This window comes from Pseudonocardia sp. P-1, from assembly GCF_058111925.1.
The window spans coordinates 5,253,069-5,308,484 of the sequence record NZ_CM176614.1; the positions used below are offsets into that span (position 1 = coordinate 5,253,069).

Here is a 55,416-nt window from a genome sequence, read left to right on the forward strand (position 1 = left end):
GACACGACCTCGCTGGTGGACCCGGCCGCCTTCGCGGAGCTGGCGGCCGGGTACCGGCAGCGCTGAGCTCAGGCGATGCGGCGCAGCTTCTGGATCACGAGCTCGCCGTCGAGCAGGTCACCCATGATCCCGACGAAGTGCACCAGGTGCGGGGTCTGCAGGTGCGCGTCGAGCTTCGCCTCGGACTCCCAGTTCTCGTAGAAGAAGAACACCGCGGGGTCGTCCCAGCCCTGGTGGAGGTCGTAGTTGACGTAGCCGTCCTCCTGCGACGTCGGCTCGATCAGCTTCTCGAGCTCCGCCTTCAGCTCCTCCTCTTTGCCCGGCTTCGCCCGCATCCGGGCGATCACGGTGAGCAGGTCGCGGTTGTCGTCGGTGGGAGTGGGCATCGTTGCCTCCGGCTCGATTGATTGTGCACAACGAGTATGGCGCATCCCGCCCCGCTGAGTCTGCCCGCAGTCGCTACCGTCGGCAGGATGATCGGTGCGGCGGACACCCGGGAGACGGCGGACGCGATGGCCGGGGCCGCGTCGGCCTGGCTGGACACCCTCGATCCGGCGCAGCGGGAGGTCGCCGTCGGGCACTCCCCGACCGGTGACGGTGACGCCGACGCCGAGCGCCGCCGGTGGTTCTACACCCCCACCGACCACGGCGGGCTCACCTTCCACGACCAGCTCCCGCCGCAGCAGCGCGCCGCGATGAAGCTGGTCGCGTCCGGGCTGTCCCGGGCCGCCTACGTCACCGTCGCGACCGTGATGGGGCTGGAGAACGTCCTCGACCACACCGAGGGCTTCGTGACCCTGTTCGACCGGACCCGCGGCCGGGACCCGCAGATGTACCACCTGCGCGTCTTCGGCGAGCCGGGGGACACCGGCACCTGGGGCTGGCGCTTCGGCGGGCACCACGTGTCGGTCAACTTCCTCGTCGTGGACGGTGTCGTGGTCGCCTCGACCCCGTGCTTCCTGGGCGCCGATCCCGCGACCTCCGAGCTGCTCGGCGACGCCGTGCTCCGCCCGCTCGGACGGGTCGAGGACCTCGCCCGTGACCTCGTCCGCTCGCTGCCCGCCGAGCTGCGCGGGCGTGCGGTGCTGCTGGACAAGGCCCCGCCGGACCTCGTCGCCGCGAACCGCACCGAGCCGCAGGAGGGCGACAACTGGATCCCGCTGGCGGGGATCTGGCGCACCGGGTCCTTCGCCGACCCCGAGCAGCAGCGCAAGCTCGACGACATGAGCGAGGCCATCGAGGAGCGGGCCGCGTTCACCGACGCGCAGAAGGAAACCGTCGCGCTGTCGCGCACCCCGGCCGGCGTGCCGGCGTCCGACCTGGACGCCGGGGGCCGCGAGATGCTGCGCGCGTTGCTGGGCACCTACCTGAAGCGGGTCGCCGAGCCGCTGCAGCCGATCTCCCGCTACGACGACGACGCCGAGCTCGACGCCGTGCACCTCGCCTGGGCGGGGCCGCTGGAGGACGGCGCCCCGAACTACTACCGGGTGCAGGGTCCGCGCCTGCTCATCGAGTGGGACAACACCCAGCGCGACGCCAACCACGCGCACTCGGTGTGGCGCGACCCGTCGACGGACTTCGGCCTGGACGTGCTCGGCGCGCACCGGGCGGCGCACCACCTCGGCTGACCCGGCCGTCGCGGGGCGCCGGCACCGTCGAGCCACGGGTCCGGTCAGTCCCGGTAGGCGGGCGCCCGGCTCGGGCCCTCGCGGTGGTCGCGCTCCAGCAGCGGCCGCCAGCGCGGCGCGACCAGGGTGGACAGCACCACCACGCTGGTGGAGCGGGCCACCAGCGGTGAGCGGCCGAGCGCGAGCAGGGTGTCCTGCAGGTCCTCGTGCGACGACGCCGCCAGCCGGCACATCACGTCCGACGAGCCGGTCGTCGCGTACGCCTCGGTGACCGCGGGCAGCGCGGCGAGCTCGGCGGCGACGTCGCCCAGCTCGCCCTGCGCGATCTCCAGCGTCACGAACGCCTGCACGCCGTACCCGGCCGCCGGGAGGTCGACGTCCGGGCCGTACCCGGTGACGACCCCGGCACGCTCCAGCCGGTCCAGTCGCGCCTGCACCGTCCCGCGGGCGACCCGCAGGGTGCGCGAGAGCTCCAGCACCCCGGCCCGCGGCCGGTCGCGCAGCGCGGCGAGCAGGTCGACGTCGAGGGCGTCCAGGGGCAGCACCCGGCGAGCCTAGCCGCGGCTCAGCCGGCCGGGACGGGCTCGCGACGGGCGAAGTCCGGGGCCCGCTCCGGCCGGAAGCCCACGCCCACCAGGTAGGCGGGCACGATCTGGGCAGCCGGGACCGCGCGCATCAGCCGCAGCAGCGGAGCGGGGGGCCCGTCGAGCCGTCCCGCCAGCGCCGGGCCGGCGATGTTGCGGTGCATGATCCGCTGCAGGCCCTGGACCAGCACCGTCGGGAGCAGCCTGCGGTTGCGGACCCGGCCGAGGTCCCGCTCGGTGAGGGTGCCCCGCTGCAGCGGGGCGGCGAGCAGGGTCGCGGCGGCGACCGCGTCCTGGATCGCGAGGTTGATCCCGACGCCGCCGATGGGGGACATCGCGTGCGCGGCGTCGCCGATGCAGAGCAGGCCGTCGACGTGCCAGCGGCGCAGCCGGTTGAGCTTCACGTCGAGGTGCTTCACCTCGTCCATCGACGCGATCTCGTCGACCCGGTCGGCGTACTCCGGCATCAGGTCGGCGATGTCGGCCCGGAACGCCTCGACGCCCGCGGCGCGCAGCCGCGCGTCGGCGCCCTTGGGGGCGAGGTAGCCGATCTGGTAGTAGCCCTCGCGCGGGATCACCACCGCGAAGCGCCCCTTCCCGATCCGCGGGCGCAGGGTGGCCCGCTGCTCCTCGGGGTGCCGCGGCAGCCGGAACCACCAGGTGTCGAACGGGACGTCGTACTCGGTCACGGGCAGGCCGGACCCGGCACGCAGGACCGAGTGCCTGCCGTCGCAGGCGACGGTGAGGTCGGCCCGGATCTCGCCGGTGGTCTCCTCGCCGGGCGCGGTCGTCGTCGCGTACCGGACGCCGACGACCCGACCGTTCTCCCGGACCAGCGACGTGGCCCGGGTGTCGAGCCGCAGGTGGAAGGTGGGCTCGTCGGCGGCGACATCGGCGAGCAGGTTCAGCAGGTCCCACTGCGGCACGAGCGCGACATAGGGGTGACGCACCCTGACCCGGCGCAGCAGGGACATGTTCCCGATCCGCTGCGCACCGCCCCGCTCGTCCGGGATCACGACCTCGTCGACCCGGCTCTGCGGCAGCGCGGCGAACCGCTCGCCCAGCCCCAGGTCGTCGAGCAGGTCCAGGGTGGTGGGGTGCACTGTGTCCCCGCGGAAGTCCCGCAGGAAGTCGCCGTGCTTCTCCAGCACGGTCACCTCGACCCCGGCTCGGGCCAGCAGCAGCCCCAGCATCATCCCGGCCGGGCCGCCACCGACCACGCAGCACGTCGTGCGCTCCGACATCGCACCCACCTCATTTCAACTGTTGTTGAATTAAAGTGAGTATGCGCCTGCAGGGACCGTCCCGCAATGGGTGTGACGAGCTGTACCGAACCGGCCCCGGGATCAACGGCCGCTCGTCCCGGACCCGTCGCGTGCCGAAAAGTCGAGCCGCGTCGTGCCGATGACGGGCCGGATGGCAGCGGGCTCGGTCGCCCGGACGTCCGGGGCGTTCAGCTGGGCCGGGTGGGGTTGAGGACGACCTTGGTCCAGCCGTCCTCGCGGGCGTCGAAGTGCTGGTAGGCCTCCGGCGCCTGGTCGAGGGTCAGGTTGTGGGACACGATCCAGGACGGGGTGATCTTGTCTTCGGCGATGAGGTTGCGCAGGTGGCGGTTGTAGCGCTTGACCGGTGCCTGTCCGCAGCCCATCTGCTGGCCCTTGAACCAGAAGGTGCCGAAGTCGAAGCGGGCCTTGCCCTGCTGGGCGAGCTCGTCGGGGGCACCGGGGTCCTGGGGGATGAACACGCCGACGGTGCCGATGCCGCCGGTGAACTTCACCGAGGCGACCAGGTTGTTGAGGGTCAGCGCGTTGTCCTCGTTGCCCTGCGGGTCGTGGGCCTGGTAGCCGACGCACTCGGCGCCGCGGTCGGCGCCGCGGCCGCCTGTCTGCTCCATGACCTGGTCGACCGGCGAGCTCTTCGAGTCGTCGATCGGGATCGCGCCGATCTGCTCGGCCAGCTTGAGCCGGTCGGGGTGACGGTCGACGACCATCACCTTCGCCGCACCCTTCACCGACGCGGACAGCGCGGCCATCAGACCGACCGGACCGGCCCCGTAGATCACGATCGATTCGCCGGGAACCAGACCGGACATCTCGACCGCGTGCCAGCCGGTGGGCAGGATGTCGGAGAGCATCGTGTAGTCGTTCTGCTTCTCCTTGGCGTCCTCGGGCAGGCGCAGGCACTGGAAATCGCCCCACGGGATGCGCAGGTACTCGGCCTGCCCCCCGGCCCAGCCGCCCATGTCGGCGAACCCGTAGGCGCCGCCGGCCATGCCGGGTTCGTTGGCGGCCAGACAGTAGTTGGTCAGTCCGTGTTCGCAGTTGCGGCAGTGCCCACAGCTGACGTTGAACGGGACGGACACCATGTCCCCGACCCGGACCTTGTCGACGCCACCGCCGACCTCGACGACCTCACCGAGGTTCTCGTGGCCGAAGATGCGGCCCTCGTCGAAGTCGGTCCGGCCCTCGTACATGTGCAGGTCCGACCCGCAGATATTGGTCGAGGTGATCTTCACCAGGACGTCGGTGGGCTTCTCGATCCGGGCGTCGGGGACCTCGTCGACGCTGACCTGGCGCGGACCGTGATAGACGAGTGCCTTCATGAGCAAACTCCTTCGCTTGTTTCGGGTGCCGTTCGCGAACGGCGGTGGTCGGACCGCAGCCGATGCGGTGGTGCGGCGAAGTGCGAGGGTGAGCGGCTGGCGGGGTGCGGGCGGACCAGGCACCGGAATCGGGCCACGGTGTCCGCGCCGAACCGCCGTCCGGGACGGCTCGTCGTCGTGCCGGGAGGTCAGTCGGCGACACCGTTGGTCTGGTCGACCACGGTCTGGCGCTCCGGCGTGATCCACCAGATCACCCGCTCGGACTTGATCGCCTCAGGCGGGTAGTCCTGCCCGGTGTACTTCTGCGCGAGCCGGTCCACGTGGGCGCGGGCCTGCTGCCCGGTCGTCGTGTCGGTGACCCGCCCCCGGACCTCCGCGTAGCGGTAGGGGTCGGCCTCGTCGCGGATCAGCACCGTGACGCGCGGGTCGCGGGTGATGTTGTGGTGCTTCACGCGGTGCGACTCGGTGTTCAGGACGATCTTGCCGTCCTGCGCGTGTACCCAGATCATCTGGTTCTGGATACGGCCGCTCGGCAGCACCGTGGCGACCGAGGCGAAGTTCGCGCCGGTCGCCAGCTTCTCGGTCATCGAGTGCAGATCGGGCCCGTCGGTCGTCTCGGCCGGCATGACGCCTCCTTCGATGGGTGGTGGGAACGGTGCGGCGACGGCCAGGCTGCCCCTCCGTCCTCGACCCGCACGTTTCCGAGATCTACGTCGTCGGGCCGGGTGCACCCGTGCGGAGCGCGTGCCCGGCCGGTCGGGGCCGAAACCTCCGGGCGGGTGGAGCCGGCCGGGGACATGGGGGTGCCGCCGAGCGACGCCATGTTCCCGCTGACGGGGCGACCCCGCGGCAGGCGACGCCGGGACGGCCTCCGAGTGCGCGGAACAGCTCGACGCTCGAACGGTCCGGCGTGTGCGGTCCGGCGAGAAGGGTAGGCCTGCGGTATGGCCATCGCGACGACGAATCCCGCAACCGGAGAGACGGTCCGGGAGTTCGACTCCCTCACCCAGCAGGAGCTCGAGGACAGGATCCAGCGGTCCTGGGACGCGTTCCAGGGCTACCGCGACACGACGGTCGAGCAGCGAGCCGGGTGGATGCGCGCCGCCGCCGACATCCTCGACGCCGAGACCGACCGTCTGGCCGGGCTTGCGACCCTGGAGATGGGCAAGACCTTCGTGGCGGCGAAGGCGGAGGTCGGCAAGTGCGCGCTGGGGTGCCGCTGGTACGCCGACCACTCCGCCGAACACCTCGCCGACCACCCGTGGGAGCCCGCGGACGCACCGTCGAACGCCCGGGTCTTCACCCGGTACCAGCCGTTGGGTCCGGTGCTGGCGATCATGCCGTGGAACTTCCCCTACTGGCAGGTCTTCCGTTTCCTGTGCCCGGCCCTGATGGCCGGCAACGTGGGCCTGCTCAAGCACGCCTCGAACGTGCCGCAGGTCGCGCTGGCCATCTCCGATGTGCTGGTGCGGGCAGGCTTCCCGCGCGATGTGTTCCAGACGCTGCTCATCGGTTCGGAAATGATCGAGGCCGTGGTCGACGACGACCGGGTACGTGCCGTCACCCTCACCGGCAGCGAGCCCGCCGGGCGTGCGGTCGGTGCCCGCGCCGGGCGCAACGTCAAGACCAGCGTGCTCGAGCTCGGGGGCAGCGACGCCTTCGTCGTGATGCCCTCTGCCGACCTGGACGCCACCGCCGACGCGGCCGTGGCGTCGCGTACCCTGAACAACGGCCAGTCCTGCATCAACGCCAAGCGGATCATCGTGCACGAGCAGGTCGCCGACGAGTTCCAGCGGCTCCTCGTGGAGAAGATGGAAGCGCTCACGGTCGGCGACCCGATGGACGAGGACACCGATCTCGGGCCGCTGTCGGGACCGCAGGGCCTCGAGGAGCTCGACCGGCAGGTGCGGGACTCGGTGGCCGCGGGTGCGTCGCTCCTGACCGGAGGCACGCCGCTGGGCGGTAAGGGCAACTTCTACCCGGCGTCGGTGCTCGCGGACATCCCGAAGGACGCGCCGGCCTACTACGAGGAGCTCTTCGGCCCGGTGGCGCTGCTCTTCCGGGCGACGGACCTCGACGAGGCGATCGCGATCGCCAACGACTCGAGCTTCGGCCTCGGCGGAAGCGCCTGGACCCAGGACGCGGGCGAGGCGGAACGCCTGGTCGACGAAATCGAGACCGGCATGATGAACATCAACAAGATCACCGCTTCGACGCCGGAGGTCCCCTTCGGCGGCGCCAAGAACTCGGGCTACGGCCGCGAGCTCGCGAGCTTCGGCACGCTGTCGTTCGTGAACGCCAAGACGGTGTGGATCCAGTGACCGGGAGCGGCACGCGCACCTTCACCCACGTCGCCCATGTCGCGCTCGTCGTGCGCGACATGGGCGACGAGCGTGGCGTTCTCCGAGCGCGTCCTGGGTTCGAGCAGGCGGGCGAGCGACACGAGGGGCCGCCCGGGGTGCGGCACCCCCGCCACCCGCTCGGGCCGGCGCCGAGCGGCTGCACCGAGGACGAGCCCTCCGGCTACTCGGTCGAGCGGCTCGACCGAGGCGCAGGACACCTGGCAGGCCTCCGAACCGAGGACGGGCCGGCCGGCCCCCGAGGCGAGGCACGGTCCTCGGCGACGCAGGAGTGCACCGCGGCGCGGAAGGAGTGCACGAGCGCGGGTCCCTCGGGCCCGTCCCACATCACCTGGGTCAGCAGCAGCGAGATCACGCCGGTCGACGGGTCGGAGCGCCACCCGGTGCCCAGGCCGCCGTCCCAGCCGTAGCGGCCGCCGTCCTCGACGGCCAGGCCCAGGCCCCAGCCGCAGTCGTCGTCGAGGAACGGGGCGGCGCCGGCCCGCTGCGCGGCGCTCAGCCGGTCGGTGGTCAGCTCGGCGACGGCGCCGGGGGACAGGACCGGGCTGCCGCCCCCGCGCAGGGCCCGGGAGAACGCGAGCAGGTCGTCCAGGGTGGAGACCAGTCCGCCGCCCCCGGACGGGAACACCGGCGGGGCCGCCCACGCGCCGTCGACCGGGTCGGTCACCGTGAAGCCGCCGCCGGGTGCGGCGGTCAGCAGCGGGACGAACCGGTCCCGGTCGGCGACGGGTACCGAGAAGCCGGTGTCGCGCATGCCGAGCGGGGTGAACACGCGCTCGGCCAGCACGGTCTGCAGGTCGGTCCCGCAGCGGCGGGCGAGCAGGACGCCGAGCAGGTCGCCGCTGGTCTGGTAGAGCCAGCGCGATCCCGGCTGCGCGACGAGCGGCACGGCGGCGAGCCGTGCGGTCCAGGTGTCGGGGTCGGGCAGCGGGTAGCTGCCGGGCGGCCCGTCGCTGCCGAGCCCGGCGGTGGCGCGCTGCACGGGCAGATCGGCGCCGGGCCGGGGGAGCATCCCGATCCCGCAGCGGTAGGTCAACAGGTCGTAGAGGGTGATCGGCCGGCGCGCGGGGACGGTGTCGTCGAGCTCGGCCGCCTCGTGGCGCAGCACCCGCGGCGCGGCCAGCTCCGGGAGCCACGCCGCGACCGGCCCGTCGAGGTCCAGCATCCCGTCCTCGACGAGTGCGAGCGCGGCGACCGCGACGACGGGCTTGGTGATCGAGGCGATCCGCACGACCGTGTCGCGGCGCAGCGGGTGTCCGGCGCCGTCGTCGCCGAGGACGTGCACCGCGGTGCCGTGCCGGGGGTCGTCGACGGCGGCGACCAGCCCCGGCACGCGCCCGGCGTCGACGGCGTCGTGCAGGAGCGCGGCGGTGCGGTCCAGGGTGACGGGCACGGGGGACTCCCGGGGTCGGTGGGTCTCACCCGTTCCGACCGCGGCGGCCCCGCGAACTCATCGCTTGATGCCGACCCCGCCGACGATGCAGCGCTGCACCGGGTCCTCGGTGCGCAGCTGCGGGCCGTCGGGCCACCACCGGTAGCACGGGACGATGCCCGGATCGACCAGCTCGAGCCCGGGGAACAGACCACTGATCTCGGCGTGCGTGCGGAACCGGCCGCTGCCCATCGGGCTGTGGACGAAGACCTGCTCCATCCGGCGGGCCAGCTCGCTGTCGGCGTTCTCCGGGTCGAAGAAGTGCGCGATCGCGACGACGCTGCCGGGGGCGAGCCGCTCGATGTAGCGCGCCATGATCGCCTGCGGGTCCACGGCGTCGTCGAAGTGGTGGATGGTGCCGACCTGGAACAGCGCGAGCGGCTGGTCCAGGTCGAGGAAGCCCTGGACCGTCGGGTCGGCCAGCACCGTCTCCGGCTCGCGGATGTCCGCGGCGGAGAAGCGGGTGAACTCGTTGTCCTCCAGCAGCGCCTGGCCGTGCGCGATGACGGTCGGGTCGTTGTCGACGTAGGCGACCCGGGCCTCGGGCTGCAGCCGCTGCACCACCTGGTGGGTGTTCTCCGCGGTCGGCAGGCCGGAGCCGCAGTCCAGGTACTGGGTGATGGAGGTCTGGGTGGCGACGAAGCGCGCCGCCCGGATGAGGAACGCCCGGTTGTCGATCGCGAGCATGTTGACCTCGGGGGCCACCTGCCGGACCCGTTCGATGGTCTCCCGGTCGACCTCGTAGTTGTCCTTCCCACCGAGCGCGTAGTCGTAGACCCGGGCGATGCTGGCCTTGGTCGTGTCGATGTACGCGGGAGCGCGACCCTCGGTCGGCTGGGCCATCGGCGGAGTCCTCACTGCGTCGTCGGCGCCGTCGCGCCGGGTCCTCGGTCGGTGCCCGGGCGGCGCCCGTCGTGGCGCCGATCACCGGTGCGGGCCACCGTAGCGGACCGGCCCGACGGGCACGCACCGTCACCGTCCGGACGTGCCCGGTGATCGAGACCGCTGACGACCTGCGGAACCGCTGTGTAGGCTGGGTCACCCGATCGGCAGTCCCCGCAACCCGCAGGAGCCCGTCCCGGTGGTCCCCAGCCCGAACAGCCCCACCCCGCCCGGTGCCGACCGCGGCCCGACCGCGCGGCGCATCGTCCTCGGTTCCCACCTGCGCCGGTTGCGGGAGCGCGCCGGCATCTCCCGGGCCGACGCGGCGTACGCGATCCGCGGCTCGGACTCGAAGATGAGCAGGCTGGAGTCCGGCAAGGTCGGGTTCAAGCAGCGCGACGTGGCCGACCTGCTGACGATGTACGGCGTCGCCGAGGGCCCCGAGCGCGACCAGGTGCTGTCGATGGCCGAGGAGAGCAACTCCAGCGGCTGGTGGGCGCGGTACAACGACGTCGTCCCCGGCTGGTTCGAGGACTTCGTGGGTCTGGAGGCCTCGGCGTCGCGGATCTCGTCCTACGAGCTGCTGTTCGTCCCCGGCCTGTTGCAGACCGAGGACTACGCCCGCGCGGTCGTCAGCGGCGGCCACACCGATCTGCCGCCCGCCGAGCGGGCCGACGTCGAGAAGCGCCTGGAGGTGCGGCTGCGGCGCCAGCGCGTGCTGCACCGCAAGGACGCCCCGACCTTCTGGACCGTGCTCGACGAGGCCGTGCTGCACCGGCCGGTCGGCGGGGAGGCGGTCTTCCGCGCCCAGCTCGACCACCTGGTCGAGCTGTCGTCGCTGCCGAACGTCATCGTCCAGCTGCTGCCCTGGGACCTGTCCGGCTACGGCGCCGAGCACGCCTTCACCATGCTGCGCTTCGCCGAGCCCGAGCTGCCCGACCTGGTCTACCTCGAGGAGATGACCGGATCCTCCTATCTGGACAAGCGGGCCGACGTCGAGCGCTACGGCCGGTCGATGGACCGGCTCACCGTCGACGCGCTCAGCCCGGAGCAGACCAAGCAGGCCCTGAGCAAGCTGCGCGCCGAGCGCTGACCTGCACCGACGTCGCTCCCGGGCGACGAACGGCACCACTGTCCCCGGTAGTGGGGGACACCGTCCGATGCCGACCGCCCACGGCCGGTGCGGCGCACTCGGGCGCGGCCGGACGACCGCCGGGCGCGTCCGTCCTGTTTTGCACGACCGAACTGCTTGCCCCCTGCTAGCTTCTCCGCAACGGAGAATGCACGTGCAGATGAGGTGAGCATTCGCATGGAACAGATGCACCTGAGCGGCCCCGCGGCGATCGATTCGCTGGCGTGGCGCAAGAGCGTGCGCAGCGGCTACCAGGGCAACTGCGTCGAGCTCGCCGTCGTGACCGGGGGGACCGTGGCGGTCCGCAACTCGCGGGACCCGCACGGCACCGTGCTCGCCTTCCCGGCGACCGAGATGGCCGCCTTCCTGGCCTCGATCAGGAACGGCGAGCTGGACGACCTCGCCTGAGCCGTCCCCGCTGACCTCCCGCGGGCGGCCGGCCCGACCCCGGCCGCCCGCGGTGAGCCGAGAATGATCTTCTCGGTGTAGGAAGGAACGGTGAGCCGTTCCGAGCAGGCCCCGTCCTACCGCGGCGCGAGCGCCCACTACCTGTCCCCGTCGCGACGGGACCCCGTCAAGGTCGGCTCCGAGGAGCCGGTCACCCGGCGGGTCATCGCGGGTGCGCTGGCCGCGCTGCACCTGCGGCCCGGGTCCCCGGTCGCCGTGCTCGACGTCGGGTCCGGCACCGCCGACGGGTTCGCCCTCCTCACCCGCCCGGCACCGGACGCCGCGCCGATCGTCGCGGAGGACCGGCTGCGCTACGTCGGTCTCGACGTCGATCCGGAGATGGTCGCCACCGCGCGGGACACCGTCGGTTCGCCGTCGGCGTCGTTCGTGCTCGGCGACGTGCGCGACGCGCTGCCCGACGGCGCGTTCGACCTCTACCTGTCCTGCGGGGTGCCGTACTCCCACCTCACCCGCGACGAGCTCGTCGCCGCACTGGGATCGGTGCTGACGGCCGTCGCGGCCCGGGGGCGGCGCGCCGCGGTCGTCGTCGACGTCCTCGGCCGGTACTCGGTGGAGTGGCAGCCCCGCTGGAGCACCGAGCGCTGGGACTACGCGATGAGCTTCTTCGCCGGCGGCGGCGGGGCGATCTCCGAGCCGATGACCTTCTACGGCCGCGCCGAACTCGACGCCACCGTCGACGCCGCGCTGGCCGGCAGCGGTGCGCGGCTGGTGTCGCGCACCGCCGTCGACCGGTCGGTCCTGGTGGGACGGCACACCGCCACCGGCACCTTCCACCCGGCGGTGCCGCGCTTCCGGACCCTGGTGAACGACCTGGTCCGCGACCCGTCCCGGGTCGACCCCGACGACCTCCGGTTCACCCCCGCGACCGGAGGCGCCCCGGAGGAGGTGCTGTCCTGGCTGCGCGGGTTCGCCGACCGCTGGAACGGCGCCCTGGAGCCGTACCGGGGGGCGGGTCCGCTCGCCGACGCCGACGCCGACCGGCTCGCCGGGACCCTGCTCGGACTCGAACGGGCCGCGGGACCCGGCCTGGGCCTCGGCCACTCGCTGACCATGACGCTGGTGGCCGAGCCCGCCTGAGCGTCGCCCCCGCGGGTCAGTGGTGCTTGTCGGTCAGCGGCGGGAAGCGGTTCGGGCCCTCGTCCTGCTCGAACATCTCCGCGGCGGGCCCGACGATGAGCCGGTCCGGCGGGGACGCCACCCCGGTGTCCTTGCCGGGGTAGTCGAACAGGCCCAGGACGTGGCGCATCGCCTCGAGCCGTGCGCGCTTCTTGTCGTTGCTCTTGATCACCGTCCAGGGAGCGTCCTTGGTGTCGGTGTAGAAGAACATCGCCTCCTTGGCCTCGGTGTAGGCCTCCCACTTGTCCAGTGAGGCGAGGTCCATCGGGGACAGCTTCCACTGGCGCACCGGGTCGACCTGACGGATCAGGAAGCGGGTGCGCTGCTCGTCGCGTGACACCGAGAACCACAGCTTCACCAGGTGGACCCCGGACCGCACGAGCATCCGCTCCAGCTCCGGGGTGGCCCGCAGGAACTCCATGTAGGAGCGGGGGTCGGTGAAGCCCATGACCCGCTCGACGCCGGCCCGGTTGTACCAGGACCGGTCGAACAGCACGATCTCCCCGGCCGAGGGCAGATGCTGCACGTAGCGCTGGAAGTACCACTGGCCGGCCTCGCGCTCGGTCGGCTTCTCCAGCGCCACCACCCGGCAGCCGCGGGGGTTGAGGTGCTCGGTGAACCGCTTGATCGTCCCGCCCTTGCCCGCGGCGTCGCGGCCCTCGAACAGCACGACGATCCGGTTGCCGGTGTCCTTGACCCAGTTCTGCAGCTTCAGCAGCTCGATCTGCAGCAGCCGCTTCTGGCGCTCGTACTCCAGGCGGGACAGACGGTCGTCGTAGGGGTAGCCCTGGCGCCAGGTTTCGACCGGGCTGCCCTCGGGACCGACGAGAGTCGGGTCGTCGTCGTCGGAGTCGTCGACCCGGAAGTGCCCGGGGTCGGCCGCGGCGGGGTGCGGGATCAGGGTGTCGGGGGCGTCGGCCTGAGGCTCGACCGGGGTCTCGTCCACGTGTGGCAACGCTGCGCGCCGGTCATGGCCGCAGGGCCACACCCGGATGACGGCCGGGTGATCAGCGGGCAGCGGGACGGGGCCGGTCGTGCCAGTAGCCCTGCGCGTGGACCCGGTCCGGGGCGACGCCCGCCTCGTGCAGCATCGTCCGCACCCGCGCCACCCGCGTGCTCTCGGTGGCGTTCCAGGCGTAGAAGTGCTCGCCGAGGCGGGCGGCCGCGGCACCGTGGGCGTCGGCCCAGTCGGCGACGGCGTCGAGCAGCGGGCGCCCGGGCCGCCGGCAGACCTCCACCGTCACCCCCGGATGGGCGTCGGTGAGCCCGACGGCGTCGGCCGGGTCGCCGACCTCGACGAGCACCCGGCCCCGGTGGTGCGGCGGGAGCGCGGCGAGGATGCCGCGCACGGCGGGCAGCGCGGTCTCGTCGCCGGTGATCAGTACCTCGGTGGCGGGGCCCGGGTCCCACTGCACGCCGTGACCGGGGTTGCCGCGCCGCACGTCCGGCCCGGAGAGCAGGACGGCGTCGCCGGGGAGGGCGACCGCGGCCCACGCGCTCGCCGGGCCCGGCCGGGAGTGGCGGAACACGTCGAGGTCGACCTCACCGCGCCCCGGCCGGACCGCGGCCGGGGTGTAGCTGCGCAGCACCGGCCGCGTGCCGGCGGGCAGCTTCCGCAGCCGGGCCCGCCACTCGCGTTCCGGCAGGCCGGAGGTGAGTGAGGCGGGGTAGCCGTCGTCCGGCGGGACCAGCAGCTTGACCCGCTGGTCCCGGCCGTGCGGGGCGAACCGCGACAGCTCCGGACCGCCCAGGACGATCCGCCGGAACCCGGGGGAGGGCACGCCGACGGCGAGCACCCGGGCGGCGAACAGGACGTTCGGCGACCCCGACAGGGGGCTCACCGGCCCAGCGTCCGCTCGATGTCGTCGAGCACCCTCTGCCCGCCGAGCGGCCCGACGCCGGTGATCCAGACCGACTGGTCGACCGGGTGCAGCCGGGGGAAGACCTGCGCGCGCACCGCCTGGACGGCCGGTGGCACCGCCGACGGCGACGCCGGGTCGGTCGCGGTCAGGAACACCTCGTCGGCGCGGGCCTGCTGGACCAGCTCGGGGGACAGGTCCACCGAGATCGAGTTCTCCCAGTCCCGGGGCGGGATGGTGAACCCGGCGCACTCCAGGGTGCTGCCCGCGAACGACGTCGGCCCGTACAGGGTGAGCAGACCGTCGCGGGGGCGGATCATCTGCGCGGTCCGCCCGGCCGTGTCGTGGGTGCGCGCCACCTCGGCGCAGCGGTCTCGGTAGCGGGTGAGCAGCTGCTCGGTGTCGGCCTCGCGGCCGAGCGCCCGGCCGACGAAGCGGACGTTGTCCTGCCACGGGTCGGCCTGCGAGGCCATGAACGCCGTCGGCGCGATCGCGGTCAGCCGGTCGTACAGCGCGGCGTGCCGGGACTCGGTGCCCAGGATCAGGTCGGGTCGCTGGGCCGCGATCCGTTCCAGGTCGGGCTCGGCGACGGTCCCGACGACCGCCACCTGCGCACCGGCGTCGCCGAGGTAGGCGGGCACCCCGGTGCCCTCGGACAGGACCCCGGCCCCGACCGGCGGTGCGTCGAGGGCGACGGTGGTGTCGAGCTGCACCGGCTCCAGCACGACGACCCGCCTCGGCGCGGCCGGGACCGCGACCTCGCCGCGTGCGGTGGCGACCGTGCGGGTCTCCCCGCCGTCGGTGGGGCCCGAGCCGGGCGCGGAGCACGCGGCGAGGAACAGGGTGAGCAGGGCGGCGAGGGCCACCGCGGCCCGGGGCGGCGTCACGGACGGTCTCCTTCGGTCAGGTGAGGTGACCCTAACCCGGGACCGGTTCGGGATGGAGTGTCCGGTTCGACGGGAAACCGGTCGCCGCGAGCGCGTCACCGGGGCACCCTGTGGCGCGATGATCGAGCAGTTCGTCCGTGAGGGCTGGGTGCACGTCCCGGGCGCGTTCACGACGGCGGCGGCCGCCCGCTGTCGTGCACCCGGCGACGACGGATGGCACGTCGAGTCCTCCTTCACCGGGCCCGACGGCGGACCGCGGCTGTCGGTGGACTCGCGGGGCCGGTCCCTGCTGATGCTGTTCCTCTACTCCGACGTCGGCCCGGACGACGCCCCGACGCTGCTGCGCTCCGGATCCCACCGCGACGTCGCGCCACTGCTCGCGCCCCGCGGTGCGGCCGGTGCGGACTGGCTGCGGTTCTGCGGCGAGGCCGTTCCCGCGACGGCGCGACGCCCGGAGGTCGCGGCCTGCGGCCGGGCCGGCGACGTCTACCTGGTGCACCCGTTCGTCGTGCACCGCGCCCAGGCGATGTCCCCGGCGGCCCGGCGGCCCCGGGTGATCGCCCAGCCACCGCTGGGGCCCGCGAGCCAGCCGGCGTTCGACCTGCCGGCCGGGACCGCGCCCGCCGAGCGCGTGGTGCGCGAGGCGCTGGGGTGAGGGGTCAGAGCTGCACCCCGCGGGTCAGCGCCCCGTCGACCACCAGGTTGGTGCCGCTGATCCGGCTCGCCCGCGGGCTGACCAGCGAGACCACCGCGTAGGCGGTCTCCTCCGGGGTGCCCATCCGGCCGGTCGGGTTGAGCCCCATCGCGTGCGCGTACAGCGCGGGGTCGTGCTGCTCGACGTTCGCCCACACCCCGCCGGGGAAGTAGACGTTGCCGGGGGAGACCGCGTTGGCCCGGATGCCCTTCGGCGCGAGGTCGAACGCCAGGCCGGAGACGTAGTGCACGAGCGCGGCCTTCATGACGCCGTAGGAGCCGTCGGCGAAGTCGATCTCGCGGCCGGACACGCTGGACACCGCGGTGACCGAGGCGGCGTCGCTGCGCTCCAGGTGCGGCAGCGCGGCCTCCACCAGGCGCACGGTGTGCAGCAGGTCGACCTCGAAGCTCGAGCGCCAGTTCTGCTCGCCCGGGCCGATCGCCAGCGCGCTCACGTTCGCGACGACCGCGTCCACCGCCCCGAACCGCTCGGCGCTGTCGGCGACCCAGCGGCCGAGGGCCTCGCCGTCGGCGACGTCGACGGCGGTCCCGGCCACCTCGCCGGCACCCGCGGCGCGCAGCTCCTGCTCGGCGACGGCGACCCCGTCGGCGTCGCGGGCGCAGAACGCGACCCGCGCGCCCTCCGCCGCCAGCCCGGCGACGACCGCGCGCCCGATCCCGCGCGACCCTCCGGTCACGAGCACGACACGTCCGTTCAGCAGCATGTCCATGGAATGGGCCTCTCTCACAGGGAGCGGGCCTGCTCGCGCAGGTGACGGTGGACGCCGCCGTAGGCCGCGGCGGCCGGGAGCAGCGCCTTCGCGATCTTGGTGACGGCGCTGTAGTTGGTGTCGACGACGTTGGCCAGCGGCGACTCCGCGGCCTGGGTGAGCAGCTGGTAGGCGTCCAGCCGGTCCAGCCCGTACAGCTCGCCCAGCCAGGCGATCATCCCGACCTGGCTGGCCCGCCACGCGTCCTCCAGCGGACGGGAGGACCCGACGACGACGTAGTGGGTGTCGGTCTCGATCCGCGGCCACGCCGGGACCGGGGCGTTCTTGATCAGCTCGACGATCAGCACGACGTCCATCGCGCCCTCGACGGCCGTGCCGCAGCTCTCGCCCTCGCCCTGTCGGTAGTGGCCGTCGCCGACCGAGAACAGCGCACCGGGCACGTTGACCTGCAGGTAGCAGGTGGCCCCGGCGCGCATCTCCGGGGTGTCCATGTTCCCGCCGAACACGTCGGGCACCAGCGAGCTGCGCACCTCCCGCCCGGGCGGGGCGACGCCGACGGTGCCGAGCATCGGGTTGCACGGCAGCTCCAGGCGCAGGTCCGCGCTCGTCGCCTCGAACAGCACCGTCCCCGCGGCCCGGTCGAGCTGGTAGATCCAGGTCCGCTCGGGGAGCGGCTCGTGCAGCAGCGCCGTGCGGTCGGTCGTCGACAGCGCCCCGAACAGCGGGATCAGGGTGGAGGCACCCCAGTCCCGGGCCGGGGTCAGCTCCACGAGGTGGACGGCCAGGGTGTCGCCCGGCTCGGCGCCCTCCACGTGGAACGGCCCGGTCTGCGGGTTCACCTCGCTCATGTCGAGCACCGCGCTCGGACGGTCCGAGGTGGACGTGAGTCGCCCGGAGAACGCGTCCTCGGTCCACAGCCGCAGGCAGGTCCCGGGCGCGACCCGGCGCACCGGTGGCACGCCACCGAAGGTCCAGGCGAACTCGTGCCGTTCCGGCCGGTATTCCACGACGTGCATGGATCGCATCCTGGCCCCCCCCGCGCATCGCGGGCAACGGTTTCCCGCCGCACCGCGACCGCCCGGTCGTCGAACTCCCCGGGTGGGCCGCCGAGCCGGTACGTTGCCGCGATGGCCCGGTACTTCGACGTGCACCCGCAGAACCCGCAGCCGCGCAGCATCGGACAGGTCGTGGACCTCGTGCGGTCCGGCGGCCTGATCGCCTACCCGACCGACTCGTGCTTCGCGCTGGGCTGCTCGCTGGGCAACCGCGACGGCCTGGAGCGGATCCGGCAGATCCGCAAGCTCGACGACCGGCACCACTTCACCCTCGTGTGCGCGGAGTTCGCGCAGCTCGGGCAGTTCGTGCAGATCTCCAACTCCGTGTTCCGCGCGGTGAAGGCGTCCACCCCGGGCAGCTACACCTTCATCCTCCCGGCCACCAAGGAGGTGCCCAAGCAGCTGCTGCACCCGAAGAAGAAGACCGTCGGGGTGCGCACCCCCGACCACGCCACCACCCAGGCGCTGCTGGCCGAGCTGGGGGAGCCGCTGCTGTCCTCGACGCTGCTGCTGCCCGGCCACGACGAGCCGATGACGCAGGGCTGGGAGATCAAGGAGGAGCTGGAGAACCAGGTCGACGCGGTCATCGACTCCGGGGACTGCGGCACCGAGCCGACCACCGTCGTCGACCTGTCCGGCGACGAGCCGGAGATCGTGCGGCACGGCGCGGGGGACCCGTCGCGGTTCGAGTGAGGACCCCTCCGGCGCGGCCGCCCGGCCGCCCGTCGTGCCCGTCCGGGTGCCCCGGTGACCCGCCTGCGGGGGGCGCGCCGCCCGCCCGTCCACGATCCACCGCCCACCGCATCAGAGCGAGCGCTGGGCGGACCGACGAGTAGGCTTCGCAACCGTCCCGCCCGCTACCCGAGCGGGTACTGACGTGGCGTCCGACCCCGGGCGCCGTCCGAACGGTTCGGAGGACGATCGCGTGGCGCGAGACGACCCGCCGCCCCACCCGTCCGGCCCGGCGGGTGCCTCGGCCGGGGACGCGGTGCTGGCCGCGATCGCGCACCGGTTGCGGGCCCGTTCGGAGCGCCAGCAGCTGCTGACCGAACGGCTGCGTGCCGGTGAGCTGCGCCCGGGTGCGCTGGCCGACCTCGCCGAGCTGGCCGCGGCCGCCCGCCGCGGGGCCCGCGACGGCGACCACATCCTCGTCCTCGCCGGCGCCCCCGCGGGCCCCGGCTCGCGGCCCCGTCGACCCCGCTCGGGCAGGCGCTCAACACCGTCGTCTCCGCGAGTGAGGCGGCCTCGCGCACGATCGTCCCGCCGACCCCGAGCGTCTCGGTCGACGCGACCGCCGAGCCCGTCCTGGGCCAGATCCTGGCCGAGCTGCTCGCCCACGCCGCGAGCGCCACCCCGGCCGGGGAGCGCATCGAGCTGCTGACCCGCTGGGGTCCCGACGGCGGGATCGTCGTCGAGCTCCAGGGGACCCAGTCGCCGCGGCACCGCACCCCGGTCGAGGAGCTGGACCGCGCGCTGGGCTCGGCGACACCCGGCGGCCCGGTCGCCCCGCAGGAGATCGGCCTGCACGTGGCCGCGCGGCTGGCCCGCGCCATCGGCGCCCGGCTCGGCGTCCGCGCCCCCGCCGGGAACTCCGCGATCGCCCCGATCGCCGTGCTCCACCTGCCGTCCTCGGTCCTCGGCGGTGGCCGCTCCGAGTCCGCCGCGCCCGCCGCGGAGCCGCAGCCGGCCGAGTCCGCCGAGCAGGCCGGGACCGGGACGACGGCGTCGCTGCGCCGCCCGGCACCCGCCCCCGCGCCCGCACCGGCCGCGGCGGCGGACGTGCCGTGGCCGCCCCGGGAGACCCCGGTGGCGGAACCCGAGCGCAGCTGGCCGCCGGTCGCCCCCGAACGGGACGAGCCCGCGGCGCCCGCCGGGCTGCCCCGCCGTGCCCCCCGCCCGGCCGGCGGGATCGCGGCCGCGGCCCCCTTCGCCGGCTCCGGTGCCCCGGCTGCCCGTCCGCAGGCCCCCGGCCCGGCCGGTCCCGGACCGAACGGGTCCGGCCCCGGTACGCCCGGCCCCGGCCCCGGCCCGCGCCCGCCGTACGGACCGCCGTCGCCGGGCACCGGCCCGGCGCGCAACGGCGCCCCGCCACCGCCGCCCGCGCCGGAGGACCCCCCGGCCACCGAGGCACTGCCCGTCACCGGCGCGGCGGGGGCGACCCCGCCGGTGGAGCTGTTCGGACCGTTCGACTCGGAGGTGCCGGTGCCCGTGGACGACGCGGACGACACGCCGATCTTCGCGGCGGTCGCCTCGGCCTGGTTCCGTGAGCCGGGATCGACCGAGACGACGGCGCTCCCGCTCACGCAGAACGACAACTGGCGCACCGCGGGGGACGCCGAGTTCGACGCCGCCCGGATCCGGGCCGACCGGGTCGTCGACCTGCCGACCACCGCACAGGGCCTGCCGCAGCGTCTGCCCGGGCAGGCGATGGTGCCGCCGTCGTGGCGGGACACCCCGAACGGCCTCGCGCCGACCGGGTCGCGGGAGCGCCAGCCCGACCGGGTGCGCAACCGGCTGGCCAGCTACCAGCGGGGTCTGCGCGAGGGCCGCCACCGCGCCGCGGAGGACCACGGCCCGCACGGACCGGCCGGTGGTGCACTGAACGGCGCCGTCAACGGCGCGCCGGTGCCCGGCGGGCACCGCAACGGCCACCACCTCGACGACGGCGACGACCGCAGCGTCGGCTGATCACCACTCGTGCGGCGTCCCGGCGGCCCAGCCGTCCGGGTCGTCCCACGCCTGCAGGGTGCGGCCGCTGACGAAGCGCCGCCGCGCCCCGGTCACCGGGTCGTCGAACTCCAGGGCACGCGAGAGCAGCTGCAGCGGGCGGGTGAAGTCCTCCGGCGCCCGCCGGTGCAGCTCGGGGTAGACGTCGTCGCCGAGGATCGGCACGCCGAGCCCGTTCAGGTGCACCCGCAGCTGGTGGGTCCGCCCGGTGCGCGGGGTCAGCCGGTACAGGGCCCGCTCGCCCCGCAGCCCGGCGACCTCGACGCGGGTCTCGGCGTTCGGCTCGCCGTCCTCGGTGACGGCGGCGAACACCCCGGGCCGCTTCACGATCCGCGACACCTCGGTGCGCGGCAGCTCCAGGTCCGGGTCGAACCGGGCGAGCGCCTCGTAGGTCTTCGTGACCCGGCCGCGGGCGAACAACGTCTGGTAGGCGCCGCGCAGCTCGGGGCGCACCACCAGCAGCAGGACCCCCGCGGTGGCGCGGTCGAGCCGGTGCGCCGGGCTGAGCGCGGGCAGCCCCAGCTCGTGGCGCAGCCGCACCAGCACGGTCTGGCGGACGTGGCTGCCCCGCGGGATCGTCGCGAGCAGGTGCGGCTTGTCGACGACCACCACGTCGTCGTCCGCGTGCAGCACCGGCAGCCCGAACGGCACCGGTACCTCGTCGGGCTCGTCGCGGTAGAGCCACAGCGTCGTCGACGGCGTGTACGGCGTGGCCGGGGTGACCGGGCCGTCCGCGGTCACGATCTCCCCGGCCGCCAGCCGTGCGTCGATCCGCTCCGCGACGTGCGGGAACCGGTCGACGAGGTGGTCGCGCATCGTCGCCCACCCGCCGGTCGCCGGGGTGCGGACGCGGGCCGGCGCGAGGCCGTCGACCGTCGGGAGCGGGGACGCCTCCCGGGACGTGCGGCGCCGGCGGGATCTCACGGGGCAGCAGCCTACGATGGCCCCTCGTGAGCTGGACGTCCTACGGTGCCTACCTGTTGATCGTCGTCGGGCTGGTGCTGATGCCCGGCCCGGACACCTTCGTGATGCTGCGCGCCTCGCTGGTCGGCGGGCGCGCGGGCGGACTCTCGACGCTGGCCGGGGTGTTCACCGGCAACGCCCTGCAGGGCGGCGCCGCGGCGTTCGGGCTCGGTGTGCTCGTCGCGAGCTCGCACACCGCGTTCACCGTGATCCGCTGGGCCGGGGTGGTCTACCTCTGCGTGCTCGGGGTGCAGGCGCTGCGGGCCGCGCGCCGCGGGGACTACCCCGTCGTCCCCGACGGCGGTCCGCGGCTGCCGGCGCGGCGGTCGTTCCTGGTCGGCTTCGGCTCGAACATTACCAACCCGAAGGTGCTGGTCATGTACCTGTCGGTGCTGCCGCAGTTCCTCGTGCCCGGGGTGACGACCACGGCCGACGCGCTGCTGCTGGCGCTGTCGGTGGCGGTGCTCGGCGGCGTCTACGGGGTCGGCCTGGTCCTCGCCGTGCACCGGGCGCGGGCCTTCTTCACCCGGCGCCGCGTGCGCCGCGCCGGTGACGTCGTCGCCGGGGTCGCGCTGATCGGGTTCGGTGGGGCGCTGGCCGCCGCCTGACCTGCGGGGTTGCCCGCATGGTGGGTTTGAGTTCATGATGTGGGTACGACATCGTCGTCGATGCCAGGGGGGGTCATCGTGTCGGACACCGTCATCGTGGTGAACACGGCCGTCGCCGTGCTCGCCGTCGTCGTGCTGATCGTGAGGTTCCGGCTCAACCCGGTGATCTCCCTCGTCATCGGCGCCGTCTACCTGGGCCTGACCGCCGGCCTGGGGGTGACGGGGACGGTCGACGCGGTCACCGGCGGGTTCGGCGACATCCTGGCCGACGTCGGGCTGCTCATCGCCTTCGGTGTCCTGACCGGCGCGATGCTGCACCACGCGGGCGCCATCGAACGGCTGGTCTCCGCGCTGCTGACGGCCTGCGGCCCGCGCGGGATGCCCTACGCCACCGCCGTCACCGTCTCCACCGCACTCCAGTCGATCTTCGTCGACGTGCTGCTGGTCATCTCCGCACCGCTGGCCCGTCGGATCGCTCCGCGCATCGGGGACAAGGGGCTGCCGCGGATGGCGGCCGCGCTCGCGATCGGCCTGGAGTGCGGGATCGTGTTCATGGTCCCCGGTGTCGGTGCGGTCGCACTCGCCGGTGTGCTCGGGGTGCCGCTGGGCCAGATGCTGATCCTGGGCCTGGTCGTCGTTTTGCCGACCGTGCTCATCGCGACCGGGATCATGTCCGTGCTGCTGCGCCGCGGCTGGTGGGACCCGGCCCGCGACGAGCAGGAGCCGGTCGCCGCGGGCGTGCCCGCCGGTGCGGAGGCCGACTCGCCGGACACCGCCGCACCCGGCGCCGGGAGCGCCGGGGGACGGCCCACCGGTACCGGTTCCCCGGACGGCGGGGCACGCACGGGGGAGACGGAGCCGGGCCCGGCGGGGGCGCGGTCCCGGCCGCCGTCGGTACCGCGGTGTCCGGCACCGCGCGTCGCGAGCTACCGCTGGCCGTGCTGTTCGGGCCGCTGCTGGTGGGCCTGCTGCTCATCGCCGCGGGCGCCGTCCTCGACGCGGCCGGGATCACCCACCCCGTCATCGCGTTCCTGGGCGAGCCGGTGATCGCGCTGCTGCTCGCGCTGATCGGGACCACGGCCGTCGTCGGGGTCGCCCACGGGCGCGGCATGGTCGAGGCCGCGGTCTCCGACGGGTTCCGCGAGAGCGGGCAGATCCTGATCCTCACCGGCGTCGGCGGCTCGCTCGCCACGACGATCTCCGAGGCGGGCCTCGGCGAGATCCTCGGCCGCTTCTTCTCCGCGAGTACCGCCGCACCGCTGCTCATGGTGTGGCTGATCGCCGCCGTGCTGCACGTCGCGATCGGGTCGGTGACGATCTCGGCGATCACCGCGGCCGGCGTGCTCGCCCCGGTCGCCCCGGTGATCGGCCTGGCCCCGGTCCTGATCGCGCTGGCCGCCGGCGCCGGGGCGCTGTTCGCCGTCCACGTCACCTCGAACACGTTCTGGCTGCTGCAGTCGCTGCTCGGGCAGTCCGTGCGCGGGACGCTCAAGACCTGCTCGGTCGGGGTCTCCATCGCCTCCGTCGTCGCGATCCTGGTGATCCTGCCGCTGTCGCTCGTCGTCTAGGGAGAGTCGTGTCGCAACTTCCGCTGTCCGGAGTCCGGGTGCTCGAGCTCGGCAACTACATCGCCGCCCCCACCGCCGGACGCCTGCTCGCCGACTTCGGCGCCGAGGTGATCAAGGTCGAGCGCCCCGGTACCGGCGACGAGATCCGCAACTGGCGGCTCTACGCCGGGGACACCTCGATGCTGTACCGGACGCTGAACCGCAACAAGCGCTCCATCACCCTCGACATGCGCTCGGCCGCGGGGAAGCAGGCCGTGCTGGACCTGGCCGCCCGCTCCGACGTGGTGCTGGAGAACTTCCGGCCCGGCACGCTGGAGAAGTGGGGGCTGGGCCCGGCCGAGCTCGACGCCGTCAACCCCGACGTCGTGCTCGTGCGGATCTCGGCGTTCGGGCAGACCGGGCCGCTGTCGTCGCGGCCGGGGTTCGCCGCCGTCGCCGAGGCGATGGGCGGGCTGCGCGCCCTCGTCGGGGAGGCCGACCGGCCGCCGTCGCGGACCGGGGTGTCGATCGGGGACTCGATCGCCGGGCTCTACGGCGCGTTCTCCGCGATGATGGGCCTCTACCAGCGCTCGTCGTCGGCGACCCGGCCGCCGCTGTCGCAGCGCTCGATGGACGTCGCGCTCAACGAGGCGGTGTTCTCGATGATGGAGTCGCTCGTCCCCGACCACCTCGCCTACGGCGTCGAGCGGCGCCGCGTCGGCGGGCGGATGGAGGGCATCGCCCCGTCCAACGCCTACGTCTGCGCGGACGGGGGCAGCGTCGTGATCGCCGGCAACGGCGACTCCATCTACGGCCGGTTCATGACCGTCATCGGCCGCGCGGACCTGGGCGCCGACCCGGAGCTGACCTCCAATGCAGGCCGCTGGGCGCGCCGCGACGAGCTCGACGGCGCCATCGAGACCTGGACCCGCTCGCTGCCCCGCGACGAGGTCCTCGCGAAGCTGGAGGAGGCCGGCGTCCCGGCCGGGCCGATCCACTCCGCCGCCGACATCGTCGCCGACGAGCAGTTCCGCGCCCGCGACATGGTCCAGTACTTCGACGTCGACACCGGCGGCGCCGAACCCGCACGGGTCGGGTTCCCCGGCATCGTGCCGGTGCTCGACGGCCGGTCGGTCCCGGTCCGCTCGGTCGGGCCGGACCTGGGCGCCGACACCGCCGACGTCCTCGGCGGGCTGCTCGGATACACCCCGGACACGATCCGGGCCGCATCGGGGGAGGACGCATGAGCACCGACGGGGTCGTCCTGCGGGACGTCACGCTGCGCGACGGGCTCCAGCTCACCGGCAAGCCGCTGCCCACCGACCGCAAGGTCGGGCTGGTCCGCGCGCTGCTCGGCGCGGGCGTGCCGGAGCTGGAGATCGGGTCGCTGGCCCGCGGCGACCTGGTGCCGCCGCTGGCGGACACCCTCGACGTCGTCGCCGCGCTGACACCGGAGGAGCTGGAGCGCTGCTGGGTGTGGGTGGCGACGCCGCGGCACGTGCAGAAGGCGGTGGCCGCCGGGGCCCGCAACGTCCAGTACTGCTTCTCGGTGTCCGACGCGCACAACAACGCCAACATCGGCCGTGACACCGCCGTCTCCCTCGACGCGATGCCGCAGGCCGTCGAGCACGCGCGTGCCGCGGGCGGACGCATCCAGCTGTGCCTCGCGACGGCGTTCACCTGCCCGTTCGACGGACCGGTCGATCCGGACCGGGTGGCCGGGATCGTCGCCGACCCGCGCACCGCGGGCTCCTGCGACGTCGTCGTCTGCGACACCCTCGGTCAGGCGAACCCGGCCGAGGTCGGGTCGCTGGTCGGGCGCGTCGCCGCGGTCGCCGACGGCCGTCGCATCGCCTTCCACGGCCACGACACCTGGGGCCAGGGCGTCGCGAACGCACTCGCCGCGGTGCAGAACGGTGCGACCGTCCTCGACGGCGCGCTGGGCGGGCTGGGCGGCTGCCCGTTCGCGCCCGGTGCCAGCGGCAACACCGCCAGCGAGGACCTGCTGTTCGCGCTGCGCCCGGACTGGCTGACCCCCGCGGTGCTGGCCGACCTCGTGACGTGGTCGGAGGACCTGCTCGCCGAGCTGGGGGAGCCGATGCGCTCGGCGACCGCCCGCGGGGTCCGCTCGAACGCCCAGGCCTTCCCGTGGACGGCGGGGCCGCGCGGCTGACCCGCACGGCCCGCGCCGGCCGGGTCAGCCCGGCGGGCGCCCGCCGAGGGTGCGGGTCAGTCGCTCCGCGGCCCCGACCAGCAGGTCCACGCACTTCTCGCACTCCGAGCGGCCGAACCGGATGGTCGGTCCGCTGACCGTGAGCGCCGCGGTCACCTCCCCGGCGTGGTCGAACACCGGCACGGACAGTCCGGAGCCGCCGTCGTCGCGCTCGGCGACGGTGATCGCGAACCCGTCGCGGCGGGTGTCGTCCAGCAGCGCGCGCAGCGTCTCCGGGTCGGTCACGGTGTACTCGGTCAGCGACGGCAGCGGGCCGGCCAGCACCTCCGCGGCCAGCTCGGGGGCCCAGGCGAGCAGGACCCGGCCCGCCGAGCCGGTGTGCAGCGGGATGACCTTGCCGACGTGCATCTCCCGGCGCAGTGCGTGCCGCGTCTCGGCGACGGCGACGCACACCCGGTGCCTGCCCTCGGCCCGGAACAGCGACGCGGTCTCCCCGGTGGTGTCGCGCAGCTCGCGCAGCAGCGGCCCGGCCAGCTCCAGCAGGTCCACCCCGCGGGCCGCGGCCCCGGCCCAGTAGGCCATCCGGATCCCGATCCGGACCCGGTCCCCGACCCGGTCCAGCAGCCCCTCGGCGACCATGTTGGACACCAGCCGCTGCACCGTCGAGGTCGGGATGCCGGTCGCCTGCTGGATCTCGCCCAGCCCGAGCACGGGGCGCTGCAGGGTGAAGGCGTCCAGGATGTCGGTGATCTTGCCGAGGACCAGGAGCCGCTTCGGGCCCTCGCTGGTCATCCCGCGACCCGGTCCAGGAAGGCCCCCGCCGCCTCGCGGTAGCGCTCCCAGGCCGCCGGTGCCGGATCGGCCTCGTAGCGTGCCGGTTCGGCACCGGCGCTCCACGACGGCGGCGTCGCGCCGCCGTGCAGCGCCCACGCGGCCTGGCGGGCGGCGCCGTCGGCCACGTACTCGCCGGGCTCGGGCACCCGCACCGGCACCTCGAAGACCTGCGCGGCGATCCGGCAGACCGCCTCGGAGCGGGCCGCCCCGCCGACCAGGGTCACCCCGGACACGGTGACACCCTGCTCGCGCAGCGCCTCCAGCCCGACCCGCTGCGCGGACAGCATGCCCTCGACCGCGGCCCGGGCCAGGTTCTCCCGGGTCCCCGACGCCAGCGTCCAGCCGTGCAGTGCGCCGGTGGCGTCGGGCAGGTTCGGGGTCCGCTCGCCCTCCAGGTAGGGCACCACGACCAGGCCGCCCGCGCCCGGCTCGGCGGACAGCGCGAGGCGGCCCAGCTCGTCGTGGTCCACGCCGAGCAGCCGCCGGGTCGCATCCAGCACCCGGGAGGCGTTGAGCGTGCACACCAGCGGCAGGTAGGCGCCGGTGGCGTCGGAGAACCCGGCGACGATCCCGGAGGGGTCCTGGGCTCGACGCTCCGAGCGGGCGAACACCGTGCCGGAGGTGCCCAGCGAGACGACGACGTCGTCGCCGGCGTCGACACCCAGCCCGGCGGCCGCGTTGTCGCCCGCCCCGGCGCCGACCCGGATCCCGCCCGGCCCGTCGACGGACTCGGCCGGGCCGAGCAGCCGCGGCAGCGCCGGCGTCGACCCGAAGAAGCGTTCCAGCAGCTCGGGGCGGTAGTCGACGCCGTCGAACCAGCCGGTGCCCGAGGCGTCGGACCGGTCGGTGACCAGTTCGTCGAGACCCGCGCCGCCGGGGACCCCGCCACCGCGGAGCTTCCAGGTCAGCCAGTCGTGCGGCAGGCACACCGCCGCGGTGCGGGCGGCGTGGTCGGGCTCGTGCGCGGCGAGCCAGCGCAGCTTGGCCAGGGTGATCGAGGCCACCGGGACGACGCCGGTCGTCTCCGCCCACTGCTGCGCGCCGAACTCCTCGACGAGCTCGCCGGCGGCGGCGGCCGAGCGGGTGTCGTTCCACAGCAGTGCGTCGCGGACGACCTCGCCGCGCTCGTCGAGGCAGACCATGCCGTGCTGCTGGCCCGCGACCGACAGCGCCGCGACGCCGTCGAGGCCGCCCGCGTCGTCGATCGCGGCCTCCAGCGCCTCCCACCAGAGCCGGGGCGCGATCTCCGTGCCGTCCGGGTGTGCGGCGCGCCCGGAACGGACGAGCTCGCCGGTGTCGGCGTCGCGGACGACGACCTTGCAGGACTGGGTGGAGGAGTCCACCCCGAGCACCAGTGCCATGCCCCCAGCCTGCCATCGCCGGACCGGCGCGGCGGGAGACAGGCGGGGTGGATCGGTGCCAGGGTGGTCCCATGAGCGACGAGCAATGGTTCTACTGCCTCAAGCACGGCACCGTGGAGACCGCCGAGGGCTGCCGATCGGCCGACCGGCTCGGCCCGTACCCGGACAAGGCCACCGCGGCCCGCGCGCTGGAGATCGCCAAGGAGCGCACCGAGTCCGAGGACCGCAAGGACCGTGAGTGGAACGCCGGGGGCTCCGGGGCGTCCTGAGATGAGCGCGTCGAGCGACGGAGGCCGGGTCGTCGTCGTCACCGGCGGGAGCCGGGGGATCGGTCGGGCGGCGTGCGCGGCGTACGCGGCCCGCGGCGACACGGTCGTGATCGCCAGCCGCAGGGCCGAGGCGTGCACCGCGCTGGCCGCGGAGCTGACCGCGGAGCACGGCACGCCGGCACTGGGTGTCGGCTGCCACGTGGGCCGCTGGGCGGACTGCGACGCCCTGGTGGACCGGGTGCTCGCCGAGTACGGCCGGATCGACGTGCTGGTCAACAACGCCGGCATGTCCCCGCTCTACGGATCGCTCACCGAGGTCACCGAGGAGCTGTTCGACAAGGTCCTCGCCGTGAACCTGCGCGGCGCCTACCGGCTCGGGGCCCGCTGCGGGGAGCTCATGGCCGCGGCGGGCGGCGGCGCGATCGTGAACGTCTCCTCGGTCGCAGCGGTGATGCCCGGCCCCGGCGAGCTGCCCTACGCGCTGGCCAAGGCCGGGCTCAACGCCCTGACCGTCGGGCTCGCCCGCGCCTACGCGCCGTCGGTGCGGGTCAACACGGTGATGCCCGGTCCGGTCCGGACCGACATCGCCGAGCACTGGACCGAGGAGTTCCGCACGCGGATCGCCGGCACGGTCCCCGCCGGACGGGTGGGGGAGGCCGCCGAGGTCGTCGGTGCCATCCTCTATCTGACCGGGCCGGACGCCGGCTACACCACCGGCGCGACGATCAAGGTCGACGGCGGGATGGCGTGGTCGACGTGAGGTCCCCGGCCGACGTCGTCGACCGTGCCGCGCTCGGGGCCTGGCTGCGCGACCGGGGCCTCGGCGACTGGTCCGGCGAGCTGGAACCGGTCGGCGGCGGCACCCAGAACGTGGTGCTGCGCACCGTCGTCGACGGCAGGCCGCTGGTCCTGCGCTCCCCGCCGGTGCACCCGCGGCCGGGGTCGGCCCGCACCATCGCCCGCGAGATCACGGTGCTCGGCGCGCTGCGCGGCACCGACGTGCCGCACCCGGAGCTCGTCGCCGCGTGCACCGACGCCGGGGTGCTAGGCAGGCCGTTCTACCTGATGTCCGACGTGGACGGCGTCAACCCCGGCGAGCGGGTCTCGCCCGAGCAGGCCGCGACCCCGGCGCTGCGGCACGGCGCGGTGCTCGACGTGGCCCGGGCCGCGGCCAGGCTGGGACGTCTCGACCCGGCCGCCGTCGGGCTCGACGGGCTGCGCCGCCCCGGCCCGTTCCTGGAACGGCAGGTGCCGCGCTGGACCGGGCAGCTGGCGTCCTACTCCGAGGTGCCCGGCTACGACCCGGGCGACCTGCCCGACGTGGCCGTCGCCGCGGACTGGCTGACCCGGCACCGGCCGCCCGAGCCGGAACCGGGCGTCGCGCACGGGGACCTGCACCTGAACAACGTGCTGCTGGACCGGACCCGGCCGCGGGTGGCCGCGCTGGTCGACTGGGAGATGTGCACCGTCGGCGACCCGCTGCTCGACCTCGGCTGGCTGCTGGTCACCTGGCCGGTCGACCCCGTCGGGTTCGGCGCCGGGACCGAGCTCGCCGGGCACGGCGGGCTCCCCACCCGGGCCGAGCTCGTCGCCGCCTACGCCGACGCCGGCGGCCGCGACACCACCGGCATCACCTGGTACGCGGGGCTGGCCGCGTTCAAGCTCGGCGTCGTGCTGGAGGGCACCTGGGCGCGGGTCGCCGCGGGCGAGGCGGACCGCGCGGTGGGGGAGCGGCTGCACGGCGCGGCCGTCGCGCTGCTGGAGCTGGCCGTGCGGATCGCCCGCGACGAGTGGGCCGTCAGCGCGGGGTGAGCCGCACCGGGATGCCGCCCACCGGCACCGGCAGCGAGGTGTTGTCCCAGCGTAGCCGGTAGGAGGGCTCGACGCTCCACCGGTAGCGGCGCAGCATCTCGTGCAGGATCGCGGTGACCTCCAGGGTCCCGAAGTGCAGCCCGATGCACTTGTGCACACCACCGCCGAACGGGATCCACGCGTCGCGGTCGGAGCGGTCCTCCCGCCGGCCGGGCCCGAACCGCTCGGGGTCGAAGCGCTCCGGGTCGGTCCAGCAGGACCGGTCGTAGTGGTTCACCGCCTGCGCGACGACGACCCGCGTCGCCGCCGGCACGTGGTGCCCGGCGACCGCGGTGTCCTTCACCGCCGTCCGCATGACCAGCGGTACCGGCGCGTCGAGCCGCAGGGCCTCCCGGATCACCAGGTCCAGCGAGGTCAGCTCGCGCAGCTCGGCCACGGTCGGGGCGCGGTCGGAGATCCGCTCGGCGAGCGCGTCGGACTCGGCGCGGCAGCGCTCCTGCCAGACCGGGTTGCGCGCGAGGTGGTGCGCCGCCGACGCCGTCGTGGTGGTCGACGTGTCGTGCGCGGCCATCATCAGGAAGATCATGTGGTTGACGACGTCGTCGTCGGAGAACGTCTCGCCGTCGTCGGTGCGGGCGTGGCACAGCGCGGAGAACAGGTCGGTGCCCTCGCCCGCACGCTTGGCCGCCAGGTTCTCCCGGAACCAGTTCTCCAGCACCACCCGGCCGCGCAGCCCGCGCCGCCACCGGGTGCCGGGCAGGTCCTTGCGGACGAAGGAGTTCGCGGCCCGGACGCAGTCGACGAACGCCCGGTTCACCGCCTCGGCCTCCGGCCCGGAGCGGGCGTCCATGAACACCGCCTGCGCGACGTCCAGGGTGAGCCGCTTGAGCGCCGGGTAGAGCCGCAGCCGCTCCGGCCAGGTCGGCAGCACCTCGCGCACGACGGGGGTGGTCGCGGCGACGTAGCTGGAGATCCGGTCGGCGGTGAAGGCCTCCTGCATGATCCGCCGGTGCGCGCGGTGCTCGTCGAAGTCGAGCAGCATCAGGCCGCGGTGGAAGAACGCGTCGACCGTCGCGCGCCACCCCTCCTGGGAGAACGCCTTGTCCCGGTTGGTGAGCACCTCCCGGGTCGCGGCCGGGCCGGTCACGACGATCGCCCGGCCGACCGGGGACCGCATCCACCACACCGGGCCGAGTGCCTCGGTGCGGGCACGGGTGAAGCGGTGCCCGAACCGGATGTAGGCCAGCGCGTGGCCGAGCAGCGGCATGCCCTCGTCACCGGGGACCTCGGCCAGCCCGTGCGGTGCCGGGCCGAACGGCACGGGGCGGTGGCTCCGGGCGCCGGTGGCGAGCAGCGCGTCGTCGAGCCGGTCGGGTGCGGGCAGGGTGAGGACGGACGACCAGCGCTCACGCGCCTGCTGCACCAGCTTCACGGCATTGCTCCTCGGGCCTCGACGTCGGTGTCCCCGCCGAAGTTAGACACATACGGCAGAACTGTCCAGATGGTGGACGGGTCGTGTCATGATGTCTTCCATGAGCGAGCGGCGGACGATGGCGCGGCGGGCCCGCGACGAGCTGCGCGGTGAGGTCCTCGACGTCGCCGAACGCCTCGCGGTCGCGGGGGAACGCCCGTCGATGCCCGAGCTCGCCCGCCGGGTCGGGGTCAGCAGGCAGACCCTCTACAGCGAGTTCGGCGACCGTGACGGCCTCGCCGCGGCCCTGATGCTGCGCGCCACCGACCGGTTCCTCGACCGGATCGAGGCCGCCCTCGACGGAGAGTCCGACCTGTACTCGGCCTGGGTCGCCGCGGTCGACGCCGCCCTCACCGAGGCGGGGGAGAACCCGCTGATCAAGGCCCTGCTCAGCGGCGACGCGGCGGTCCCGTCCGCGTTCGGCGCCGACTCCGGTCCGATCATCGCGGCCGCGGCCGAGCGGTCCGCGGGCTATCTGCGCCGGGTCCGGCCCGGGGCCCGCGAGCACGACGTCCGGCTCGCCGCCGAGACCGCCGCCCGGCTCACCGTCAGCCACATGGTGCTGCCCACGGGCCCGGCCGCGCGCTCGGCGGAGGACATCGCGACGGTGGTGGTGCGGACGCTCGGCGACGCCTAGCTCCGGACGGCGTCGCCCGCCCCGCGGGGCAGCCGCGGCACGTCCGGCGCCACCACCAGCGCCGGCCCGCCGGAACCGTCAGCTGACGATCACCACGTGCAGTGTCCGCGGCCCGTGCACACCCTCCACCCGGTCCAGCTCGATGTCGCTGGTCGCGCTCGGCCCGCTGATCCAGGTGTGCGGCCGCGCCGGGTCCAGCGCCGCCACCGCCTCCGGCACACCGGCCACGACCTGGTCGGCGCGGATCACGCAGACGTGCAGGTCGGGGACCAGCGTCGCGGCGCGCCGGCCCTGGCCCGGACCGTGGTCGAGGATGATCGTGCCGGTCTCGGCGATGCCGACCGCGGCCGTCGACAGCACGCCGTCGCAGCGGTCCAGCTCCGACACCGCGACGTCCGGCCCGTCCGGGACGACCTCGACGTCGTCGGGCACCAGGCCGGCCGGGAAGCCCGGCGGCACCAGGATCCGCAGCGGGCCGGAGCCCGCGAGCGGGGGCCGGCCGGCCAGGGCACCGGCGACCCGCGCCGCCGCGGTGTCCGGGTCCGCCCGCTCGACGACGGCGCGGTAGTCCGCGACCCGCTCGTCGAACAGGTCGACGACCTGCGCGTGCGGCAGCGACCGGTCGGGGACCGGCCGGACCACCTCGACGTCGAGCACCGGCTCGACGTCGGGCACGTCGGTCAGGGCCCGCCGGGCCTTCGCCAGGATCGCCTCGCGCGCGCTCATGCCCCGTCCCCGTTCCTGCGCCCGCCGTCGGTGTCGTCGCTCCGGCTCCGCCCGCCGTCGGTGTCGTCGCTCCGGCTCCGCCCGCCGTCGGTGTTGTCGCTCCGGCTCCGCCCGCCGTCGGTCCTGGTCCACCACTCCCGGAAGGACTCGGCTGCCGGTACCGGCACGTCGCGCGAGTCCGACCAGGCGCTCGCCGGGCCGGGCACCGCGCCGAGGATGCTGCGCCCGCCGGGCGCGGTGCGGCCCAGCCGCCCGGCCAGCCTCCCGCCGATCCCGGCGACACGTTCCGCGGCGCCGGTGCGCGTGGCCGAGGACAGCGTCCACGACGCCGCCCGCATCGCGACGTCCTGCACCGACGGCACCCGGCTCGCCCGCCGGTGGGCGTCGACGACCTCGGCGCGCAGGTGCACCAGCACCTCGGGGATGTCGATGCGGACCGGGCAGACCTCGAAACACGCCCCGCACAGGCTGGAGGCGTACGGCAGCGAGTCGGTCTGCGGGTCGGTGCCCACCCCCCGCAGCTGCGGGGTGAGGATCGCGCCGATCGGGCCCGGGTAGACCGAGCCGTAGGCGTGCCCGCCGGTGCGCTCGTAGACCGGGCACACGTTCAGGCAGGCCGAGCAGCGGATGCAACGCAGTGCCTGCCGCCCGGTCGGGTCGGCCAGGACGTCGGTGCGGCCGTTGTCCAGCAGCACCACGTGCACCTCCTGCGGCCCGTCGCCGGGGGTGACCCCGGTCCAGGTGGAGGTGTAGGGGTTCATCCGCTCCCCGGTCGAGGACCGGGGGAGCAGCTGCAGCATCACGTCCAGGTCCTGGAAGGTCGGCAGGACCTTCTCGATCCCGACCACCGACACCAGCACCTCGGGCAGGGTCAGGCACATCCGGCCGTTGCCCTCGGACTCGACGACGGTGAGCGTCCCGGTCTCGGCGACGGCGAAGTTCGCCCCCGACACCGCCACCTTCGCCCGCAGGAACTTCTCCCGCAGGTGCTCCCGGGCCGCGGCGGCCAGGCGCGCCGGTTCGTCGGTCAGGTCCGCCGGGGCGGCGCGCCCGGCGCGGCCCATCTCGCGCAGGAAGATCTCCCGGATCTCCGCGCGGTTGCGGTGGATCGCCGGGACCAGGATGTGGCTGGGCAGGTCGTCCCCGAGCTGCACGATCAGCTCGGCGAGGTCGGTCTCCCAGGCGTGGATGCCCGCGGCCTCCAGCGCCGAGTTCAGGTCGATCTCCTGGGTGGCCATCGACTTGACCTTGACGACCTCGTCGGTGCCGTGCCGCCGCGCGATGCCGACGACGATCGCGTTCGCCTCGGCCGCGTCGCGCGCCCAGTGCACGGTGGCGCCGGCCGCCGTCAGCGACCGTTCCAGCTGCTCCAGGTAGTCGGGCAGGTGCCGCAGCACCCGGTTCTTGATGGCCTCACCGGCCAGGCGCAGCTGCTCCCAGTCGTCGACCTCGCCGACGACGCTGCCGCGCTTGGTGCGGATGGTGGACGTGGCATGGGCCAGGTTGCGGCGCAGCTGGGAGTCCTCCAGCGCGGCGCGTGCCGCCGCCGGGAACGCCGGGGTGCCGAGGAACGTGCCGCTCATGCCGGCACCCCCGCGCTGCCCGCCGAGCGCGGGGTCGCGGCGCGCTCGTCGCGCGCCTCGATCACCGGCTCGGTCGAGGCCAGGACCTCGGCCAGGTGCATCACGCGCATCCCCGACCGCTGCCGCGACAGCAGCCCGCCCACGTGCATCAGGCAGGAGTTGTCCCCGGCGACCAGCACCTCCGCGCCCGTCGAGCGGACGTGGCGGGCCTTGTCGTTGCCCATCGCGATCGAGGTCTCGGAGTTCTTCACCGCGAACGTCCCGCCGAACCCGCAGCACTCGCCCGAGCCCGGCAGGTCGAGCAGGGTCAGCCCGCGGACCGCGCGCAGCAGCCGGGTCGGCCGGTCGCCGACCCCCAGCATCCGCAGCGAGTGGCAGGTCGGGTGGTAGGTGACGCGGTGCGGGAAGTAGGCCCCGACGTCGACGACGCCGAGGACGTCGACCAGGTACTCGCTCAGCTCGTACACCGGCGGTGCGGACTCGACGCCGCGGACCAGGCCCGGATCTCCGGAGCGGCGCGCGACCAGGCCGTGCTGGTGGCGCACCGAGCCCGCGCACGACCCGGACGGCGCGAGGATCGCGTCGTACCCGGCGAAGGCGTCGAGGTGGTTGCGGACGAGCGGGACGGCCTCGTCGAGGTAGCCGGTGTTGACCATCGGTTGCCCGCAGCAGGTCTGCGCGGCGGGGAACTCGACGTCGACACCGAGCCGGCGCAGCAGGGACACGACGGCCCTGCCGGTGTCCGGGAACAGGGCGTCGTTGAGACACGTGACCATGAGGCCGACGCGGGGCCGGGGGATCGGCATGGCGCCTCCGGTGAAGTGGTGGGACGGAGGGTGTGGTCCGACCAAGGTAGCGGTATGGTCGGACCACACACAAGCAGGAGGACGACGTGCGTGTTCCCGCCGCCCACGAGATGGTGCTCGCCCACGTCGAGGAGCGCCTGACGAGTGGCGAGTGGCGCCCGGGGGACCGGCTGCCGCCGGAGCGCGAGTTCGCCGCGACGCTGGGCGCGTCCCGCCAGGCGGTCCGCGAGGCACTGCGGGTGCTGCAGGCCCAGGGCGTGATCCGTTCGCAGGTGGGCACCGGCGCGGACTCCGGGACGGTCGTCGTGCCGGCCCCGGCGCGGGCACTCGGCCGGGTGCTGGCCCTGCACCTGGCGGTCGACTCGTTCCCGGTGGACGACGTCACCGAGGCCCGGGTCATGTTCGAGCGGTTCTCCGCCGGGCTGGCCGCGCGCCGGCGCTCGGCGTCGGACCTGCTGGAGTGGACGGCCGCGCTGGACGTCATGGACGACGACCTCGACCCGGCCGCCTTCAGCGACGCCGACATCGCCTTCCACGTCGCGATCGCCGCGGCGGCCGGTAACCGCCTGGTGGGGGAGCTGACCCGGGCGATCCGGGAGTCGGTGCGCGGGATGCTGCTCGACGCGATGCAGACCCAGGGGGACTGGCCCGCGCTGCGCGAGCGGCTGCGGGCCGAGCATCGGGAGATCCACGCGGCGCTCGCCGACGGCGACGGGACGCTGGCCGCGGACCGGATCGAGGCGCACATCCGCGCCTTCCACGGCCGGGTCGGACCTGCCTAGGCTCACCGCCGTGACCACCTCCGACCTGCCCGACGCCGCCGTCGTCGCGGTGTCCGCCCGGTACCGTCGCGAGTTCGCCGACCTCGTCTCCTCACTCGACGCCGCGCAGCTCGCGGCGCCGAGCCTGTGCGCCGGGTGGGACGTGCGGACCGTCGCCGGGCACCTGGTGTCCGCGCTGACCACGACGGTGCCGTCGTTCCTGGTCCAGGTGCTGCGGGCGCGCGGGAACGTGGACCGGGCGGTCGACCGGGCCGCGCGGCGGGACGCCGCCCGCCCGGTCGAGGAGCTGGTCGCGGTCCTGCGCGACCGTGCCGACAGCTCCTTCGCCCCGCCCGGCATCGGTGCGCGGGGCCCGATGACCGACGCGATCGTGCACACCGCCGACGTCACCGTCCCGCTCGGGCTGCCGTTCGACCCCGACCCCGTCGACGTGCGCATCGCGCTCGACTTCGTGGTCGGGACGGTCCCGCTCGCGTTCACCACCCGGCGCCGGCTGGCGGGCCTGCGGTTCGTCGCCGACGACGCCGGGTTCGCGCGGGGCGAGGGCGCGGAGGTCCGGGGACACGGCGTCGACGTGCTGCTGGCCGCCTGCGGACGCCCGGCCGTGCTGGACCGGCTGACGGGGGACGGCGTCGCGACGCTCGCCGCCCGGCTGACCGGGCGCTGACGCCGCAGTCCTCCGGTCATCCCGCGTCCGTCGCCGGGTCGACGCGTTGCTCAGTTCACGCGTCGCTCCCGCGGCCGGTCCGGGCGCCGGTCCCGCGTCCCGTTCATGCGCGCCGAACCGGAGAACGCGCGCGCGATCGGGCGCGCGTTCTCCGGCCCGGCGAGCGGACCGGTGTGCGGGGCCGCGCGTGGCCCGGCGGGCCGGTGACCGGGGGGCCGGGGGACCGGCGACGGGTGTGTCAGGTGTTCGCGTCGCGGTGCAGGCCCAGCAGGTGGACGTAGGCGGCGGCCGACAGCGGGATCGAGTTCCGTTCGGCCTCGCCGAGCTCGCGACGCACCTTCCCCGGGACCCCGGCGACCAGCGACCCGGGCGGCACCACCGTGCCCTGGGTGAGCACCGCGCCCGCGGCGATCAGCGACCCGGCGCCGACGCGCACCCCGTTCATGAGTACCGCGCCCATGCCGATCAGCACGTCGTCCTCGACGGTGCAGCCGTGCACGACGGCGCGGTGGCCGATGGTGACGCCGTCGCCGATGGTTGCGGGGGAGCCGGGGTCGGCGTGCAGGACGGAGCCGTCCTGGACGTTGGTGCGGGCGCCGAGGGTGATCGGGGCGAGGTCGGCCCGGATCACGCACGTGTACCAGATCCCGGTCTCCGGACCGACGCTCACCTCGCCGGCGAGCACGGCGCCGGGCGCCACCCAGGCCTGCTCGTGGACCTGCGGGGTGTGGCCGTTCACGGTGATCATGGGGTCAGCCTAGGGCGGTCTCGAACGCGGCGAGGACGTCGTCGCTGAACAGGACGAACCGGACCTCGGTCACCGCGGTGCCCGTCTCGGCGACCTCCCGGACGGTGGCGACGGCGATCCGGGCGGCGTCGACGACCGGCCACCCGTAGACCCCGGCCGAGACAGCGGGGAACGCGACGGTCCGGGCGCCGAGGGAGTCGGCGACCCGCAGCGACTCGCGGTAGGCGCTCGCCAGCAGCGCCGAGCGGTCCTCCCGCTTCGCGTACACCGGCCCGACGGTGTGGATCACCCAGCGGGCGGGCAGGTTCCCGGCGGTCGTCGCGACGGCCTGTCCGGTGGGGAGCCCGTCGGGCAGGTCGCCGGCGCGCAGCCGCTCGCACTCGGCGAGGATCGCGGGCCCGCCACGCCGGTGGATGGCGCCGTCGACGCCGCCCCCACCACGCAGACCGGAGTTGGCGGCGTTGACGACGGCGTCGACCCGGGCCTCGGTGATGTCCCCGCGCTCGCAGACGATCCTCATGCGCGTGCCTCCTCGCGCAGCCGTCCCAGCAGCGGGATGGCCGCGATCTTGTCCTCGGTCAGGGACTCCCAGACGATGCCCCCCTCGGGGCGGTTGCGCCGGTGCTCCCGGCAGTCGACGACGCGGTCCGGGGTGACGATCAGGTCGACCGGCGCGTCGTGGTCCGCCCACGGGATGACGCCGGCGTCGCGCAGCTGCAGCTCGTGCACGGTGGTGACGACGAGGGTGTCGTCGGAGATCAGTCCCGCCGCGCGGGCCAGCGCGAACTCCAGGTCGGCGAATCCGCCGCCCTTGCCCAGCCGCGCCCCGTCCGCGCCGACGGCCACACAGCCGGTGACGACGAGGTCCACCGGCTCCAGCTCGTCGACGGCGACCCGGCGGGCCGACCGCGTGGCGTTCTTGATCGACACGGCGCGGTGGGGCGGGTCGGCGAGGTGGTCGGGGTCCAGCAGGAAGAACGGGTCGTCCTCGGCCAGCCTCGGGACGGCCATGTACACGGTCTTGCCATCCTCCAGCGCGTACCGGCGCACCGGGAGCTGGGCGGAGTCCGGGTTGGACTTCACGGTGCGGGCGGTGCGCCACACGTCGAGCTCGCGCAGCCGCCGGGCCGCGGCCTCGGCCCCGACGAAGTTCGAGATCCGGTTCCGCGCCCCCGGGAACCGGGAGGCCTTCTGCTCGGTCAGCGCGGTCCAGACCTCCTCGCGCAGCTCCGCCTTGCGGGCGAGGGTCCCGGGGTCGCCCCCGGCGTCGTGGTCGTGACGGCGGCTCATGCCCCGATGATGTCAGTGCTCGCGCAGGGCCCGGATCAGCTCGTCCTTGGTCATGTCCGAGCGACCGGGGATGCCGACCTTCTGCGCCTGGGCGTAGAGCTCGTCCTTGGTCTGGTTCTCGTAGTCGCCGTGCTCGCCGCCGCGCCTGCCGACGGTGTCGCGTCCCTCGGCGGCCGCGGCGTTCGCGATCCGCGCGGACTTCTCCTTGGAGTTGCCCTCCTCGCGGAGGCGCTCGTACATCTCGTCGTCCTTGATGCTGCTCGCCATGGCGGTCGACTACCCGCCGAGCAGCTCGGCCAACCTGTCCAGCAAGGGCACCTGCCCCTTCACGATCTTCTCCCGGGCGGTGGTGAGGTCGAACCACGCGGCGCGGTCCAGCTCGGGGAAGCGGAGGGTGCGCCCGGAGCGGGGCGGCCACTCCAGCTCGACCCAGCTGCCGTCGTCGGAACGGCCGGCGACGGCCTCGGCGCCGGTGAAGCCGGACCCGTCCAGCGCGAAGGCGGTGACGGTCTTGCGGGACTGGCGGACCGTCCCGAGCCCGACCGGCTCGCCGTCGGGCGGCGGGGCGCCGATCTCCTCGGTGAACTCGCGTCGGGCGGCGTCGAGCGGGCTCTCGTCGGGGCCGTGCTCGCCCTTGGGCATCGACCAGGCGTGGTCGTCCTTGCGGGCCCAGAACGGTCCACCCATGTGGCCGAGCAGCACCTCCGGGCCGCCCGGCCCGGGCCGGTGCAGCAGGAGTCCGGCGCTGGTCACGGGAGGCACGCGGGGATCATCCCAGACGGGCGGGCCGGTCGAGCCGGTGCACGTGGGCCAGCGGGGGGTCGGCCGGGTTGTCCGGGGGCAGCTCCCCGGTCGCGACCCGGCGGAACCCGGCCTTCTCCAGCGCCCGGCACGACGCCCGGTTGCCCGCCGCGACCGGGACGACCACCGCCGTCGCCTCCGGGTAGCGCTCCCAGCCCTCGGCGACGGCGGCGGCGATGATCCGCGGGCCCAGCCCGCGCCCGGTCAGCTCCACCGGCCCGATGAGGTAGTCGACGGTCAGCGCACCGTCCGGGATCGTCAGGATCGGCGCGATCGCGGCGACCTCCTCGGGGTAGTCGTGCCAGCGGGCGCGCTGGACCAGCCCGACCGGGACACCACCGAGCTCGGCGACGAGGTCCTCGCCCGGTTCCTCGCCGCGCAGCCCCGCCCCGAAGTCGCGTTCGAGCGCCTCGTCGGTGGTCTCGTGGAACCACCACCGGTGCACGTGCGGCGCGGCCAGCCAGCGCCGCAGGAGGGCCAGGTCGGCCCGCACCAACGGGCGCAGGGTGACGGGGGCGTCGAGCGACGGCCCGTCGGCCGGTGTGACGGACGGCGGCACGGGCCGGAGCGTAGCCGCGCCGCGGCCCGCCGCCGAACGGTTTCCTCCTCCGCCCGGACGAGGACGGGGACGGTGGGCATCTCGTCCTCGCTGCGGATCCGGCCGGACCCCGGCCCGCCTAGGGTCGTGTTCCGATGGAACGCCATCGGACGAGGGGGACGACGATGACGAGCGACCACACCCGGGCGGCCGCACCGGCGGGGGACGGCGGGCCCGCCGCGGACCGCGGGGGCGGATCCGCCCCGGCCGACCCCGGAGCGGCTCCCGCACGGACCCGGTGGTGGCGGCGCGACTACAGCCCGGAGGAGATCGAGGCGGGCAAGCAGGCCTGGCGCGACGCGATGCCCTGGGACCACCCGATGTCGCGCGGCGACAAGGTGCTCGTCTTCTCCACGCTCGGCCTGCTCGTGTTCATGCTGGTGACGATGCCGCTGCGGCCGTTCCTGCTGGCGTCGCACCCGGTGTGGCTCGCCGCGGTCACCGGCAGCCTCTCCGCGGTCGGGGCGGGCGCGGCGTTCGCCCGTATCGGCGAGGCGGACCTGTGGGTCGTCATCACCGCCGGGGTGTTCGGAATGATCAAGTTCGACTGGCTGTTCTGGCTGGCCGGGCGCCGGTGGGGCGAGAAGATCGTCGCGCTGTGGGCGCCCGGTGACCTCGCGAAGCGGTTCGTCGGCCGGATCCGCAGCTGGCCGCGCTGGGCGATGCCGATCGCCGTCGTCGCGGCCGCGCTGCCCGGCATCCCGGCCGCCGCGGTGTTCGCGGTCGCCGGACTGGGGAGGATGCGGCTCGCGACGTTCCTGCTCTTCGACGCGATCGGCGCCGCGCTGATCACCGGGCTCGTCGCCGGGCTCGGGTTCGGCCTCGGACAGGACGCCGTCGACGTGGTGCTCGCCGTCGACAGGTACGCGTTGTGGATCAGCCTGGCGCTGGTCGTGTTCGTGTCGGTCCAGGCGGGCCGCAGGCAGAAGCAGCAGGCCCCGCCCACCGCGTGACAGTGCCCGCGCCGGCTCGGGACCTCAGGTCCCGAGCCGCTGCTGCAGGCCGCTCGCGCGCCCGGCCGGGCGGCCGATCGCGGCGCGTACCGCCTCCTCGGTCCCGATGATCCGCACGGACTCCTTGGCCCGGGTGACGGCGGTGTAGAGCAGCTCGCGGGTCATCAGCGGCGAGTCCGCGGGCGGCAGCACCACGGTGATCCGCTTGAACTGGCTGCCCTGGCTGCGGTGCACCGTCATCGCGTGGACGGTGCCGACGCCGCCGAGGCGTGCCGGTTCGAACGCGACCGGGGCGTTGTCCCGGGCGAACACCGCGCGGCGCCCCGACGCGGCCCGGACCACGACGCCGGTGTCACCGTTGAACAGGCCCAGGTCGTAGTCGTTCGTGGTGACCAGCAGCGGGCGGCCCGGGTACCAGGGGGCCTCGGCGGCGAAGCCGGGACGCTCGGTCTCGATCCACCGCTCGATCTCCGCGGTCCACCGGGTCACCCCGTGCGGGCCGCGGCGGTGCGCACAGAGGACGCGGTGGTCGTCGAGCACCCGCAGGGCCCGCTCGGCGTCCCCGGCCTCGGCGGCCCCGATCACGTCCACCGCGGCCCGGGTCACGTCCTGGCGGAACGTGTCCAGCCGGCGCGGCTCGAGCTCGGCCGCGTCGCCGTCGACGAAGGACAGGTCGGCCGCGCCGCGGCGCAGCAGCGCGACAGCGGCGTCGGGGTCGTCGCCCTGCACGGCCGCCGCGAAGTCCGCGATCGTGCCGCCGAAGCGCCAGTTGCGCTCCAGCCGCACCACCCCGTTGCGCACCACGGCGGGCGGGCCCGGCTCGGCGGGCGCGGGGGTGCCCGCGGCGCCGGAGGCCGGCACGGGCCGGTCCACGCGGAACGCCCCGCAGGCGCTCAGCGCGTCCTGCAGCGCGGGCTCGGCCCGGCCGCCCGCGGCGGCGAGGTCGCCGAGCACCGCACCGGCCTCCACCGACGCGAGCTGGTCCGGGTCCCCGACCAGCACCAGCCGGGCGTCCGGCCGGACGGCCTCCAGCAGCCGCGCCATCATCGTCAGCGACACCATCGACGTCTCGTCGACGACCACGACGTCGTGCGGCAGCCGGTTGCCCCGGTGGTGGCGGAACCGGCCCGAGGTGCCCCGCGAACCCAGCAGCCGGTGCAGCGTCGACGCCGTCGCCCCCGCGACGGCGGCCCGGTCGGTCTCCGGCAGCCGCCCGTGGGCCTCGGCGACGGACTGGGTCAGCCGGGCCGCGGCCTTCCCGGTCGGCGCGGCGAGCGCCACCCGCAGACCCGGCGCCCCGGGCGGGGCGGTCGCGCGGTGCAGGTCGTGCAGGACGGCGAGCAGGGCCGCGACCGTCGTCGTCTTGCCCGTGCCGGGGCCGCCGGCGATCACGGCGACCGGCCGCAGCGCGGCGACCGCGGCGGCGAGGCGCTGCCGTTCGGCGCCGGGGTCGCCGAGCAGCCGGTCCAGCGCCGCGCACAGCCGGTCCGGGTCGACGGTCGCGACCGGCCCGGCGCGCGCGGTGAACTCGCGGCGGACCAGCTCCTCCTCCTGCCAGTAGCGCTCCAGGTAGAGCAGGTTCCCGAGCAGGCGCAGCGGCCGCCCGGCGGGGCCGTCCTCGCCGACGGCGACCAGCGGGCTGTCCGCGCAGGCCGCGCGCCACGTCGCAGGCTCCGGCCAGGGCAGCCCGGACACGTCGACGGCGACCTCGCCCTCGCCCGCGGTCGTGGCCGCGGCGCTCGCCAGGTCCACGCAGACCGACCCGTTGCGGATCGCGCGCACGGCCAGCGCGGCGGCGAGCACCACCGGTTCGGGCTCGGCGGCGGCCGGGTCGTCGGCGGCGGTCGGGTCGCCGCGCCCGCCGAGGGCGGCGAGCCGCCGGGCGACGTGCACGTCGCCCGGCGCGAGGATCTCGGCCTCGTTGAACGCGGCGAGTACCCCGGTCGCGGTGCGGGCGGCCCGCGGACCGAACGGGTCCCGCTCGGGGCCGGGGGTGCCGTCGGCGCCGGGGTGGGGGGTGCGGTCGTCGTCACGGGGTGCCTCCGTCCAGCAGGTCCGACAGCTCCTCGACCAGGGCGGCGGGTGGCCGCCAGGCGAAGACGCCGCACGGCGCGGCCAGCGGCCCGGACCCGGTGACCGGGGTGTCCGGCCCGCACATACCGCGCAGGAACAGGTAGCCGACCCCGCCGAGGTGGGTGTCCGGGTCGTAGCCGGGCAGCCGCCAGCGCAGGTAGCGGTGCAGCGCGACGGCGTAGAGCAGCGCCTGGAGCGGGTAGTGCGCGTCGGCCATCGCCGTGGCCAGCCGGTCGGCGGTGTAGTGCGCCGCGGTCAGCGGGTCGCGCCCGGACGGGCCGACCGGGCCCAGCCAGTTCGTCTTGTAGTCCACGACGAGGAACCGCTCCCCGGCCCCGTCACGGACCCGCAGCACCGAGTCGATGCTGCCCGTCAGGTAGCCGCGCAGCTGCTGTCCGGCGAGGTCGGGGGAGTCGAGGAGGTCGGCGTAGCCGTGCAGCGGGTCACCGGGCCCGAGGTGCCTGCGGACGGCGGCGGCCAGCCCGGCCAGGGTGAGCCGCCCCGTCGGGGTGTCCCCGCCGCACAGCGGCAGCTCGAAGTCCAGCTCCGACAGCCGGTCGCCCGGCGCGACGTCGGCCAGTGCCAGCCCGGACGCGATCGGCCCGAGCGGGGTCCGCAGCACCGGGACGAGCGCGTCGGCGAGCTCGTCGGGATCGAGGTCGGCCGGCTGGTGGCGCAGCTCCTCGGTGACGTGGGCGACGACCTCGGCCCGCAGCGCGGCGTCGCCCTGGGCGGCCGTGCGGGTGTCGAGGTGCTCCAGCACGGCGTGCACCAGGGTGCCGAACCCGGTGCCCGAGGGCAGGTCGGCCATGGGGGAGGGGAACCCCGCGGGGCCGACTGCACCCGCCGTGGCGTCCCCGCTGGGGCCCGCACCGGGCAGCGGGGCGGGGTCGGGCTCGTCGACGATGCCCTCGTCCTCGGGCTCGGTCAGCACCCCGGGCGCGGTCGCGGCCGGCTCCGGGTCGGCGTCGACGGCCGGGTGCGGGTGGTGCGCGGCGTGCGCGGCCGCGGTCAGCGCGGTGTAGGACGTGCGCCGCCACGCGGTGTCCAGCGTGCGGGTGAACGTCGCGACGGCCAGCCCCGCGTCGGGCGGGACCGGGGTGCGGTCGGCGGGGTCGCGGTCGTGCAGGGTCTCCACCGACGCGCCGGCCGGGGCGAGCCGCTCCCGCAGGAACGCCAGCGCGTTCGCGTCGCCGGGGACCTTCGCGGTCGGTTCCGGCTCCGCGCCGGGCCCGGCGTGCCCGAACAGCACCCGGTGCAGCGACGCCGCCGCGGTCGTCGTCCCCGGGACCCACCAGGCGACGACCTGGCTGCAGGCGCGGGTGAGCGCCACGTACAGCAGCCGCAGGTCCTCGCCCGCCTCCTCGGCCTGGTGCAGCGCGGTGCGCCGGGTGCGGTCCGGCCCGGTGGACCCGCCGACGTCGAGCAGCCGGCGCTGGCCGTCGGCACCGGCCGGGGTGTCGTGGTAAAGCAGCGTCTCGGGCCGGTCGTCGACCCAGCGGTCCCACGCGAACGGCAGGTACACCACCGGGAACTCGAGCCCCTTGGACCGGTGCACCGTCACGATCTGGACGGCGTCGGCGTCGGACTCCAGCCGCCGGCTCCGCTCGGCGGAGGTGTCGCGGGCGGCCTCGCCGATCCGGTGCCGCAGCCACTCGGTGAGCGCCGTCGGGCCCAGGTGGCGTTCCAGCGCCGCGGAGTGCAGAACCTGGCCGACGTGGCGCACGTCGGTGAGGTCGCGTTCGCCGTCGGGGCTGCGCAGCAGGCGCTCGGCCGGGGCGTAGCGGGCGAACACGGCCTCCTGCAGGGCGGCGACCCCGCGCTCGGCGAGGACCTGGTGCCAGGCCCGCAGGTCCGCGCCGAGCTGGTCGACCAGCCTCTCGGCGTCGGGCCCGCACAGGTCGGCGACGGTGTGGCCGACGAACCGGGTCAGCGCTGCGGCGCGCAGCCGCATCGAGCGTTGCGGCTGCTCGACGGCCTCCAGCAGCGTCAGCCACTCCGCGGCGACCGGCGTGGTGAACACGCTGGTGGAGCCGGTGAGCACGGCGGGCACCCCGGCCTCGGCGCAGGCGTCGCGCACCAGCAGGCCCTGGGCGTTGGTGCGCACCAGCACCGCGACCTGCCCGGGGCGCAGTCGTCCCCCCGCGAAGCGGGCGGTGCCGTCGAGCAGCTGCGACAGGTCGACGGCGACGTCGCGCGCCACCACGGCGCGGGCGCCCTTGGCCCGGGCCAGCCCGCGCCCGGTCAGGTCGAGCCGGTCCCGGTCGACCAGCCGCAGCCGCAGGGGGGCGTCCTGGCGGGCGGTCAGCCGCCGCCCGGTGTGGTGGGCCCGGACCGGGTGCACGACGATCCCGGAGTCCCCGAGGGCGGCCTCGCCGAACACCCCGTCCAGCGCGGTGAGCAGGGCCGCGTCGCTGCGGCGGTTGGTCGAGAGGGTGCGCCGGGTCGCCGCCGCGTCGGCGGCCCGCAGGTAGCTGTGCACGTCGGCGCCGCGGAAGGCGTAGATCGCCTGCTTCGGGTCGCCGATGAGCACCAACGTGGTGTCGGGGGCGGAGTGGAACGCCAGGGAGAGGATCTCCCACTGCAGCGGGTCGGTGTCCTGGAACTCGTCGACGAGCACCACCGAGAACCGCGACCGCAGCCGGTCCCGGGCGGCGGGGCCGCGGACCGGGTCGCGCAGCGCCGCGGCGAGGCGGGTGAGCATGTCGTCGTAGCTGTAGATGCGCGAGCGCCGCTTGCGGGCGTCGACCTCGCGGCGCACCGCGGAGGCGAAGCCGTACCGGGTGGCGGCCGGGGTGGCCGGGTCGGCGTCGCGGGGCTCCAGCTCGGCCTGCGGGTCGCCGACGGCGCGGCGGGCCAGCGCCAGGGCCGCGGCCCGGTCGAACGCCGGGCGGCCGGCGTTCGGGGCGGCGTACTTGCGCACGTAGAAGTCGTCGACGACCTCGGTGACGACGTCGTCGACGTGGTCGACGAACTCGGCGTCCGGGTCGTTGTCCCCGGCCACGCCCAGGCCGGCCAGCATCTGCATGCAGAACTGGTGGGTGGTGGCGATCGTCGCCGCGTCGAACGACGCCGACGCCGTCGCCAGCCGGGCCCGCCGCCGCTCCAGCTCGGCCGGGTCGGTGGCGGCCAGGTGCGCGACCACGGGGTCGGCCTCCGGCGTCGGCGGGGTGGCGCCGGCGAGTACGGCGGCGAGCGCCCGCTCGGTGCCCACCAGCCGCTCCCGGACCCGCTCGCGCAGCTCCTGGGTGGCGTCGCGGCCGAAGGTGACCAGCATCAGCCGATCCAGGTCCGCGACGCCCTCGGCGACGTAGCGGGTCGCCAGCGCGGCGATCGTGTAGGTCTTCCCCGTCCCCGCGCTCGCCTCCAGCACGACGGTGCCGGACGGCAGCGGCCCGTCGACCTCGAAGGTCGGTGCCGACAACACGCTGGTGGTGGTCACGGCGCGTCCTGCCTCTCGTGGTCGAGCAGCGGTGCCCACAGCCGGACGGCGAGCTCCCCGAAGCGGGTGGGCTCCCCGCCGGACCCGGGCTCGGGACGGGTGACCAGCGGGCCGCCCGCGGACCCCCGGACGTAGACGTGCGGGGCCTCGGCGTGCTCGAAGCGCGACCACTCGCTCTCCGCAGCGGCGAACGCGTTGGCCGGGACCACCCCGCGGGCGCGGTTGCGGGCGTAGACGGCGGCGGCGTCGGTGGGCAGCGGCAGCGGTGCCCGCAGGCCCTCACGGCGCAGCGCGACCAGGTCGGCCAGGGTGCGGCGGGCCAGGCCGGGGTCGACCGGGCCGAGCACCGAGCGGGCGGCGCCGCCGGGGCCGCGCCCGACGGTCACCGCCGTCCAGGACCGGCCGGGGTGCGCGGCGCTGAGCGCGAGCAGCTGGACCCACGCCCGCAGCCGGTGCTTGGCCTTGAGCCGCGAGTACTCGACGCGCACCACGACGTCGCCGTGCAGGCCCGGCACCGTCCCCGCGACGGCGCGGCCGTCCTCGGGTGTGCCGGTGAGCTGCGCGACGAGGTCCTGCGAGCCCGCCTCACCGGTCGCGACCGCCGCGGCGACGGCGACCAGCGGCTCGACCTGCCCGCCGACCTCGGTGAGCACCCGGTGCCCGATCCCGCCCGGCGGGAGGTCACCGCGCAGCGTCTCGGCCCGCGCGACGGCCTGCGGTGCGGCCCCGGCGAGCCGGTCGGTCAGCAGCCGGTCCCCGATCTTCCAGGTGGCCAGGCCGTCGAGCTCGACCGGCAGCGCGTCGTCGGGCTCGACGTTCTCCTCCGGCGGCAGCACCCGCACCCGCTGGCGCAGGAACGCCCGCACCGGGTGCTCGACGAAGGCGACCAGCTCGTCGAGCTCGACCACCCCGTCCGGCGGGTCCTCCGGCGGAGGCAGCGGGTCCGCGCCGAACAGCGGGGTCACGGTGCGCGGCCTGGCCGCGGCCTCGGCGCCGCGCAGCGCGGCCCGGTCGAAGCTGAACGGTCCGGCGGCCAGCAGCGCGCCGGAGGTGAAGTTGCGCCGGTCGAACGGCTGCAACGGGTGCCGGGCCCGCAGGGCCTGCGACGCGGGCGTGCCGGTCCGGGTCCGCACGCAGGCGTCGATCGCGTCGCACAGCTCCCCGACCGGCACCGACGGCGGCCGGTCGGCGCCGGTGCGCTCGTCGGCGCCGGAGGACACCACGACCAGGTGCCGGGTGGCGGAGCAGAGCGCGTCGAGCAGCAGCTGGCGGTCCTCCCCGCGCGGGTCCCGCTCGCCGACGACCGGGTCGCGGGCCAGCACGTCGTCGCCGTCGGGGGCGCCGGCGCGGGGGAACACCCCGTCGTCGCAGCCCAGCAGGCACACGACCTTGTGCGGGACGGCCCGCATCGGCACCAGCGTCGCGACGGTCAGCGTGCCGGTCCGGAAGTTCGCCCGGCTGGGCCGCCCGCGCAGCCGCTCGGCGAGCAGGCCGCGCACGTCGGGCAGGTCGAGGTCGACGGTGGCGGCCTGCGGCCCCGCGGAGGCGACGACGTCGGCCAGCTCCGCCCGGGCCTGCCCGGCCTGCCAGGCGTCGGTCGGGGTGGTGTCGGTCAGTGCGGACAGCCCCTCGACGAGCGCGTCCACCCAGACCGACAGCGGCTGCGGGCCGCGCAGTGCACCGAGCACGGTCGCGAGCCGGTCGACGAACTCGGCGAGCCGCCCGACGAGGTCCACGTCGGAGGAGTCGACCTCGTCCAGCGGCAGCGCGGTGCCCAGCCAGGCCGGGGCGCCCGGCGTCTCGGCCATCGCGACGCCGACGAGCATCCGGTCCAGCCCGGCCCGCCAGGTGTTCTGCTCGATCCCGTCGAGCCGGTAGGGCCGCCGGTGCGCGGCGTCGAGCCCCCACCGGACCCCGGCCGCGGTGACCAGCTCGGACAGCCGCTCCAGCGCGTCGTCGTCGAAGCGGAAGCGGCGGCGCACGGGGGCGGAGGCGACCAGGTCGAGCACCTGGGAGGCGCTGACCCGGGACCCGGCCAGCTCCAGCAGCGACGACACCGTGCCCAGCAGCGGGTTCGCCTGGCGCAGGGCGCGGTCGGCCAGGCGAACCCGCAGCCGGTGCCCGGGGTGGAGCTCCTCGCGGGAGGGGCCGGCACCGTCGGGGACGTCCGCGTCCGGGGCGAGGCCGAACGAGGCGGTGATCAGCGGCGCGAACACCTCGATGTCCGGGCACATGACGATGATGTCGCGCGGCTCCAGGTCCGGGTCGGCGGCGAGCAGGCCGAGCAGCACCTCGCGCAACACCTCCACCTGCCGGTCCGGGCCGTGGCAGGAGTGCAGCGCGACGCTGCGGTCGTCCGCGTCGAGCAGGGGACGGTCCTCCGGGGCGGGCGGCACGGCGTCGTCGCGCAGGGCGGTCTGCAGGCGGCGCAGCAGGGTCGGCGCGCCGGTCCCGGCGGGGGCCGGGTGATGGGTGTCGGTCACGCCGGGCCCGGCCGCGGGGAGCCGCAGGGCCAGCTCCCGGGTGTCCCGGCCGAGCGAGCGCAGCAGCGGATGACGGACGGCCTCGGCGCTGGTGTCGGCGGCGCGCGAGGGCACCCCCGGTGTCCGCGCGGCGCGCACCGCCTCCCACATCGCCGGCGACGGGTGCGGCAGCCACAGGTGGACCTCCCGGTGCGCCGCGAGTGCCTCCAGGACGGTCAGGTGCTCGGCGGCCAGCCGGGTCGGGCCGAACAGCGACAGCCGCGGCCCGACCTCGGGGCCCGGGTCGGCGCCCCCGCGCAGGCGGGCCACCGCGTCGTCGAGGCGCTCGGCGGGACCGGGCACTCCGAGTGCGGCGTGCAGGCGGCGCCACAGCTCCGGCTGCCACACCAGGTCGGCGGGCACCGCGTCCTCCCCGGCGCGCCAGCGGCGCAGCAGCTCGGGACGGTGCGTGGCGTAGGAGCCGAACAGCCCGGCCAGCGTGCGGGCGAGCGCGTAGCGGCGGCCGCGCCCACCACGCTCCAGGTGCGCGGCGAGAGCGGTGAACCGGTCGTCCCCGGGTTCGGCGACGGCCTCGTCGATCAGCTCCAGCAGCGGCCACACCGACCGGCCGGGCGACCACGGGTCGGTCGCCGGGTCGGTGCCGGTGACGTGCGCGACGACCCCGCCGAGCAGCGCGGCCGGCGCCGGGAACCGGACGTTCGCGCAGACCCCGCCGCCACCCGTCCCCGCACCGAGCCGGTGCGCGAGCCGCTGGGCCAGCCAGCGCTCCACCCCGCGCTCGGGGACCGCGACGGTCTCGGCCGCGAACGGGTCGTCCGAGCCGGCCGCCAGGACGCCGGCGAGCGCCTCGACGAGGGTGTCGGCGCGTTCGGCCCGATGGATCTCCAGCACGGACCGCACGGTAGCGGCGACCCCCGACAGTGCCGGGTGAGACCCCTCTACCAGGAGGACACGCGGTAGTTCTTCAGGAACACTCCGTGCAGGTCCTCGCCGGCCTCCCCGGCGACGATCGGGTGGTAGACCCGGGCGGCGCCGTCGGCGAGGTCGAGCGGGGCGTGGAACCCCTCCTCGGCCAGGCGCAGCTTCATCGGGTGCGGGCGCTCGTCGGTGATCCAGCCGGTGTCCACCGCGGTCATCAGGATCCGGTCGGTCGCGAACATCTCGCCCGCGCTGGTGCGGGTCAGCATGTTCAGCGCGGCCTTCGCCATGTTGGTGTGCGGGTGCCCGGGGCCCTTGTAGCCGCGCCCGAACACGCCCTCCATCGCCGAGACGTTCACGACGTACTTGTTGCGCGCGCTCGACGCCGCCATCGCCGGGCGCAGCCGCGACACCAGCACGAACGGCGCCGTCTGGTTGCACAGCTGCACCTCGAGCAGCTCGAGCGGGTCCACGTGCTGGACGTGGTCGACCCAGCTGTTGACCGCTGCGGTGTCGGGCAGCAGCCCGCCCGCGTCGACCGCGGTGCCGGCGGCCATCCGCTCCGGCGACGCCGACCGGGCCGTCGTCGCCAGCGCGGCCAGGTCGCGCCCGCCCGGGACCGCCCCGGCCAGCAGGAGCGGGTGCTCGCGCGAGCCGCTGGTGAACGACACGATCTCCGGCAGCTCGCCCGCGGGCAGCTCCTCGTGCTCGGCGGCCTCCAGCGCGGAGTAGGAGCCGGGGGAGCGGCGCACCGTCTGCGCGGCGTTGTTGACCAGGATGTCCAGCGGTCCCGCGGCGGCGACCTCGTCGGCGACGGCGACGACCTGGCCCGGGTCACGCAGGTCCACCCCGATCACCCGCAGCCGGTGCAGCCACTGCGCCGAGTCGGGCAGCGCGGCGAAGCGGCGGGCGGCGTCGCGCGGGAAACGGGTGGTGATCGTGAGGTGCGCGCCGTCGCGCAGCAGCCGCAGCGCGATGTACATCCCGATCTTGGCGCGGCCGCCGGTGAGCAGCGCGCGGCGCCCGGACAGGTCGGTACGGGCGTCGCGGTGGGCACGGTGCGCGGCGGCGCAGTCCGGGCACAGCTGGTGGTAGAAGGCGTCGACGACGGTGTAGCGCGTCTTGCAGACGTAGCACCCGCGGGCGCGGTGCAGCGTCCCCGCGGTCGCGCCGGGGGTGGTCGACACCAGCGGGATGCCGGCGGTCTCGTCGTCGATGCGCCCGGCCGCGCCGGTCGCGGTGGCGGCGGTGACGGCCTCGTCGGAGGACTTCTCGGCCTGCCGCTTCTCGGCGCGGCGCCGCAGCCGCACCGACTTCCAGATCCCCGCGGTCGCCCGTCGGACGACCACGGCGTCGGGGTGTTCGGGTGGCAGCTCGTCGACCCGGGCCAGTACCTTCAGCGCGGTCGCGAGCTCGTCCGGGTCGATGCCGGGGCTGGACACCGGGACACTCCTGGGATCGGTGGTCGGGGGACGGGCGTCGATCCTAGTTCCCCCGATTCCGGCTCAGGACGCCAGCGGCTGCGCGAGCCCGACCTCCTGCGCCATCTCGGTGAGGACGGCGATGTTCAGCTCGAAGGCGTGCACCGCCTCGGCGAGCAGCCGCTCGCGCTGCGCCGGGGTCCAGGCCGCGTCGTCGAGCAGGGCGCGGTAGCGGGTCCGGAACGCCGACGGGCTGCCGAGGGCCCCGAAGTCGTAGAACAGCCGCCCGGGGCCGTCGATGCCGTAGGTGCGCTGCAGGATCTTCCCGACGACCTGGCCGCCGGCCAGGTCACCCAGGTAGCGGGTGTAGTGGTGGGCCACGAACAGCGCCGGGTCCGACGCCGCCTCGCGCAGCCGGGCGACGTAGGCCGCGGTGGCGGGGAGGATCCGGGGGACACCCCCGCCGAGGGCGTCCAGGTCTGCGTGCAGCGCGGGCACCCGGCGCAGCTCGTCGATCACGAACGGTGCCGCGACCGGGTCGGCGGCCAGGGCGTCCCCGGCCTCCTCCAGCGCGGTGTAGATCGCGACGTACTGCTCCGCGAGCAGGGTGTAGGCGTCCAACGGGAGATCACCGTCGAACAGCGCCCCGAAGTAGCTGCACCGGTGGGCCCGCTCGTGCACCGCCCAGGTGGCCTGGCGGAGATCGGCGGACAGCGTGCCCGTGATGGGGGTCGTGGCGTCCATCGGCCCTCCCGTGACGTGACGTCTGGTGCGACGGCACGGCGCCGGATCTGACACCGTGTCAGATCACGATGGTAGGGCCCCGACGCGGGTAAGGCTAGCCTCAGTCGCGCGCAACCGTCGAGACCGCTCGCAGCACGGCCGCGACCGCCGTCGCGATCGTCGCGTCGAGCTCCGCCGGGTCGACGTCGACGATCCGCCTGCTCGACAGCGCCCCCGCCACGACGGCGGCGAGCACCCGGGGGTCGTCGTCGACCAGGCAGCCCTGCGCCGCGCCCTCGCGCAGCACCGCCACCAGCCGGTCGGAGATGGGGTCGGCGTGCGCGGCGATCCGGCGGTAGGCGGCCGGGTCGAGGGCACCGGCCAGCGCCTGGCCGGGCGGGAGGTGGAACTCGGCGAGGCGGCGCAGCTGCAGCCGGGCGAAGGCGGCGAGCCGTTCGCGGGGGTCCGCGGCCTCGGCGAGCGCGGCGTCGAGCTCGGCGACGTAGCGCTCCGCCTCGTGCTCGACGAACGCGACGAGCAGGGCCTGGCGGTCGGGGAAGTGGTTGTAGAGCGCCGAGCGCCCCACGCCGGCGGCCGCGGCGACCCCGGACAGGGTCACCGTGTCGAAGCCGCGTTCGTAGAGCTGCACGCGCAGGGCGTCGAACACCCGCTCGCGCACCTGCTCGCGGTGCGTCGCCAGCGAGCCCAGGACCTTCGGCACGCGGGCCAGTGTAGGCCCGCGTGCCGGTCGGCCCGGAACCTCAGAGCTGCGCGAGCACCGACTCGACGCCGGACACCTCGACCGAGGACGGGACGTCCTCGACGCCGATCCACTGCACCACGCCGTCCTTGATGATCGCGGCGTAGCGCTTCGAGCGGGTGCCGAGGCCGAACTTCGAGCCGTCCATGTCCAGTCCGGCGGCGGTGGCGAACTCGGCGTTGCCGTCGGCCAGCATCAGCACGGCGTCGCCGACGTTGCGGGCGTCCGCCCAGGCGCCGAGCACGAAGGCGTCGTTGGCCGCGGTGCAGACGACGGTGTCGACGCCCTTCTGCTTCAGCTCGTCGGCCCGCAGCACGAAGCCGGGCAGATGGGTGTCGGAACAGGCCGGGGTGAAGGCCCCGGGAACGCCGAACAGCACGACGGTGCCGCTGCCCAGGGCGGTGGCGCTCTGCACCGGCTTGGGGCCGTCGGCGGTCGGGGTCATGAGCTGGACGTCAGGGACGGTGTCCCCTGCGGCGAGTGCCACGGATCCTCCTGTGGATCGGCGATCGGATCGGTAGCGACCCTAGTGCCCGGCCCGATCCGGATCAGCGCCCCGGCCTCGGCGTGCGTGAGCGGGCGGGCCGGGTCCGGATGCAGCGTCTGCGCGCCGACGACCGCGGCCGGCGTCCCCGGCTCAGCCCGCGTCGCCGGGCGGGAGGTCACGGCCGGGCCAGCCGAGCAGCCGGGCCCCGAGCACGGCGGCGTGCAGCGTGAAGCGCTGCGCGGGGTCGGCCGGATCGTGGCCGGTCAGCTCGGCGATCCGCTCCAGGCGGTAGGAGACGGCACGGACCGACAGGTGCAGCTGCCGCGCGGTCCCGGCGACCACGCAGCCGGTGGCGAAGTAGGCCTCCAGGGTGTCCAGCAGCGGGGCCGCGCCGCCGCGCGCCCCGGCCAGCGGCACGGCGACGGTCTGCACCAGGTCGGTGATCGCCGGCTGGTCCCGCAGCAGCACCCGGTACACCAGCATGTCCTCGGCCCGCAGTACCTGCGCCGGCAGCTGCAGCCTGCCCGCCGTCGTCAGTGCCTCCCTGGCTTCCTCGTAGGAACGGGCGATCCCGTAGGACCCCGAGTGTGCGCGCCCCACCGCGACCCGCCAACCGGTGGGGCGCCCGGTGCGGGTCAGCTCGCGGTGCAGCAGGTCGCCGAGGCTGCCGGCACCGATGCCCGCCGGGGCGATGACGACGATCCGGCCGTCCTTGGTGGCGACCAGGACGTCCCGGTCCCCGACCCCGCGCACGACGGTGCGTTCCAGGGACGCCGGCACGGCGTCCACCCGCGCCGGGCGGCCGTCCGGCGCGGCCAGCGCGACCTGGTGCGGCCGGCCCAGGTCCATCCCGAACGGTTCGGCCCGCGCGACCAGCCCGCCGGCGTCACCGTCTCCACGCAGCAGGTCCTCGATCAGCTCACGGCGCAGTGTCTCCTCGTGTCGTACCAGGTCCCGGCGGGCCGCGGTGTAGCCGTCGGCGAGCCCGGCCACCGCCAGGTCCACCGCCCGCATGACCGCCTCCGCTGCGTTCGCCGTGGTCCCGGCGTCCCGGAAGTGCGCGGTCGGCGGGATCTCCCGCCACAGCCGCCAGGCGGCAGACAGGTAGAGCTGTACCGCGTTCCCCGCGCCGACCCCCAGCTCGGCGGCCCGTCCGCCGTTGCGCCGCACCGCGTCCAGTTCGGCGTCCGAGGGCAGTCTGCCGGTCGCCGCAGCGTCGGCCAGTACCCGCAGGAAGCCGCCGAGCAGCTCGGGCGGGACGCCGCCCGCCCCGCGCCCGGCCTCGTCGGCGACCCGGCGCAGCCAGGCATCCGAGACCGGCGCGTCCGGCTGCCGGATCCCGTTGTTGCCCCCGGCGCGTTCCGTCCCGTACACGATGCGTCGGGTCAGTGCTCGAAGGGCACGGCGCGGAGCAGCGTGCACTCCGCCGACCCGCCGTCCGGGAGCTGGTACCGGACGACGTCCCCCTGGTGCGCGCCGTGCAGCGCGCGGCCGAGTGGGGAGTCCGGCGAGCAGATCATGGTCCCGTCGGAGCGGATCCGGTTCTCGTCGTGCGAGAGCAGGAAGGTCTCGGTCTCGCCGTCGTCGTAGCGCACGGTGACCGCCATGCCGGGCTCGGCGACGCCGTCGTCCGGCGGCCGGTCGCCGACCACAGGATCGTGCAGCAGCTCCTGCAGCCGCCGGATCCGTTGCTCGCGGTCGCGCTCCTCGGCCCCCGGCCCGTCCGGACTGTCGTGCTCGCGGCCGTCGACCACGGCCACGGCCCTCCGCTGCTGCAGCAACGTCCGCAGCTCGGCATGCAGTTCCTGGTGGCTTCGCTCGGTCAGCCAGACCCGGGTCACGCTCATCGTCCACTCCTCGTACGGCGGGTGTGCGGCGATGTGCCGGACTCCCCGCAGGCAGAACTACCACGAGCTGCCATAAACGGCTTCCACGTTGCCGGATCCCGGCAAGCCCGCGGTCCCGGACGCTGCCCGGGACGACCGTGCCGGCACGACCCGATGGGCCCCAGACTCGGATTGCGATCATGGAGGAGGAGCAGTGATGGAGAGTGGACGGGCGCCGGTGCCGCGCCGGGTCGCGGTGGTGGGTGCGGGAATGCTCGGCCTGTCGACGGCGTGGTTCCTGCTGCGTGACGGGATCGACGTCGAGGTGTTCGAGGAGCGCACGGCCGGATCGGGGGCGTCCTGGGGCAACGCGGGCTGGTTGGCCCCGGCCCTGACCACACCGCTGCCGGGGCCCGCGATGCTGCGCGTCGGGATCCGGGCCGCGCTGGACCCGTCGTCACCGGTCTACGTGCCGCCGCGGGCGAACCCGCGACTGTG

Annotated in this window: 56 protein-coding genes (2 of these 56 running past the window's edge); 22 read left to right on the forward strand and 34 right to left on the reverse strand. The window is 75.1% G+C overall.

Annotated features, from left to right (window positions below):
• A protein-coding gene (acs, locus tag AC0GKK_RS25770; RefSeq protein ID WP_489882765.1) for an acetate--CoA ligase crosses the window boundary here: on the forward strand, positions 1-66 show its end. Its footprint begins 1,833 nt before the window's first position; only the last 66 of its 1,899 coding nucleotides appear in the window; its start codon lies off the left edge, out of view; the stop codon is at positions 64-66.
• 2 nt (positions 67-68) lie between these two features.
• On the opposite strand, the gene AC0GKK_RS25775 is transcribed toward acs, so the two are convergent.
• Positions 69-386: a putative quinol monooxygenase gene (locus AC0GKK_RS25775; RefSeq protein WP_224402185.1), complete on the reverse strand. Its 318-nt coding sequence runs from the start codon at positions 384-386 to the stop codon at positions 69-71.
• An 87-nt stretch (positions 387-473) separates the two neighbouring features.
• On the opposite strand from AC0GKK_RS25775, the gene AC0GKK_RS25780 reads away from it, so the two are divergent.
• Positions 474-1,628, forward strand: a complete 1,155-nt coding sequence (locus AC0GKK_RS25780; RefSeq protein WP_489882766.1) for a DUF3500 domain-containing protein — start codon at positions 474-476, stop codon at positions 1,626-1,628.
• Between the two features lie 44 nt (positions 1,629-1,672).
• Here AC0GKK_RS25780 and AC0GKK_RS25785 read toward each other — a convergent pair whose 3' ends face one another.
• The 4 genes from AC0GKK_RS25785 to AC0GKK_RS25800 form a co-directional block, all read right to left on the reverse strand.
• Entirely contained in the window at positions 1,673-2,173 is a 501-nt protein-coding gene (locus AC0GKK_RS25785; protein ID WP_179762481.1) for an Lrp/AsnC family transcriptional regulator, read from the reverse strand.
• A gap of 20 nt (positions 2,174-2,193) precedes the next feature.
• Positions 2,194-3,456 (reverse strand): FAD-dependent oxidoreductase, encoded by a 1,263-nt coding sequence (locus AC0GKK_RS25790; protein WP_489882767.1) that lies wholly within the window; start codon positions 3,454-3,456, stop codon positions 2,194-2,196.
• Positions 3,457-3,665: 209 nt separating this feature from the next.
• The gene (locus tag AC0GKK_RS25795; protein WP_379673091.1) at positions 3,666-4,814 is read right to left on the reverse strand and encodes a glutathione-independent formaldehyde dehydrogenase; all 1,149 of its coding nucleotides are present in this window, start codon (positions 4,812-4,814) and stop codon (positions 3,666-3,668) included.
• 188 nt (positions 4,815-5,002) lie between these two features.
• Positions 5,003-5,440, reverse strand: a complete 438-nt coding sequence (locus tag AC0GKK_RS25800; RefSeq protein WP_073574485.1) for a PPOX class F420-dependent oxidoreductase — start codon at positions 5,438-5,440, stop codon at positions 5,003-5,005.
• Between the two features lie 318 nt (positions 5,441-5,758).
• On the opposite strand from AC0GKK_RS25800, the gene AC0GKK_RS25805 reads away from it, so the two are divergent.
• On the forward strand, positions 5,759-7,135 hold the full coding sequence (locus AC0GKK_RS25805; RefSeq protein ID WP_073574486.1) for an NAD-dependent succinate-semialdehyde dehydrogenase: 1,377 nt from the start codon (positions 5,759-5,761) through the stop codon (positions 7,133-7,135).
• Between the two features lie 202 nt (positions 7,136-7,337).
• Here the strand turns inward: AC0GKK_RS25805 and AC0GKK_RS25810 are convergent, their stop codons facing one another.
• Both AC0GKK_RS25810 and AC0GKK_RS25815 read right to left on the reverse strand, forming a co-directional pair.
• A complete protein-coding gene (locus tag AC0GKK_RS25810; RefSeq protein WP_489882768.1) occupies positions 7,338-8,567 on the reverse strand; it encodes a serine hydrolase domain-containing protein in 1,230 nt (409 codons plus the stop codon).
• A 57-nt stretch (positions 8,568-8,624) separates the two neighbouring features.
• Entirely contained in the window at positions 8,625-9,449 is an 825-nt protein-coding gene (locus AC0GKK_RS25815; RefSeq protein WP_489882769.1) for an SAM-dependent methyltransferase, read from the reverse strand.
• Positions 9,450-9,687: 238 nt separating this feature from the next.
• On the opposite strand from AC0GKK_RS25815, the gene AC0GKK_RS25820 reads away from it, so the two are divergent.
• The 3 genes from AC0GKK_RS25820 to AC0GKK_RS25830 all read left to right on the forward strand — a co-directional run bounded on the left by AC0GKK_RS25820 (position 9,688) and on the right by AC0GKK_RS25830 (position 12,165).
• A complete protein-coding gene (locus AC0GKK_RS25820; protein ID WP_346109167.1) occupies positions 9,688-10,581 on the forward strand; it encodes a Sco1979 family transcriptional regulator in 894 nt (297 codons plus the stop codon).
• 216 nt (positions 10,582-10,797) lie between these two features.
• Positions 10,798-11,028, forward strand: a complete 231-nt coding sequence (locus AC0GKK_RS25825) for a DUF397 domain-containing protein (protein ID WP_179762484.1) — start codon at positions 10,798-10,800, stop codon at positions 11,026-11,028.
• A 90-nt stretch (positions 11,029-11,118) separates the two neighbouring features.
• Entirely contained in the window at positions 11,119-12,165 is a 1,047-nt protein-coding gene (locus AC0GKK_RS25830) for a class I SAM-dependent methyltransferase (protein ID WP_476651777.1), read from the forward strand.
• 16 nt (positions 12,166-12,181) lie between these two features.
• On the opposite strand, the gene ppk2 is transcribed toward AC0GKK_RS25830, so the two are convergent.
• The 3 genes from ppk2 to AC0GKK_RS25845 all read right to left on the reverse strand — a co-directional run bounded on the left by ppk2 (position 12,182) and on the right by AC0GKK_RS25845 (position 14,950).
• Positions 12,182-13,150 carry a polyphosphate kinase 2 gene (gene ppk2 / locus AC0GKK_RS25835; RefSeq protein ID WP_489882770.1) on the reverse strand — a complete coding sequence of 323 codons (969 nt, stop codon included), beginning with the start codon at positions 13,148-13,150 and terminating at the stop codon, positions 12,182-12,184.
• A 61-nt stretch (positions 13,151-13,211) separates the two neighbouring features.
• Positions 13,212-14,045 (reverse strand): siderophore-interacting protein, encoded by an 834-nt coding sequence (locus AC0GKK_RS25840; RefSeq protein ID WP_489882771.1) that lies wholly within the window; start codon positions 14,043-14,045, stop codon positions 13,212-13,214.
• Positions 14,042-14,950 (reverse strand): ABC transporter substrate-binding protein, encoded by a 909-nt coding sequence (locus AC0GKK_RS25845; protein ID WP_405416612.1) that lies wholly within the window; start codon positions 14,948-14,950, stop codon positions 14,042-14,044. Before AC0GKK_RS25845 ends, AC0GKK_RS25840 begins: the two co-directional genes overlap by 4 nt.
• 118 nt (positions 14,951-15,068) lie before the next feature.
• Between AC0GKK_RS25845 and AC0GKK_RS25850 the strand changes: the two genes are divergently transcribed.
• A complete protein-coding gene (locus AC0GKK_RS25850; RefSeq protein ID WP_489882772.1) occupies positions 15,069-15,605 on the forward strand; it encodes a phytanoyl-CoA dioxygenase family protein in 537 nt (178 codons plus the stop codon).
• A gap of 4 nt (positions 15,606-15,609) precedes the next feature.
• Here the strand turns inward: AC0GKK_RS25850 and AC0GKK_RS25855 are convergent, their stop codons facing one another.
• Both AC0GKK_RS25855 and AC0GKK_RS25860 read right to left on the reverse strand, forming a co-directional pair.
• Entirely contained in the window at positions 15,610-16,374 is a 765-nt protein-coding gene (locus AC0GKK_RS25855) for an SDR family NAD(P)-dependent oxidoreductase (RefSeq protein WP_489882773.1), read from the reverse strand.
• A gap of 14 nt (positions 16,375-16,388) precedes the next feature.
• Positions 16,389-17,390 (reverse strand): acetamidase/formamidase family protein, encoded by a 1,002-nt coding sequence (locus tag AC0GKK_RS25860; RefSeq protein WP_073574494.1) that lies wholly within the window; start codon positions 17,388-17,390, stop codon positions 16,389-16,391.
• Positions 17,391-17,501: 111 nt separating this feature from the next.
• Here AC0GKK_RS25860 and AC0GKK_RS25865 point away from each other — a divergent pair, with 111 nt between their 5' ends.
• Positions 17,502-18,122: an L-threonylcarbamoyladenylate synthase gene (locus AC0GKK_RS25865; protein ID WP_489882774.1), complete on the forward strand. Its 621-nt coding sequence runs from the start codon at positions 17,502-17,504 to the stop codon at positions 18,120-18,122.
• A gap of 834 nt (positions 18,123-18,956) precedes the next feature.
• Positions 18,957-20,117: a hypothetical protein gene (locus AC0GKK_RS25870; protein ID WP_489882775.1), complete on the forward strand. Its 1,161-nt coding sequence runs from the start codon at positions 18,957-18,959 to the stop codon at positions 20,115-20,117.
• Here AC0GKK_RS25870 and AC0GKK_RS25875 read toward each other — a convergent pair whose 3' ends face one another.
• Entirely contained in the window at positions 20,118-21,080 is a 963-nt protein-coding gene (locus AC0GKK_RS25875) for a pseudouridine synthase (protein ID WP_405416618.1), read from the reverse strand. It abuts the gene before it with no gap.
• 26 nt (positions 21,081-21,106) lie between these two features.
• Between AC0GKK_RS25875 and AC0GKK_RS25880 the strand changes: the two genes are divergently transcribed.
• From AC0GKK_RS25880 to AC0GKK_RS25900, 5 genes are all read left to right on the forward strand, one after another.
• Entirely contained in the window at positions 21,107-21,727 is a 621-nt protein-coding gene (locus AC0GKK_RS25880) for a LysE family translocator (RefSeq protein WP_179762490.1), read from the forward strand.
• Positions 21,728-21,826: 99 nt separating this feature from the next.
• A complete protein-coding gene (locus AC0GKK_RS25885) occupies positions 21,827-22,774 on the forward strand; it encodes a GntP family permease (protein WP_489882776.1) in 948 nt (315 codons plus the stop codon).
• A complete protein-coding gene (locus tag AC0GKK_RS25890; RefSeq protein ID WP_489882777.1) occupies positions 22,666-23,295 on the forward strand; it encodes a GntT/GntP/DsdX family permease in 630 nt (209 codons plus the stop codon). Before AC0GKK_RS25885 ends, AC0GKK_RS25890 begins: the two co-directional genes overlap by 109 nt.
• 8 nt (positions 23,296-23,303) lie before the next feature.
• Positions 23,304-24,521, forward strand: coding sequence for a CaiB/BaiF CoA transferase family protein (locus AC0GKK_RS25895; RefSeq protein WP_346104793.1), 1,218 nt, complete (start codon positions 23,304-23,306; stop codon positions 24,519-24,521).
• Positions 24,518-25,447: a beta/alpha barrel domain-containing protein gene (locus AC0GKK_RS25900; protein ID WP_489882778.1), complete on the forward strand. Its 930-nt coding sequence runs from the start codon at positions 24,518-24,520 to the stop codon at positions 25,445-25,447. Before AC0GKK_RS25895 ends, AC0GKK_RS25900 begins: the two co-directional genes overlap by 4 nt.
• 24 nt (positions 25,448-25,471) lie before the next feature.
• Here the strand turns inward: AC0GKK_RS25900 and AC0GKK_RS25905 are convergent, their stop codons facing one another.
• The gene (locus tag AC0GKK_RS25905; RefSeq protein ID WP_345648838.1) at positions 25,472-26,239 is read right to left on the reverse strand and encodes an IclR family transcriptional regulator; all 768 of its coding nucleotides are present in this window, start codon (positions 26,237-26,239) and stop codon (positions 25,472-25,474) included.
• On the reverse strand, positions 26,236-27,642 hold the full coding sequence (locus AC0GKK_RS25910; RefSeq protein WP_476651763.1) for a xylulokinase: 1,407 nt from the start codon (positions 27,640-27,642) through the stop codon (positions 26,236-26,238). The genes AC0GKK_RS25905 and AC0GKK_RS25910 overlap by 4 nt, the downstream gene beginning before the upstream one ends.
• Before the next feature lie 71 nt (positions 27,643-27,713).
• Between AC0GKK_RS25910 and AC0GKK_RS25915 the strand changes: the two genes are divergently transcribed.
• From AC0GKK_RS25915 to AC0GKK_RS25925, 3 genes are read left to right on the forward strand one after another with little or no spacing between them, the layout of a single operon-like run.
• Entirely contained in the window at positions 27,714-27,911 is a 198-nt protein-coding gene (locus AC0GKK_RS25915) for a hypothetical protein (protein ID WP_062395865.1), read from the forward strand.
• 1 nt (position 27,912) lies between these two features.
• Entirely contained in the window at positions 27,913-28,671 is a 759-nt protein-coding gene (locus AC0GKK_RS25920) for an SDR family NAD(P)-dependent oxidoreductase (RefSeq protein WP_489882779.1), read from the forward strand.
• Positions 28,668-29,723, forward strand: a complete 1,056-nt coding sequence (locus AC0GKK_RS25925) for a phosphotransferase family protein (RefSeq protein WP_476651761.1) — start codon at positions 28,668-28,670, stop codon at positions 29,721-29,723. The genes AC0GKK_RS25920 and AC0GKK_RS25925 overlap by 4 nt, the downstream gene beginning before the upstream one ends.
• On the opposite strand, the gene AC0GKK_RS25930 is transcribed toward AC0GKK_RS25925, so the two are convergent.
• Positions 29,710-31,155 carry a cytochrome P450 gene (locus AC0GKK_RS25930; protein ID WP_476651760.1) on the reverse strand — a complete coding sequence of 482 codons (1,446 nt, stop codon included), beginning with the start codon at positions 31,153-31,155 and terminating at the stop codon, positions 29,710-29,712. The two genes, AC0GKK_RS25925 and AC0GKK_RS25930, sit on opposite strands and share 14 nt — an antisense overlap.
• Before the next feature lie 100 nt (positions 31,156-31,255).
• Here AC0GKK_RS25930 and AC0GKK_RS25935 point away from each other — a divergent pair, with 100 nt between their 5' ends.
• Positions 31,256-31,831, forward strand: a complete 576-nt coding sequence (locus tag AC0GKK_RS25935) for a TetR/AcrR family transcriptional regulator (protein WP_482637744.1) — start codon at positions 31,256-31,258, stop codon at positions 31,829-31,831.
• A 78-nt stretch (positions 31,832-31,909) separates the two neighbouring features.
• Here AC0GKK_RS25935 and AC0GKK_RS25940 read toward each other — a convergent pair whose 3' ends face one another.
• Genes AC0GKK_RS25940 through AC0GKK_RS25950 form a run of 3 tightly spaced genes read right to left on the reverse strand, consistent with a single transcriptional unit; the run spans position 31,910 to position 34,946 of the window.
• Positions 31,910-32,557 (reverse strand): LutC/YkgG family protein, encoded by a 648-nt coding sequence (locus AC0GKK_RS25940; RefSeq protein ID WP_476651758.1) that lies wholly within the window; start codon positions 32,555-32,557, stop codon positions 31,910-31,912.
• A complete protein-coding gene (locus AC0GKK_RS25945) occupies positions 32,554-34,140 on the reverse strand; it encodes a lactate utilization protein B (RefSeq protein ID WP_489882780.1) in 1,587 nt (528 codons plus the stop codon). The genes AC0GKK_RS25940 and AC0GKK_RS25945 overlap by 4 nt, the downstream gene beginning before the upstream one ends.
• Positions 34,137-34,946, reverse strand: coding sequence for a (Fe-S)-binding protein (locus tag AC0GKK_RS25950; RefSeq protein WP_489882781.1), 810 nt, complete (start codon positions 34,944-34,946; stop codon positions 34,137-34,139). Before AC0GKK_RS25950 ends, AC0GKK_RS25945 begins: the two co-directional genes overlap by 4 nt.
• Before the next feature lie 86 nt (positions 34,947-35,032).
• Here AC0GKK_RS25950 and AC0GKK_RS25955 point away from each other — a divergent pair, with 86 nt between their 5' ends.
• On the forward strand, positions 35,033-35,728 hold the full coding sequence (locus AC0GKK_RS25955; RefSeq protein ID WP_405416638.1) for a FadR/GntR family transcriptional regulator: 696 nt from the start codon (positions 35,033-35,035) through the stop codon (positions 35,726-35,728).
• Between the two features lie 10 nt (positions 35,729-35,738).
• Positions 35,739-36,395 carry a maleylpyruvate isomerase family mycothiol-dependent enzyme gene (locus tag AC0GKK_RS25960; protein WP_253068437.1) on the forward strand — a complete coding sequence of 219 codons (657 nt, stop codon included), beginning with the start codon at positions 35,739-35,741 and terminating at the stop codon, positions 36,393-36,395.
• A 238-nt stretch (positions 36,396-36,633) separates the two neighbouring features.
• Here AC0GKK_RS25960 and AC0GKK_RS25965 read toward each other — a convergent pair whose 3' ends face one another.
• Genes AC0GKK_RS25965 through AC0GKK_RS25990 form a run of 6 tightly spaced genes read right to left on the reverse strand, consistent with a single transcriptional unit; the run spans position 36,634 to position 39,793 of the window.
• The gene (locus AC0GKK_RS25965) at positions 36,634-37,143 is read right to left on the reverse strand and encodes a gamma carbonic anhydrase family protein (protein ID WP_482637739.1); all 510 of its coding nucleotides are present in this window, start codon (positions 37,141-37,143) and stop codon (positions 36,634-36,636) included.
• Between the two features lie 4 nt (positions 37,144-37,147).
• Entirely contained in the window at positions 37,148-37,663 is a 516-nt protein-coding gene (locus AC0GKK_RS25970; RefSeq protein WP_489882782.1) for an O-acetyl-ADP-ribose deacetylase, read from the reverse strand.
• Complete coding sequence (locus AC0GKK_RS25975) at positions 37,660-38,433, reverse strand: 5-formyltetrahydrofolate cyclo-ligase (RefSeq protein WP_405416644.1); 774 nt, start codon at positions 38,431-38,433, stop codon at positions 37,660-37,662. The genes AC0GKK_RS25970 and AC0GKK_RS25975 overlap by 4 nt, the downstream gene beginning before the upstream one ends.
• A 12-nt stretch (positions 38,434-38,445) precedes the next feature.
• The gene (locus AC0GKK_RS25980; RefSeq protein ID WP_489882783.1) at positions 38,446-38,700 is read right to left on the reverse strand and encodes a DUF7218 family protein; all 255 of its coding nucleotides are present in this window, start codon (positions 38,698-38,700) and stop codon (positions 38,446-38,448) included.
• Positions 38,701-38,709: 9 nt separating this feature from the next.
• Complete coding sequence (locus AC0GKK_RS25985; RefSeq protein ID WP_489884067.1) at positions 38,710-39,186, reverse strand: NUDIX hydrolase; 477 nt, start codon at positions 39,184-39,186, stop codon at positions 38,710-38,712.
• 16 nt (positions 39,187-39,202) lie between these two features.
• Positions 39,203-39,793: a GNAT family N-acetyltransferase gene (locus AC0GKK_RS25990; RefSeq protein WP_073574529.1), complete on the reverse strand. Its 591-nt coding sequence runs from the start codon at positions 39,791-39,793 to the stop codon at positions 39,203-39,205.
• Positions 39,794-39,957: 164 nt separating this feature from the next.
• Here AC0GKK_RS25990 and AC0GKK_RS25995 point away from each other — a divergent pair, with 164 nt between their 5' ends.
• A complete protein-coding gene (locus AC0GKK_RS25995) occupies positions 39,958-40,785 on the forward strand; it encodes a DedA family protein (protein ID WP_489882784.1) in 828 nt (275 codons plus the stop codon).
• 24 nt (positions 40,786-40,809) lie between these two features.
• Here AC0GKK_RS25995 and recD read toward each other — a convergent pair whose 3' ends face one another.
• The 9 genes from recD to AC0GKK_RS26040 all read right to left on the reverse strand — a co-directional run bounded on the left by recD (position 40,810) and on the right by AC0GKK_RS26040 (position 54,939).
• On the reverse strand, positions 40,810-42,678 hold the full coding sequence (recD, locus tag AC0GKK_RS26000) for an exodeoxyribonuclease V subunit alpha (protein ID WP_489882785.1): 1,869 nt from the start codon (positions 42,676-42,678) through the stop codon (positions 40,810-40,812).
• A 136-nt stretch (positions 42,679-42,814) separates the two neighbouring features.
• Positions 42,815-46,300: a UvrD-helicase domain-containing protein gene (locus AC0GKK_RS26005; RefSeq protein WP_405416650.1), complete on the reverse strand. Its 3,486-nt coding sequence runs from the start codon at positions 46,298-46,300 to the stop codon at positions 42,815-42,817.
• On the reverse strand, positions 46,297-49,674 hold the full coding sequence (gene recC, locus AC0GKK_RS26010; RefSeq protein WP_489882786.1) for an exodeoxyribonuclease V subunit gamma: 3,378 nt from the start codon (positions 49,672-49,674) through the stop codon (positions 46,297-46,299). Before recC ends, AC0GKK_RS26005 begins: the two co-directional genes overlap by 4 nt.
• A 47-nt stretch (positions 49,675-49,721) precedes the next feature.
• Complete coding sequence (locus AC0GKK_RS26015; RefSeq protein ID WP_489882787.1) at positions 49,722-51,143, reverse strand: SDR family NAD(P)-dependent oxidoreductase; 1,422 nt, start codon at positions 51,141-51,143, stop codon at positions 49,722-49,724.
• 63 nt (positions 51,144-51,206) lie between these two features.
• Complete coding sequence (locus AC0GKK_RS26020) at positions 51,207-51,866, reverse strand: biliverdin-producing heme oxygenase (RefSeq protein ID WP_476651745.1); 660 nt, start codon at positions 51,864-51,866, stop codon at positions 51,207-51,209.
• 100 nt (positions 51,867-51,966) lie between these two features.
• Positions 51,967-52,566 (reverse strand): TetR/AcrR family transcriptional regulator, encoded by a 600-nt coding sequence (locus AC0GKK_RS26025; RefSeq protein WP_251782213.1) that lies wholly within the window; start codon positions 52,564-52,566, stop codon positions 51,967-51,969.
• A gap of 40 nt (positions 52,567-52,606) precedes the next feature.
• Entirely contained in the window at positions 52,607-53,092 is a 486-nt protein-coding gene (locus AC0GKK_RS26030) for a peroxiredoxin (protein ID WP_405416657.1), read from the reverse strand.
• A 150-nt stretch (positions 53,093-53,242) separates the two neighbouring features.
• Positions 53,243-54,466: a PucR family transcriptional regulator gene (locus AC0GKK_RS26035; protein WP_405416658.1), complete on the reverse strand. Its 1,224-nt coding sequence runs from the start codon at positions 54,464-54,466 to the stop codon at positions 53,243-53,245.
• An 11-nt stretch (positions 54,467-54,477) separates the two neighbouring features.
• Positions 54,478-54,939 carry a GreA/GreB family elongation factor gene (locus tag AC0GKK_RS26040; protein ID WP_476651742.1) on the reverse strand — a complete coding sequence of 154 codons (462 nt, stop codon included), beginning with the start codon at positions 54,937-54,939 and terminating at the stop codon, positions 54,478-54,480.
• A 196-nt stretch (positions 54,940-55,135) separates the two neighbouring features.
• Between AC0GKK_RS26040 and AC0GKK_RS26045 the strand changes: the two genes are divergently transcribed.
• Positions 55,136-55,416: the 5' portion of an NAD(P)/FAD-dependent oxidoreductase gene (locus AC0GKK_RS26045; protein ID WP_405416661.1), read on the forward strand. It continues 988 nt past the right edge of the window; 281 of the gene's 1,269 nt are visible here — the first part of the coding sequence; the start codon lies at positions 55,136-55,138; its stop codon lies beyond the right edge, outside the window.

What these genes read in the sequence shown, in the direction of transcription:
- AC0GKK_RS25775 (WP_224402185.1), bottom strand. Translation starts at nt 386, where the DNA reads ATGCCCACTCCCACCGACGACAACCGCGACCTGCTCACCGTGATCGCC.
- AC0GKK_RS25780 (WP_489882766.1), top strand. Translation starts at nt 474, where the DNA reads ATGATCGGTGCGGCGGACACCCGGGAGACGGCGGACGCGATGGCCGGG.
- AC0GKK_RS25790 (WP_489882767.1), bottom strand. Translation starts at nt 3,456, where the DNA reads ATGTCGGAGCGCACGACGTGCTGCGTGGTCGGTGGCGGCCCGGCCGGG.
- AC0GKK_RS25795 (WP_379673091.1), bottom strand. Translation starts at nt 4,814, where the DNA reads ATGAAGGCACTCGTCTATCACGGTCCGCGCCAGGTCAGCGTCGACGAG.
- AC0GKK_RS25800 (WP_073574485.1), bottom strand. Translation starts at nt 5,440, where the DNA reads ATGCCGGCCGAGACGACCGACGGGCCCGATCTGCACTCGATGACCGAG.
- AC0GKK_RS25805 (WP_073574486.1), top strand. Translation starts at nt 5,759, where the DNA reads ATGGCCATCGCGACGACGAATCCCGCAACCGGAGAGACGGTCCGGGAG.
- AC0GKK_RS25815 (WP_489882769.1), bottom strand. Translation starts at nt 9,449, where the DNA reads ATGGCCCAGCCGACCGAGGGTCGCGCTCCCGCGTACATCGACACGACC.
- AC0GKK_RS25825 (WP_179762484.1), top strand. Translation starts at nt 10,798, where the DNA reads ATGGAACAGATGCACCTGAGCGGCCCCGCGGCGATCGATTCGCTGGCG.
- AC0GKK_RS25850 (WP_489882772.1), top strand. Translation starts at nt 15,069, where the DNA reads ATGATCGAGCAGTTCGTCCGTGAGGGCTGGGTGCACGTCCCGGGCGCG.
- AC0GKK_RS25855 (WP_489882773.1), bottom strand. Translation starts at nt 16,374, where the DNA reads ATGGACATGCTGCTGAACGGACGTGTCGTGCTCGTGACCGGAGGGTCG.
- AC0GKK_RS25860 (WP_073574494.1), bottom strand. Translation starts at nt 17,390, where the DNA reads ATGCACGTCGTGGAATACCGGCCGGAACGGCACGAGTTCGCCTGGACC.
- AC0GKK_RS25865 (WP_489882774.1), top strand. Translation starts at nt 17,502, where the DNA reads ATGGCCCGGTACTTCGACGTGCACCCGCAGAACCCGCAGCCGCGCAGC.
- AC0GKK_RS25900 (WP_489882778.1), top strand. Translation starts at nt 24,518, where the DNA reads ATGAGCACCGACGGGGTCGTCCTGCGGGACGTCACGCTGCGCGACGGG.
- AC0GKK_RS25905 (WP_345648838.1), bottom strand. Translation starts at nt 26,239, where the DNA reads ATGACCAGCGAGGGCCCGAAGCGGCTCCTGGTCCTCGGCAAGATCACC.
- AC0GKK_RS25910 (WP_476651763.1), bottom strand. Translation starts at nt 27,642, where the DNA reads ATGGCACTGGTGCTCGGGGTGGACTCCTCCACCCAGTCCTGCAAGGTC.
- AC0GKK_RS25915 (WP_062395865.1), top strand. Translation starts at nt 27,714, where the DNA reads ATGAGCGACGAGCAATGGTTCTACTGCCTCAAGCACGGCACCGTGGAG.
- AC0GKK_RS25920 (WP_489882779.1), top strand. Translation starts at nt 27,913, where the DNA reads ATGAGCGCGTCGAGCGACGGAGGCCGGGTCGTCGTCGTCACCGGCGGG.
- AC0GKK_RS25935 (WP_482637744.1), top strand. Translation starts at nt 31,256, where the DNA reads ATGAGCGAGCGGCGGACGATGGCGCGGCGGGCCCGCGACGAGCTGCGC.
- AC0GKK_RS25940 (WP_476651758.1), bottom strand. Translation starts at nt 32,557, where the DNA reads ATGAGCGCGCGCGAGGCGATCCTGGCGAAGGCCCGGCGGGCCCTGACC.
- AC0GKK_RS25945 (WP_489882780.1), bottom strand. Translation starts at nt 34,140, where the DNA reads ATGAGCGGCACGTTCCTCGGCACCCCGGCGTTCCCGGCGGCGGCACGC.
- AC0GKK_RS25950 (WP_489882781.1), bottom strand. Translation starts at nt 34,946, where the DNA reads ATGCCGATCCCCCGGCCCCGCGTCGGCCTCATGGTCACGTGTCTCAAC.
- AC0GKK_RS25965 (WP_482637739.1), bottom strand. Translation starts at nt 37,143, where the DNA reads ATGATCACCGTGAACGGCCACACCCCGCAGGTCCACGAGCAGGCCTGG.
- AC0GKK_RS25970 (WP_489882782.1), bottom strand. Translation starts at nt 37,663, where the DNA reads ATGAGGATCGTCTGCGAGCGCGGGGACATCACCGAGGCCCGGGTCGAC.
- AC0GKK_RS25975 (WP_405416644.1), bottom strand. Translation starts at nt 38,433, where the DNA reads ATGAGCCGCCGTCACGACCACGACGCCGGGGGCGACCCCGGGACCCTC.
- AC0GKK_RS25980 (WP_489882783.1), bottom strand. Translation starts at nt 38,700, where the DNA reads ATGGCGAGCAGCATCAAGGACGACGAGATGTACGAGCGCCTCCGCGAG.
- AC0GKK_RS25995 (WP_489882784.1), top strand. Translation starts at nt 39,958, where the DNA reads ATGACGAGCGACCACACCCGGGCGGCCGCACCGGCGGGGGACGGCGGG.
- AC0GKK_RS26020 (WP_476651745.1), bottom strand. Translation starts at nt 51,866, where the DNA reads ATGGACGCCACGACCCCCATCACGGGCACGCTGTCCGCCGATCTCCGC.
- AC0GKK_RS26040 (WP_476651742.1), bottom strand. Translation starts at nt 54,939, where the DNA reads ATGAGCGTGACCCGGGTCTGGCTGACCGAGCGAAGCCACCAGGAACTG.